General features: G+C 44.3%; 45 protein-coding genes (2 of these 45 cut by a window edge). 27 read left to right on the top strand and 18 right to left on the bottom strand.

Going from position 1 to position 57,671, the window contains the following annotated elements:
* From I6E61_RS08450 to leuS, 5 genes are all read right to left on the bottom strand, one after another.
* On the bottom strand, positions 1-1,436 hold the 5' portion of the coding sequence (locus I6E61_RS08450; protein WP_197133226.1) for a MacB family efflux pump subunit. The gene continues 580 nt to the left of window position 1, outside the view; 1,436 of the gene's 2,016 nt are visible here — the first part of the coding sequence; the start codon lies at positions 1,434-1,436; its stop codon lies off the left edge, out of view.
* 123 nt (positions 1,437-1,559) lie between these two features.
* Positions 1,560-2,903, bottom strand: a complete 1,344-nt coding sequence (locus I6E61_RS08445) for an efflux RND transporter periplasmic adaptor subunit (protein ID WP_197133141.1) — start codon at positions 2,901-2,903, stop codon at positions 1,560-1,562.
* A gap of 173 nt (positions 2,904-3,076) precedes the next feature.
* Complete coding sequence (locus I6E61_RS08440; RefSeq protein ID WP_197133139.1) at positions 3,077-4,183, bottom strand: DNA polymerase III subunit delta; 1,107 nt, start codon at positions 4,181-4,183, stop codon at positions 3,077-3,079.
* Between the two features lie 65 nt (positions 4,184-4,248).
* Positions 4,249-4,950 carry a hypothetical protein gene (locus I6E61_RS08435; protein WP_197133136.1) on the bottom strand — a complete coding sequence of 234 codons (702 nt, stop codon included), beginning with the start codon at positions 4,948-4,950 and terminating at the stop codon, positions 4,249-4,251.
* Positions 4,951-5,008: 58 nt separating this feature from the next.
* The gene (gene leuS / locus I6E61_RS08430; RefSeq protein ID WP_197133133.1) at positions 5,009-7,696 is read right to left on the bottom strand and encodes a leucine--tRNA ligase; all 2,688 of its coding nucleotides are present in this window, start codon (positions 7,694-7,696) and stop codon (positions 5,009-5,011) included.
* Positions 7,697-8,019: 323 nt separating this feature from the next.
* Between leuS and I6E61_RS08425 the strand changes: the two genes are divergently transcribed.
* A complete protein-coding gene (locus I6E61_RS08425) occupies positions 8,020-8,397 on the top strand; it encodes a Spx/MgsR family RNA polymerase-binding regulatory protein (protein WP_197133117.1) in 378 nt (125 codons plus the stop codon).
* An 85-nt stretch (positions 8,398-8,482) separates the two neighbouring features.
* Complete coding sequence (locus I6E61_RS08420; protein ID WP_197133099.1) at positions 8,483-8,842, top strand: hypothetical protein; 360 nt, start codon at positions 8,483-8,485, stop codon at positions 8,840-8,842.
* A 114-nt stretch (positions 8,843-8,956) separates the two neighbouring features.
* Here the strand turns inward: I6E61_RS08420 and argB are convergent, their stop codons facing one another.
* The 5 genes from argB to I6E61_RS08395 form a co-directional block, all read right to left on the bottom strand.
* Positions 8,957-9,859, bottom strand: a complete 903-nt coding sequence (argB, locus tag I6E61_RS08415) for an acetylglutamate kinase (RefSeq protein WP_197133096.1) — start codon at positions 9,857-9,859, stop codon at positions 8,957-8,959.
* Positions 9,860-9,963: 104 nt separating this feature from the next.
* Positions 9,964-11,787, bottom strand: coding sequence for a phosphomannomutase (locus I6E61_RS08410; RefSeq protein ID WP_197133093.1), 1,824 nt, complete (start codon positions 11,785-11,787; stop codon positions 9,964-9,966).
* Between the two features lie 137 nt (positions 11,788-11,924).
* Positions 11,925-12,389: a dUTP diphosphatase gene (dut, locus tag I6E61_RS08405; protein WP_197133089.1), complete on the bottom strand. Its 465-nt coding sequence runs from the start codon at positions 12,387-12,389 to the stop codon at positions 11,925-11,927.
* Between the two features lie 127 nt (positions 12,390-12,516).
* A complete protein-coding gene (gene mgtE, locus I6E61_RS08400; protein ID WP_197133086.1) occupies positions 12,517-13,920 on the bottom strand; it encodes a magnesium transporter in 1,404 nt (467 codons plus the stop codon).
* A gap of 115 nt (positions 13,921-14,035) precedes the next feature.
* Complete coding sequence (locus I6E61_RS08395; RefSeq protein ID WP_197133083.1) at positions 14,036-16,069, bottom strand: UvrD-helicase domain-containing protein; 2,034 nt, start codon at positions 16,067-16,069, stop codon at positions 14,036-14,038.
* Between the two features lie 781 nt (positions 16,070-16,850).
* On the opposite strand from I6E61_RS08395, the gene ndhC reads away from it, so the two are divergent.
* The 14 genes from ndhC to I6E61_RS08325 all read left to right on the top strand — a co-directional run bounded on the left by ndhC (position 16,851) and on the right by I6E61_RS08325 (position 34,160).
* Positions 16,851-17,474 carry an NADH-quinone oxidoreductase subunit A gene (gene ndhC / locus I6E61_RS08390; protein WP_194196867.1) on the top strand — a complete coding sequence of 208 codons (624 nt, stop codon included), beginning with the start codon at positions 16,851-16,853 and terminating at the stop codon, positions 17,472-17,474.
* A 168-nt stretch (positions 17,475-17,642) separates the two neighbouring features.
* Positions 17,643-18,311 (top strand): NADH-quinone oxidoreductase subunit B family protein, encoded by a 669-nt coding sequence (locus tag I6E61_RS08385; RefSeq protein ID WP_021813431.1) that lies wholly within the window; start codon positions 17,643-17,645, stop codon positions 18,309-18,311.
* A gap of 134 nt (positions 18,312-18,445) precedes the next feature.
* On the top strand, positions 18,446-20,221 hold the full coding sequence (nuoC, locus tag I6E61_RS08380) for an NADH-quinone oxidoreductase subunit C/D (RefSeq protein ID WP_102092975.1): 1,776 nt from the start codon (positions 18,446-18,448) through the stop codon (positions 20,219-20,221).
* Positions 20,222-20,395: 174 nt separating this feature from the next.
* On the top strand, positions 20,396-20,905 hold the full coding sequence (nuoE, locus tag I6E61_RS08375; protein WP_045444735.1) for an NADH-quinone oxidoreductase subunit NuoE: 510 nt from the start codon (positions 20,396-20,398) through the stop codon (positions 20,903-20,905).
* Complete coding sequence (nuoF, locus tag I6E61_RS08370) at positions 20,902-22,326, top strand: NADH-quinone oxidoreductase subunit NuoF (protein WP_227685736.1); 1,425 nt, start codon at positions 20,902-20,904, stop codon at positions 22,324-22,326. Before nuoE ends, nuoF begins: the two co-directional genes overlap by 4 nt.
* Before the next feature lie 10 nt (positions 22,327-22,336).
* Positions 22,337-25,408 (top strand): NADH-quinone oxidoreductase subunit NuoG, encoded by a 3,072-nt coding sequence (gene nuoG / locus I6E61_RS08365; RefSeq protein ID WP_197133080.1) that lies wholly within the window; start codon positions 22,337-22,339, stop codon positions 25,406-25,408.
* 1 nt (position 25,409) lies between these two features.
* A complete protein-coding gene (gene nuoH / locus I6E61_RS08360) occupies positions 25,410-26,453 on the top strand; it encodes an NADH-quinone oxidoreductase subunit NuoH (protein ID WP_197133077.1) in 1,044 nt (347 codons plus the stop codon).
* Between the two features lie 55 nt (positions 26,454-26,508).
* Positions 26,509-27,057: an NADH-quinone oxidoreductase subunit NuoI gene (gene nuoI / locus I6E61_RS08355; RefSeq protein WP_110922265.1), complete on the top strand. Its 549-nt coding sequence runs from the start codon at positions 26,509-26,511 to the stop codon at positions 27,055-27,057.
* A complete protein-coding gene (gene nuoJ / locus I6E61_RS08350; RefSeq protein WP_197133074.1) occupies positions 27,054-27,773 on the top strand; it encodes an NADH-quinone oxidoreductase subunit J in 720 nt (239 codons plus the stop codon). Before nuoI ends, nuoJ begins: the two co-directional genes overlap by 4 nt.
* A gap of 98 nt (positions 27,774-27,871) precedes the next feature.
* Positions 27,872-28,180, top strand: coding sequence for an NADH-quinone oxidoreductase subunit NuoK (gene nuoK / locus I6E61_RS08345; protein WP_197133222.1), 309 nt, complete (start codon positions 27,872-27,874; stop codon positions 28,178-28,180).
* 4 nt (positions 28,181-28,184) lie between these two features.
* The gene (gene nuoL, locus I6E61_RS08340) at positions 28,185-30,059 is read left to right on the top strand and encodes an NADH-quinone oxidoreductase subunit L (RefSeq protein ID WP_197133071.1); all 1,875 of its coding nucleotides are present in this window, start codon (positions 28,185-28,187) and stop codon (positions 30,057-30,059) included.
* A 1-nt stretch (position 30,060) separates the two neighbouring features.
* On the top strand, positions 30,061-31,686 hold the full coding sequence (nuoM, locus tag I6E61_RS08335; RefSeq protein WP_197133068.1) for an NADH-quinone oxidoreductase subunit M: 1,626 nt from the start codon (positions 30,061-30,063) through the stop codon (positions 31,684-31,686).
* Between the two features lie 3 nt (positions 31,687-31,689).
* Positions 31,690-33,168 carry an NADH-quinone oxidoreductase subunit NuoN gene (gene nuoN, locus I6E61_RS08330; protein ID WP_197133065.1) on the top strand — a complete coding sequence of 493 codons (1,479 nt, stop codon included), beginning with the start codon at positions 31,690-31,692 and terminating at the stop codon, positions 33,166-33,168.
* 164 nt (positions 33,169-33,332) lie between these two features.
* A complete protein-coding gene (locus I6E61_RS08325; RefSeq protein ID WP_197133062.1) occupies positions 33,333-34,160 on the top strand; it encodes a ferredoxin--NADP reductase in 828 nt (275 codons plus the stop codon).
* 106 nt (positions 34,161-34,266) lie between these two features.
* Here I6E61_RS08325 and I6E61_RS08320 read toward each other — a convergent pair whose 3' ends face one another.
* Positions 34,267-35,064: a hypothetical protein gene (locus tag I6E61_RS08320; RefSeq protein ID WP_197133059.1), complete on the bottom strand. Its 798-nt coding sequence runs from the start codon at positions 35,062-35,064 to the stop codon at positions 34,267-34,269.
* A gap of 531 nt (positions 35,065-35,595) precedes the next feature.
* Here I6E61_RS08320 and I6E61_RS14360 point away from each other — a divergent pair.
* Positions 35,596-36,483, top strand: a complete 888-nt coding sequence (locus tag I6E61_RS14360; RefSeq protein WP_197133056.1) for an energy transducer TonB — start codon at positions 35,596-35,598, stop codon at positions 36,481-36,483.
* A gap of 306 nt (positions 36,484-36,789) precedes the next feature.
* On the top strand, positions 36,790-37,674 hold the full coding sequence (locus I6E61_RS08310) for a mechanosensitive ion channel family protein (protein ID WP_197133053.1): 885 nt from the start codon (positions 36,790-36,792) through the stop codon (positions 37,672-37,674).
* Positions 37,675-37,684: 10 nt separating this feature from the next.
* On the opposite strand, the gene ybeY is transcribed toward I6E61_RS08310, so the two are convergent.
* Both ybeY and I6E61_RS08300 read right to left on the bottom strand, forming a co-directional pair.
* Entirely contained in the window at positions 37,685-38,299 is a 615-nt protein-coding gene (gene ybeY / locus I6E61_RS08305) for an rRNA maturation RNase YbeY (protein WP_197133050.1), read from the bottom strand.
* Positions 38,300-38,489: 190 nt separating this feature from the next.
* Positions 38,490-39,581: a PhoH family protein gene (locus tag I6E61_RS08300; protein ID WP_197133220.1), complete on the bottom strand. Its 1,092-nt coding sequence runs from the start codon at positions 39,579-39,581 to the stop codon at positions 38,490-38,492.
* A gap of 568 nt (positions 39,582-40,149) precedes the next feature.
* Here I6E61_RS08300 and I6E61_RS08295 point away from each other — a divergent pair.
* The 3 genes from I6E61_RS08295 to I6E61_RS08285 all read left to right on the top strand — a co-directional run bounded on the left by I6E61_RS08295 (position 40,150) and on the right by I6E61_RS08285 (position 44,113).
* Entirely contained in the window at positions 40,150-41,499 is a 1,350-nt protein-coding gene (locus I6E61_RS08295) for an FAD-dependent monooxygenase (protein WP_197133030.1), read from the top strand.
* Positions 41,500-41,570: 71 nt separating this feature from the next.
* Positions 41,571-42,839, top strand: coding sequence for an FAD-dependent monooxygenase (locus I6E61_RS08290; RefSeq protein WP_197133027.1), 1,269 nt, complete (start codon positions 41,571-41,573; stop codon positions 42,837-42,839).
* A 56-nt stretch (positions 42,840-42,895) separates the two neighbouring features.
* Positions 42,896-44,113: a hypothetical protein gene (locus I6E61_RS08285; RefSeq protein ID WP_197133024.1), complete on the top strand. Its 1,218-nt coding sequence runs from the start codon at positions 42,896-42,898 to the stop codon at positions 44,111-44,113.
* 27 nt (positions 44,114-44,140) lie between these two features.
* Here I6E61_RS08285 and I6E61_RS08280 read toward each other — a convergent pair whose 3' ends face one another.
* Both I6E61_RS08280 and I6E61_RS08275 read right to left on the bottom strand, forming a co-directional pair.
* The gene (locus tag I6E61_RS08280) at positions 44,141-44,839 is read right to left on the bottom strand and encodes a hypothetical protein (protein ID WP_197133022.1); all 699 of its coding nucleotides are present in this window, start codon (positions 44,837-44,839) and stop codon (positions 44,141-44,143) included.
* 54 nt (positions 44,840-44,893) lie between these two features.
* On the bottom strand, positions 44,894-45,805 hold the full coding sequence (locus tag I6E61_RS08275; RefSeq protein ID WP_197133020.1) for a lysine exporter LysO family protein: 912 nt from the start codon (positions 45,803-45,805) through the stop codon (positions 44,894-44,896).
* Between the two features lie 205 nt (positions 45,806-46,010).
* Between I6E61_RS08275 and I6E61_RS08270 the strand changes: the two genes are divergently transcribed.
* From I6E61_RS08270 to I6E61_RS08260, 3 genes are read left to right on the top strand one after another with little or no spacing between them, the layout of a single operon-like run.
* Complete coding sequence (locus I6E61_RS08270) at positions 46,011-48,671, top strand: alpha/beta fold hydrolase (RefSeq protein ID WP_197133018.1); 2,661 nt, start codon at positions 46,011-46,013, stop codon at positions 48,669-48,671.
* 3 nt (positions 48,672-48,674) lie between these two features.
* The gene (locus I6E61_RS08265) at positions 48,675-49,871 is read left to right on the top strand and encodes a patatin-like phospholipase family protein (RefSeq protein WP_197133016.1); all 1,197 of its coding nucleotides are present in this window, start codon (positions 48,675-48,677) and stop codon (positions 49,869-49,871) included.
* Positions 49,868-50,683, top strand: coding sequence for an SDR family oxidoreductase (locus tag I6E61_RS08260; protein ID WP_197133014.1), 816 nt, complete (start codon positions 49,868-49,870; stop codon positions 50,681-50,683). Before I6E61_RS08265 ends, I6E61_RS08260 begins: the two co-directional genes overlap by 4 nt.
* Positions 50,684-50,730: 47 nt before the next feature.
* On the opposite strand, the gene I6E61_RS08255 is transcribed toward I6E61_RS08260, so the two are convergent.
* The 3 genes from I6E61_RS08255 to nadA form a co-directional block, all read right to left on the bottom strand.
* Complete coding sequence (locus I6E61_RS08255) at positions 50,731-51,606, bottom strand: phosphatidate cytidylyltransferase (protein WP_197133012.1); 876 nt, start codon at positions 51,604-51,606, stop codon at positions 50,731-50,733.
* A 79-nt stretch (positions 51,607-51,685) separates the two neighbouring features.
* Positions 51,686-53,611, bottom strand: a complete 1,926-nt coding sequence (gene nadB / locus I6E61_RS08250; protein WP_197133009.1) for an L-aspartate oxidase — start codon at positions 53,609-53,611, stop codon at positions 51,686-51,688.
* A gap of 1 nt (position 53,612) precedes the next feature.
* Positions 53,613-54,752: a quinolinate synthase NadA gene (nadA, locus tag I6E61_RS08245; protein WP_197133006.1), complete on the bottom strand. Its 1,140-nt coding sequence runs from the start codon at positions 54,750-54,752 to the stop codon at positions 53,613-53,615.
* 418 nt (positions 54,753-55,170) lie between these two features.
* Here nadA and I6E61_RS08240 point away from each other — a divergent pair, with 418 nt between their 5' ends.
* The 3 genes from I6E61_RS08240 to I6E61_RS08230 form a co-directional block, all read left to right on the top strand.
* Complete coding sequence (locus I6E61_RS08240; protein WP_197133003.1) at positions 55,171-56,187, top strand: hypothetical protein; 1,017 nt, start codon at positions 55,171-55,173, stop codon at positions 56,185-56,187.
* A gap of 180 nt (positions 56,188-56,367) precedes the next feature.
* Positions 56,368-57,228, top strand: a complete 861-nt coding sequence (gene nadC, locus I6E61_RS08235; protein ID WP_197133000.1) for a carboxylating nicotinate-nucleotide diphosphorylase — start codon at positions 56,368-56,370, stop codon at positions 57,226-57,228.
* 369 nt (positions 57,229-57,597) lie between these two features.
* Positions 57,598-57,671 carry the beginning of a MarC family protein gene (locus tag I6E61_RS08230; protein WP_194196894.1) on the top strand. Its footprint extends 568 nt past the window's final position, so 74 of the gene's 642 nt are visible here — the first part of the coding sequence; the start codon lies at positions 57,598-57,600; its stop codon lies off the right edge, out of view.

The raw sequence follows: 57,671 nt of genomic DNA, 5'->3' as shown, positions 1-57,671 counted from the left end.
GTATAGGGCATATATATGGTAGGTGTGGTAACGTCAGGGCCAAAACCACTGTCGCTTTCCTCTAAGACGCCAATAACTCGCCCAGGTACACTACCGATGAGCAGTACTTCACCAACTGGGTTTGCAACGTCTGAAAAGAAGGCTTCTTGAGCATTGCTATCAATAATAATGTCCTGACTGCGCAGGCTGATACTTTGCGCATCAAACCCTTGACCCAGTGCTAACGTCTCACCAGTAACCCCTAGGTAGTATTCACCAACACCATTGACAGTTGAGCTCTCTTCTACACCGCGATAACGCACACTAGAGGTAGCATTCACTTGAGGGCTGACATTAACGACATAAGGTTGATTGCCGACCGCTTCTGAGTCTTCTGGGGTCAGGTTGTCATCATTGTAACGGCGTCTTGGGTCGCCTCTAGGGTAGCCGTCGTTCACTGTTATAGTATTGGTACCGAGTGAGCTGATATTCGCGAGAATTTGCTGTTGCGAGCCTTGACCTAAACCCACAATAGAAACAACTGCTGCAATGCCGATAATAATACCGAGCATGGTCAATAGAGTGCGCATTTTGTGAGCCCGCATGGCAAGCAGCGACATCTTAAATGCTTCAAAAAAGCGATCGATAAAACTGGCAAACGCGCTTTTTCGGTGTTGACTAAGAATAGGCTCAGGCTGTTTTTCAGTTCGTTTGTAATGCTCAGTTTTATAATCAGCAATAACATAGCCATCTTTTAGCTCAATCACGCGTTCGGCTTGGGCGGCAAGCTTGGGATCATGGGTTACCATAATAATGGTATGACCTTGATCATTTAGGTCATGTAAGATGGCCATCACATCTTCGCCAGATTTACTATCTAGCGCACCCGTTGGCTCATCGGCTAAGATAACATCGCCACCATTCATCAGAGCACGAGCAACCGAGACGCGCTGCTGCTGACCACCTGAGAGCTGGCTAGGTCGATTGTTTACCTTTTCTCCCAGTCCTAAGTCTGTCAGGAGCTTTTCGGCACGATTGATGCGTGCCTCAGTATTCATGCCAGCATATACGGCAGGGACGGCGACATTGTCTTTGGCATTGATATCACCGAGCAGATGATAACGCTGAAAAATAAACCCAAAGTGCTCACGGCGCAATTTAGCCAGTTCATCAGCATCTAGCCTGTTTGCTGATTGGCCATAAATTTTATAATCACCAGCTGATGCTTGGTCTAAGCAGCCCAAGATGTTCATTAAAGTGGACTTGCCTGAACCTGATTGCCCGATAATAGCGACCATCTCACCTTGATTGATGGTTAGGTTGATATCATGCAAGACTCGAATGGTTTGCTCACCAGCAGGAAACTCTCGAATAATCCCTGACAGCTGCATAATAGGATTATCAGCGATGGAGGATCCATTATTCTTTGGGGATTCTGCTGAGACGTCAGCGCTCATGGGCGACGGTTTAGAAGATTGAGATATAGTCATAGCAATGTCTTTAATCAAGTGTCGTGAGCGTCGGTGTAGCAGAGCTGATTTGTACCAGCTCTATTACAATCAACATATACAAAGAATAGGTTACATTCCTGGAATGCCACCACCACCGCCAGGTCCGCGAGATTTACCACTACCTGATTTTTTCGTGCTCTCTCCACTGATGATAACTTCTTCGCCTTCTTTTAAACCACTCAAGATTTGCGCATTTACTCGGTTGTCGATACCTACTGTTACTGCCCGTTCTTCGACGCTACCGTCAGCGTTTAGTACTCGTACATATTTGCTAGTTTGGGCTTGACCTTCTACTTTCTTTTTAGCAGACCTTTCTTGTACAACCGTTGATGGTACCAGCAGTGCATCTTTGGCTTCATCAATAATGACATAGATCTGAGCGGTCATATCGATACGAAACAAACGATCAGGGTTGGGCACCTCAACGTAGCCCACATAATAGATAGCAGAATCGGTTGAGCTGGTTTCACTGATCTCTTCTGGAGCTGGTTCAATAGCGGTTAAGATGCCATCATATTGCTTATCTGGGTTGCCGATGATATTGAAGTAAGTCGACATACCAGCATTGACATTAATAACGTCAGCTTCAGATATCTGTGCGTTGATACGTACTGTCGATAAGTCAGCTAAAGTCACTAGCGTTGGCGCTGTTTGACTGGCGTTAACAGTCGTACCTTGTTCCGTGGTAATCGATACCACCGTTCCTGATATAGGAGCACGAATGGTCGTGTAATTTAGATCTTCTTGGGCCGTGTTTACATCGGTCTGAGACTTGCGTAGCGCAGCTTTTTGGCTGTTAATGGTGGCGTTTGCTGTTACAACAGCGGCTTTGGCATTATCAATATCTGCTCGCGCACTATCAACGGCAGCTTGGGCTGTTTGTACTGTAGTGGCTTGGGTGTCGTATTCTTGTTGTGAGATTGCATTGATTTCAACCAGTGATTTTAGGCGGGCAAAATCAGCTTGCGCTTGTTTGAGCTCTGCTTGCTGACTGGCAAGCGCAGCATAAGCACTTTTTAGGCTGGCTTGCTTACTCAATGCATCTGCTTCGGCGCTTTCTATGGCAGCCTCACTTTGCTCAAGCGTTGCTTGTTGGTTGCTCAGCGTGTTCTTTTGCGTGACTTGGTCAATTTGAGCGATTAGGTCGCCTTGCTTAACTTCATCACCTACTTCAACATAGAGTCGTTTTACTTCGCCAGAAACCTGAGAACCAACATCAACGGTATTGAGCGCTTTAACTTTACCTGATGCCATGACATTATTTTCGATATCACCAACCTCAACCGTGGCGGTTAAGTAGTTTGGCCCTACTTCTTCAGGTTTCAGAAAGTGATAGGCCAAAGCCGCTACTGCTACGACAATTAAGGCAATAACACCCCACTTAATAGCAGATTTTTTACTCATTTTACGCATGACTATTATCCAACCACAAAAGAATCAATTGTAGGTATAGTAACGGCTTGATGAAAAAAAGAAAATGGTTATTAGTTTGCGAAAGGTTAAGCGTGCTGTGAGCATGGTGGGAATAGAGAAAGAATCATCAATGATGAATCAGAAAGGTAATTGGGAAGTGTTAGCGCTGAGAGTTATTGTGCCGTAAACAAACGCTTTCCTGATAACTCAAGTGCTGCTTGCAATAGTAGCTCCCATGCGGGTTGACGAATCAGTCCTTTGATTGCTTGGTCGCAGCGATAAAGTAGGGCAGGCCATTCAGCCGTGTGCGTTTTGGATTGGCGGCGACAGGCTTGTTGATACAGTCCTTGCTTACTGCGCCAAATGCCAAGCGCTTGCGGGTCTTGTCCATCCAACAGTTGTATAATTTGACGCATGTCTTTACTAATCGCCCATAATACTAAGGTCGTCGGCTCATCAGTCGCTTTGAGCTGAAAGATGATTTTTGCCACTTGTGCGCTATTACCTACCAGCATCGCATCTGATAAATCAAAGACGCTAAATTGAGCGTCACTGACCAATGCTGCTTGTAGATCTTTGATATCCAAAGCGACGTTTGTAGTAGGGTTTTTAGCAGCACTGCCTGCTTGGTCAGCGTCATGCCCATTGTCCAGATGACTGTTGTCTACATGAGTGTTTGCCGATAACTGCGGTGCAAACAAATAAGACAGCCGCCATAAGGTTTGGTAAGCGCTCAGTAAATGGTGCTCAGTATGTGACATGAGCAGTTGCCAAGCATCTTGAGACAGCGTTAGACCAAACTGTTGGGCTTGTGTCTGCAATAGCTGCTGGCGTTGCTTTTCATTGTATAAATTACAATCAATGATGTGACCGTATTGAGCAAATGCGGCAAACCATTTACTACTTTGGGCTCGCTTGTCTTGTTTGGGTGTCAGCCATAGGAGACTGTGACTGTGTGCACCTGTTTGTGCATCGACGGCGAAGCGTTCTAATTCGGCGATAACAGCTTTATCGGGTTTATGATTGCCGGTCACGATTAAGGCACTGGCATCATCAAACAACGATTGGCTACCCAGCTCTGACAGCACCTCTTGCCAGCTTTTAACCGATATCAGCTCTATGCGCTTGATGGCATAATTCTGTGCGCGCCAATGTGGACGCATCGCATCGATAAGCCATTGACTGAGCAACGGCTCATCACCGTGCGCCAGCCACAAGCCCGCTACTGCAACGGAGGGTTGTAGTAGTTTTGGATAGGCTTGTATAAAGGTATCTTGCATAGATAGATGGGTAGTACACAGGTTGATGAAAATATAAGTATTAAACGTACCGTATTGAGGCGTTTTTAAGGCGTTGGTACGACCACTGCTGTCGATGCTGAGCCATTAGCGACTTTCACCGGTATGTTAGTGCCAGTGGACGGTACTCTAGGCAGAGAGATAGCAACATACTGATCAGTGATACGACGTGCCAAACTATCATAGAGCCATTCACGGGTTTGATCGCCTTGCTGATCATCCGTACTCACCGAGGCATCATTATACTGATAGCTGCGCTCGATCTGGATAGGGTTGCTCAGTGTGACCGGCTTACCGTTTTCAGTGGTTTGATAGCTAACATTTGCTGATATGACCAATCGAATCTCTGTTAAAACGCCGACCAATTCATACTGCTTAAAGCGAATATTACTGACATTGATAGTAGAGACGGGTTCAGCGCTGGCTTGTCTATTATTAAGAGCAACGTCCGAGGCAGTCATATTACTAATAACTTCGACACCTAGTTTTTCTAGGCGTCGTGTTAATGGTAGCTTAAGTGGGAAAGAAGTGCGATTGTCTTCGATGATGACCGCTGTTTTGGCCACATCGAGTAGCATTGGCGCATCATAGCCTCGCAGCTCAAAGCCGCAACCACTAAGCGCAGCCGTTGCACCGAGTACCGTAAACATCGGTAGCGCAGTAAATAATGCAGTCACTAGTTTTTGTCCACCGGACTTTTTTGCAGTAGGGCTTTGTTCACTGAGACTGCCTTGATGCTTATACGACATATCGCTATCCTCAAATTATAATAAGGCTTAGATAGAGTATCCACTAAGCCTAAAATATCTAACCTACAACCACAATATTTACAAGCTTATTTGGGACGACGATTTCTTTTTTGATTTCGCCAGTGATGAATTTTGCCACACTTTCCATGGTTCGAGCTTGGGCTTTTAACTGCTCTGGATCGCTATTTGGCGCCACATCCATCTTACCGCGCATTTTACCATTGACCTGTACAACCATCGTGATCATGTCCTGCACCAGTGCAGCTTCATCAACGGCTGGATAGTTAAGCGTAACGGTGTCTAGGCCTAACTGCTCAAGTAAATGCTCACCAACGTGCGGTGCATACACTGATAACATGATAAGCAAATCAGTCACTGCCTCGTGCTGTACTTTTAGGTCTTGCTCATTAGCTGCTTTAAAGCTCGTAAGCTCATTGGCAAGCTCCATAAGGCTTGATACTGGTGTGTTCAATGCCAAACGATCACCTAAATCATTATCAATTTTGGCAATGGTTTCATGAGTCTTACGACGTAGGTTTTTGGCTGCTTTGCTCAAATCATCAGTATTCAATGCTTCGCTATTGAGCGTCGCAAGATCTAAGTTCGCTGCGGTAAGCGCTTGCGTATGCTCTGTCGCCAAACGCCATACTTTTTTAACGAAATTATAAGGACCTTTTAACGCATCGTCTGACCATTCTAGCGTTTGATCAGCAGGCGCAGTAAATAGCGTGTATAGACGAACGGTATCAGCACCATATTTGTCGATGGTGATTTGTGGATCGACACCATTATTTTTTGACTTAGACATTTTTTCGATTTTGCCAATGGTTACTGGCTGTCCATCAGTCTTTAAGATGGCTTTGATCGGCTGACCACGCTCGTCATAATCGATGTCGACATCTTCGGTAAAGTAGTAAGTGGTACTACCATCAGCATTGACACGATAGAAAGTACCTGCAAGTACCATACCTTGGGTCATCAAGTTGGCAAACGGTTCGTTTCCTGAGACTAAGTTTTCGTCACGCATGAGTTTATGGAAGAAACGTGCGTAAAGTAGATGCATAACCGCGTGCTCAACACCACCGATGTACTGGTCGACAGGCAGCCATTTGTTGGCGGCAGATTTGTTGACCATGCTTTGCGCATCATTTGGGCTAGCAAAGCGAGCGTAATACCAGCTTGACTCAACAAAGGTGTCAAAGGTATCGGTTTCACGCTCAGCAGGGTTACCACATTTAGGGCAAGTGGTATTTACAAATTCTGGGATGTTTTTGAGTGGGTTACCGCGTCCATCAGGAACGACATCAGTCGGTAAGATAACTGGCAAATCTTGCTCTTCGACAGGTATCGTGCCGCAATGTTCACAATTGATCATTGGGATAGGGCAGCCCCAATAGCGTTGACGCGATACACCCCAATCACGTAAGCGATATTGGATTTTTTTCTTGGCCAGCTCTTGTGGCTCAAGTTTGGCAAGCATGGCTTCGAACGCTTGCTCAAAATCTAGACCATCAAATTCGCCTGAATTGACTAAGGTATTGCGTTCAGTATAGGCAAGATTGATTTTAGTATCATTCGCTTTGGCATCTGTTTCTGCTTCATCAAAATATCCTGCAGGAATGTCGATGACTTGCTTAATAGGCAGACTGTATTTGGTAGCAAACTCATAGTCACGCTCATCGTGTGCCGGTACAGCCATAACCGCACCTGAACCGTAGCTCATAAGCACATAGTTGGCCACCCAAACAGGCACTTCTTCACCTGTCAGTGGATGAGTCACGGTCAGACCTGTATCCATACCGATTTTTTCAGCTTTGGCTAAATCTGCTTCAGCGACTGAGCCTTTTTTGCACAGAGCACAAAAATCTGAAATGGCTTTATTATTCTCAGATGCGTACTGTGCGAGCGGATGCTCTGCGGCAACAGCGACATAAGTAACACCCATCAAGGTGTCAGGGCGGGTAGTGAACACGTCTAAAGTGTTGGTTTCACCAGCCAACTCATATGGGAAATGCACTTCCATACCCGCACTACGACCAATCCAGTTGCGCTGCATCGTCAATACTTCAGATGGCCAATGACCTTCCAAATCATCCAAATCATCCAATAGCTCATCGGCATAATCAGTGATATTGAAGTAGTACATTGGGATGTCGCGCTTTTCAACTGCAGCGCCACTGCGCCAGCCTTTACCATCGATGACTTGTTCATTGGCCAAGACAGTATTGTCAATCGGATCCCAGTTGACCGTCGCTAGCTTCTTATAGACTAAGCCTTTTTTGTATAGCTGCAAGAACAACCACTGTTCCCACTGATAATACTCAGGGCTACAAGTGGCAAATTCACGTGACCAGTCAATAGATAGGCCCAGCAATTTAAGCTGTGCACGCATGTTATCAATGTTGGCAAATGTCCATTTGGCAGGTGGTGTTTGGTTCGCGATCGCAGCGTTTTCTGCTGGCAGGCCAAAACCATCCCAACCCATTGGTTGCATGACTTCGTAGCCTTTGAGGCGGTAGTAACGGCTCAGCACATCCGAGATGGTATAGTTACGCACATGGCCCATATGCAGCTTGCCACTTGGGTAAGGGAACATAGACAGCATATAACGACTTGGCTTGTCGCTAGGCTCATTGCCCACTTCATAGCGCTTGTCAGTTGCCCATTTGGCTTGTTGCGCAGCTTCGATAGCTTGTGGGTTATAATAATTGTTTTCTGATTGGTCAGATGTCACAGTATTACTCATAGTGGGCTCTAGATTGAATATTTTGATAAGAAAATTAGATACGCTAGAATAGCGCAAATCGGCAAAAAATGCGATGGGGCAACGCAATAATAGAGCAGTATTAAGAAGTATATGACGACTTATGAATTGATATTTAGTGCAACCCGCCTTTGAAGTCCGATTCGCTATACACTACGAACCGATAGAAATGGAAAGAATGAAACTGCTCACGCCAAGGGCAAAGTGGCTACTAATAGCATTAATTCTGTTCTGTCTCGCTGTTTAGCTATTTCTAATTTTTAAGTAAAACGCACATAATCTATATTATATTTAAAGGAATAAAAATGACCATCACTATTTACGGTATCAAATCATGTAGCACCATGAAAAAAGCGTTTACCAAGTTGGATGAATTGAATATAAGCTACGATTTCAATGATTATAAGAAACAAGGTGTTGATAATGAAACAGTACAGCGTTGGGTAGATGAGCTAGGCATTGATAAAGTATTGAATAAGCGTGGCACCACATGGCGCAAGCTGACCGACGAGCAAAAGCAATCAGCTGATGCCAATGTAGATAACGCGATTGACCTGCTAGTAGAGAATACCAGTATGATTAAGCGTCCGATTGTAGAAGGTCAGATCGACGATAAAAACCAAGGTCAGTCGATATTACTGTGCGGTTTTGATGAGGCTGTATTCGATACAACTTTTTCATAAAACAGCTATCACTTTGACACGTTATAAACTATGATTTCATCAATGGAATTAAGTTTGCTCGTTTATAATGTTCAAGGATAAAATCATGAAAAAACTATTACTAATAGCCGCCCTTGCAGCAGCACCTCTCATGGTCACAAGCGTGCAAGCGGCGGACACTTCTACTAAGATTACCTTCGCAAAAGACAGCTATTGCGGTAGCTTTACAGGTAACATTAAAAACGGAAAAGTGTTTCGTCTATGGCTTGCATCAGATCAGAACTTAGTGATTCGTAATGTTGGTGATGACCGCATCAATATGGCTTATGTCTCAGGGCCAAGTGGTCGTTTGGATGGTGATCGCTATGACAATGAAACGTCTTACATTACTGAGAGTAAAGGCAATCATTATATGAAGGTTTATGGCAATAGTAGCCATAGTTCTGTCGAGTTCTGTGCTTATTAAATTTCTCTCGTTTAAATGAGCATCGATAGACCATAAAAAAGCCCGATCTTGGTATCCAAGCTCGGGCTTTTCAGTGTTAGTATCAGTGTTAGTAATTATAGGCTGCTAGCGCAATTATGAATCCAATTCACGACTGATTAATGTACCGACACCTTCATTGGTGAAAATCTCAAGCAAAGTAGCATGAGGCACACGGCCATCGACAATAACAGCGCTTTTTACGCCACTACGTACGGCATCAAGCGCACACTGAATTTTAGGAATCATGCCACCTGAGATGGTGCCATCTTCGATTAAGCTGTCGACTTTCTTTGGTGTTAGTCCAGTCACGACTTCGCCATCACGACCCAATACGCCTTTGATGTTGGTCAGCAGCATTAACTTTTCGGCTTGCAAAAACTCTGCGACTTTACCTGCGACTAGATCAGCATTGATGTTATAGGTATTGCCTTCGGCATCGACGCCGAGTGGGGCGATGACAGGGATAAAGTCAGACGCAATGAGCATGTTAATCACGTCTTTATTGACACTGACCACATCACCGACGAACCCTAGGTCTATCGGAACAGCGATACCATCTTCGCCGATTTTTTCCATCTTTAACTTTTTGGCTAGGATTAAGTTGGCATCTTTACCAGTTAGGCCAATCGCGCGTCCACCATGCTTATTGATTAAGCTAACAATCGATTTATTGACGCCGCCGCCTAACACCATCTCGACGATATCCATGGTGCTTTTATCAGTGACTCGCATACCATCGATACGTTTAGACTGACGACCAAGCTCTTTTAACAAGTTATCCACTTGCGGGCCACCGCCATGTACGACGACAGGATGCATGCCAACGGTTTTTAACAAAACGATATCGCGGGCAAATGAGCTTTCAAGCGCAGGATCAGTCATCGCATTGCCGCCGTATTTGACGACGATGATCTTATCGACAAAGCGCTGGATATAAGGCAGTGCCGTGGTCAATACTTCAGCGGTGTTTTTGGCATCATCTAAGTTAAGCGTCATTACAAACTCCTAAAGTACGGTTTTGAGCGGGTTGGTTATTTATGCGATATAAATCTATCGCCATTATTAATATTATTAATAAGGTCATAATGTGTTTAATACAATTATTCGGCAGGAATAGCGACAATTTTGGCTGCCAATTCTTTATCAAATGGGCGACATAATGCGGCAAATTTTGCCTGAATATCTGTTAGATCATCGATGCTATCACCAGCAAAGCGTGCCGTCAGATGGTGACTGGTGTTTGATTGGCGCAGCACCCCAAAGCCATGTGGAAAATCCAAACGAACGCCATCGATACAGCTCAGCGTTGTCCCTATGGGCATTAAGTCTCTGGCTTGCTTGAGTGTTAAGTGAGGCTCTACCACTGAGCAGTGACAATCTAATAGCAGGTCAGTATTTATCAAATGATGGTCAGAATCTGCTGCTGTCGCTTCCAAAATTTGGCGTAAGTAACGACAGAATCTGGCCAGCTGCTCTACGAGTAAATACTCTGTTCCAAAAGTTGTTGGCATCGGCAAATAATGATCTGCTGTACTCACCACTGCAGGGAAACCTTCCGTAATGTCTGTCAGTGCTTGTTTGCTATCGACCAGATTGTCAGTAGCCAACCAGTGTAGCAGTCGTAATGCTGCGTACATGGCATCATCATAAACAATAAAGCGGCTGTCATTAAATATAAAGTGCCCTGATAACTCTCCAGCAAAGACAATTTGATAATTAGAGCGCTGTATCTGTTGGCGCATAAAACTGCTACCCGTTCTACTCATTACAGGTGTTGCATCAAGATCAGATAACAGCTTTGGTAAATGATGTGAGCATTTAATATCAAAAAGGACTTGAGGTGAGCGTTGCGAGCTTATTGAGTCTGTATCGTATACTGAGTCTGCATCAGATAAACTGTCAGGGCGTTCCGCGATAGCCACTTGCGCTAATAGATATAGCAAATGATCAGGCGAGACGACTTTGCCGTTGGTATCGACGATCATCAGTCGATCACCATCACCGTCAAAGGCAATTCCTATATCTGCTTGATGGTGAAGTACGTTTTGCTGTAATTGTGTGAGACGGTGCGGTTCAGTAGGGTCAGGATTGCCAGAGGGAAAGTTTCCATCTGGTCTGTCATTAATCATGATGACATCTTGGCAGAAATAGCCAAATAAACGCTGTGCAATAGCGCTGGTCGCGCCATGCATACAGTCAATAACGACTCGAAAATCAAGTTTAGATAAGGGCTGTTGAGTAACTGTTGCATGCTGTCTATTTGCATCGAACTTATTAAATTGATAGATTTGCTGAAAGACTTCAGCGATAGCCTCAATGTAAGCCGTTGCTATCTGCTCAGTAGATAAGTCAGCCTGTTGACTATGAACGAAATTATCAGTCGTGCATGAGAGTTCATCTTGACGATGAGGTTTGTGTTTAAGGCAATGCTCTGTTCTATCACTCATTATCAGCTTTTGCAAATACAGCTGTTGGTAGAGTGATTGAATCTCTGCACTGCTAGGAGATTGGTGGTTGACTAACCACTTAACGCCTAAAATTTCTTTAGCAGAATGACTGGCCGTCACAATGATGCCATGTCCCTGATATTGCTCTGCCCAAAAGACCATCATTGGCGTAGTGACGAGACCTAGTTGCACCACTTGCAAACCACGTCGAGCCAATATATCAGCGAGTTTCTGTGCAATAGTATTACTACCATTACGCACATCATAACCAATCACGATAATGGTTTCTGAAGAAGTTGACGATTGTGTTAGTAGACTGTTTTTTGAATCGTTATCTTCTGATGGACAAAGTAGACCATGATAGAGGTAAGCAAAAGCATTGCCGAGCGCTTGTATAAAGTCAGTGGTGAAATGCTGGCGTGAACCACGAATATCATAAGCACGAAATAAGGATTGCTGCGCAGCAAAAGGTGGCATCGCTTACTCTCCTTATAATCGTGGTTATGATGGTTGTGACTATTATTGTTAATATCGTGATTGTTATCATCGTCATTGTTATTATCTTGATGATTAACAATAGTTAAAACGATAAATCAGTCATGGTTGCTGATTGATTACTGGCGACCTGAATGTCCAAATCCACCAGCACCGCGCTCGCTTTCATCACTGAACTCTGTTACCACTGAAAACTCAGGGCGAGCGACAGGTACAACGATATATTGTGCCATACGCTCTGCTGGATTAAGCACAAAGTCATCGTTACTGCGATTCCAAATACTAACCATCAGCTCACCTTGATAATCAGCATCGATCAGCCCAACCAGATTACCTAAGACGATACCGTGCTTATGACCAAGACCTGAACGCGGTAAAATCATACCTGCATAATTCGGATCTTGGATATAAACGGCGAGGCCTGTGCCGATTAAGTGTGTTTCACCTGCTTTAATAGTTAATGGCTCATCGATGCAAGCGCGCAAGTCGATACCCGCACTGCCATCGGTGGCACGAGTCGGAAGAGAAAATGCTGCGTCTTCGATAATTTTAGGGTTGATAACTTTAACTTGTACAGCTTGCATAACGAACTCACTTAACGATTTGATGGTTTTTAAATGATGTTTTTGAACTAGGGCTTTGAACAAAATGTATTCAGTGTTTTTATATAAATAACAATTCTATATTTTGATTGGGCAATTCAGCAATTGATTATAGTATTAATACGCTGGCTAAGCCTAAAAATGACATAAAACCGACAATATCCGTAACAGTTGTTAGGATAACGGAAGCAGATAGCGCAGGGTCGATATTCATACGTTTGAGCATCAGCGGTATACTGATGCCTGAGACGTTGGCGGCCGTCATATTAATCGCAATGGCGAAGCCAATGACCGCACTAATCTTAATATCATGAAACCATAGCTGGGCAATAAACGCCATGATTATAGCCCATATGATGCCGTTTATAGCGCCGACCCACAGCTCTTTGTTTAACAGCCACACGCGGTTAGAACCACCGATTTGACCCATAGCCATACCGCGAATGACAACGGTAAGGGTCTGTGATCCAGCAATACCGCCCATACTGGCGACCACTGGCATGAGTATCGCTAGCGCCACGACTTGTGCTAGTACTTCCTCAAACTGTCCAATTACCGCTGCGGCCAATAGGGCGGTACACAAGTTAATACCTAGCCAAACACTACGGCTTTTGGCGCTGGTTAAGATAGGGGCAAATAGCTCTTCATCTTGACTAACACCCGCCAGGTTTTTCATAGTGCTGTCGACATCATCTTGGATAATCTCCATGATGTCCTCACCATTTAACTGACCGACCAGCTCGCCATGGCTGTTAGTAACAGGGGCAAAGCGAATATCTTCTGAACGAAAAATCGCAGCGGCATCTTGAATATCTAGACGATCATTGATCGTGATGGCGGTGTCAATCAATTCGGATACTAAAGTGGTTTGATGGTGTTTAATCAAATCAACCAAACTTAATAGACCTAATAGTTGCTGGCTTTGATCAACCACCAATAGCTCTTGGCTTTCATCATCGAGGAGGTCATCGTTCTCTCGTAGCCAATGCTGTACTTCTGTTAGCGTGATGTCTTCTCGCACCTGAATAATATCAGGATCCATGTAGCTGCCAACTTCCCAATCCTCATAAGTATCGAGTTTATTGACCTGAACGCGGGTTTCTTCGTCTAGCGTTGCCATGACAGAGGTACGTACGCTCTCGGTCACGGTATCCAAAATCTCAGAGATGTCTTGTGCATCGAGGTCTTGGGTAAATAGAGAAATCTCTTTTGAAGAGATGTTCTCCATCAATGGCTGGCGCGTATCGACATCTAGCTCAGCGAGGACTTCACCTTTAATACTCTCTGGAACCTGCGCCCAAATTAATAGCCGGTTTTGAGTCGGGAAAGACTCTAATAAGTTGGCAATCTCATATTCTGACTGCTTTTCTAAAAACTCGGTAATGGCTTCATATGCCTTGTCAGCTACCAATCCCTGTAGATACAGCAGCTTATATTCAGCATTATATTCAGCTGGATTATAATCTCCCTGTAGCGTAGATGGTCGTTCTTGATTCGGCATAGGGGTAGGCATAAAATTTCCAAGGTATTCAAAAAATATAAATAACAATAACGACTAAAATAGTCATTTTTCGCCCAGTCTCAGGCGTGTGTTTTCAAGTATTCTTATTTAGGCATTTTCATTAAGACTAGCGATTGCCTAATAACGCTCTAATATTTGCCAAATACTCATCAGCAACTGCTTCTGGGTCTTTGGTGGCTTTTTTCTTTTTCGCTTTGGCTGGCCAGTCTATATGATCTTCTGGTAACTCATCTAAAAATCGCGACTCTGACGTAACGCGCATCTGACCACCTGCACGGCGCTGTGTGGCTAGCGTCAATGTTAACTCACGACGAGCGCGAGTGATACCTACGTACATCAATCGTCGTTCTTCTTCTACGGTTTCGCTCAGGATAGAGTTGCGGTGCGGTAGCATCTCTTCCTCAAGTCCCATGATATAAACGAAATCAAACTCCAAGCCTTTTGCCGCATGCAAAGTCATTAAGTTGACCTTGTTAGTATTCTCTTCTTCTTGCTGTTGCTCGAGCATATCAAGCAATACCAGCTTACGAATGATGGTATCAATCGTCCGATCTTCATCCTCTTCGGCGCGATTAATCAGCGATTGAATACTGGTGTAGAGCATATCGATATTATCAATACGGTTCTTTTCTTGTTGTGGCGTTTTGGCATCACTGCGCACAAAGTCAATATAACCTGTTTCATCGATCATTTGACGTACGATTGGCACGGGGTCCGGGTGTTGGTCTAACTCACGAGTATAGTGCTCGATAAACTCACCAAACTCTTTTATGGTGCCATAAGACTTAGACGGTAGCACATGGGTCAACCCAGCATGAGTACAAGAGGCCAACAACGATATGCTGTGCTCTTGCGCAAACAGACCAAGCTTTTCAAGCGTTGCTGGTCCCATACCGCGCTTAGGCGTATTGATAATACGCAAAAATGCGCTGTCATCTTCAGGGTTCAAAATCAGACGCAGATATCCCATGATGTCTTTGATTTCACTACGCGCAAAGAATGACTGGCCGCCAGACAGTTTATAAGGGACTTGTAGCTGACGCAGTTGCGCTTCTAACATCCGCGCCTGAAAGTTACTGCGGTAGAGAACGGCATATTGTTCCCACTCATTACCAAAGCGCAGTTTATGAGTGACGATTTCTTTTGCCACGCGTTCGGACTCATCGTCATCATTACGGCAGTTGATAATACGAATTTTTTCGCCTTGACCTTTATCTGACCATAGTTTCTTTTCAAATAAATGCTCATTATTCATAATGACTGCGTTGGCTGAGGTCAAAATACGAGTGGTAGAGCGGTAGTTTTGTTCCAGCATGACGATCTTTAATTTTGGAAAATCTTCCTTTAGCAGTGCCATGTTTTCCGGTTTTGCTCCGCGCCACGCATAGATAGATTGGTCATCATCACCCACCACGGTAAAGCGACCTTGCGGGCCAACCAAGTATTTGATCATTTCATACTGGGCCGTATTGGTATCTTGATACTCATCGACCAAGAGGTAACGAATGCGGTTTTGCCACTTATCACGTAGCTCTCTATTTTCACGCAGTATCTTGGTTGGTAGAACAATCAAGTCATCAAAATCGACGGCATTATATGCACGCAGATTGCGCTCGTATAATGCATACAACGTGGCAAAAATCATATCTTCTGGGTCGTCTAACGTTTCCATCGCCTTGTCAGGCTCAATCAGATCGTTTTTCCAATCGGAAATCATTTTGATTGCTTTACCAACTAGCTCACGACTTTCAGCACCACTTAGGTTGTCGCGCATCATCAGTTCCATCAGCAGTCGCTTGCTGTCGTCGCTGTCCATGATAGAGAAGTTACCCTTTAGCGGGGTATGAATCAGCTCGTAGCGCAAAAACTGCAGACCGAACTGGTGAAAGGTTGACACGGTCAGACCACGCATTTTTTCACTTGGTAGCAGTTTACTGACACGGGCTTTCATCTCGCGTGCGGCTTTGTTAGTGAAAGTCACCGCTGTGATGCGGTCAGCTGGCATGTCACACTCTTCGATCAGGTAGGCAATCTTTCGGGTAATTACGGACGTCTTACCGGAGCCTGCACCTGCGAGTACAAGTAACGGACCAGATACGTAGAGCATGGCTTCTTGTTGTTTGGGATTGAGTTGACTCATAACGTAACCTGTAAGACAAAAGCAAAAAAAGAGAGTGGCACTGATGGCGGCATCATTAGATACACGCTGATTGCATTATTAGCATTATTAGCATGAGTGTCATGATGATGTTTTAATCAAAAAACACCCAATAAAGGCAATAAAATTAAGTGGGTTATTATAAAGCAAAAACATGAACTTTGGGGAATGAGTTGGGTGAAGGGCAGAGGTTTAAAGGCTGAATTTTTGACCATATTTACAATTATCGCCTATGATAATTTATAAGATGGATTTGATGTTAATATAAGGTACAACCCCTATCATAATTTTTGATAAAAAAAACATGTTTTATTACATATAAAATGACCGCTCAATACAGTTAAAAACTAGCTTTTGGACACTGATATGCGTATAGTACGTACATAATTTATGCCAGTTGTCTCGTCATTATTGACTACGTGTAATGAGCTATTAAATCAATTAAGTAAACTATCGAATATGATATTGATTTAATAAGTTGATCTTACGTTTTTAGAAGATGCGTTAGACGACCAGCCATGTTTCCGTGCGATATCGGAATCCCTGCAGTTGGTTACGTCTGACATCGTCGTCAATACACTTGATAATTGGTTGTTACTAGCAAAATACCTAAAATGTGACTTAATAACAGTTGCTTAAATAAAGCGACTGAATGACAGTTGCTTTGTGTTTTCGTTTGTGTGATGCCTGTGGCTAGACGACCTTGATAGGTCGGTACTTGCGCTGTGCTAAACACTCGATTGGGTGAGGAGCACGTATTATCATGTCTGCTTTTAATTGGTCAGCAATCGCTTTTATCTTAGCCGCCATTGGGCTAGTTGTCTTCATGCTGGTCGTGCCGCGTTTGCTTGGCGGTCGCTCTCAGGGCTCACAAAAAGAAGAAGTATTTGAAGCGGGTGTTGTCGGATCTGGCAACGCCCGTATTCGTTTGTCTGCCAAATTCTATTTGGTGGCAATTTTCTTCGTCATCTTCGATTTAGAAGCGCTGTATTTGTACGCTTATGCTGTCTCAGTACGTGAGGCTGGCTGGTTAGGTTTTGCCGCTGCTGCTATATTTATTACCATCTTAATCATCGGTTTGATCTACGAGCTAAGTCTGGGCGCGATGAACTGGGCACCTGCTGATAAGCTGCGCAAAAAAGTACGTCTATACGCCGCACCTGCTGGTTTTAATTTAGCAGATATCACCAAATTCGATGGTGCTCACGAGCTGATGGTCGATCCGACAGGCAAAGTACCTGCACAGTCCTCAGGACAAATCAACGTCTCGAACAATATTGAAGTCAATCGTCATCATTTAGAAAATATCGATCATATTAATACTACAGGTAACGTTACTTCTGTAGATTTTGCGACGTCTGCTCGACAAGATAACGGTAAGCGTTAATTGTCTTGGCTGGTCTTAGTTTTCGATAGTCTATAAAGAAAGGCTAGTAGTAAGATTACGACGACGCAAGTATGTTTGGATGAATGATCACTTGTTAATAATAGAAGTTAAGACGCTAGCGAGGGCAAGACGATTGCCACGCGACGTCTAATATAAAGGTTGTATGTTATGAAATACACATTAACAAAAGCCAACCCTGATGCAGACACCTATCCTGCACAGACCAGTCAAACGGTCAATGACCCTATCGAAGACGAAGTCAATAAAAACGTCTTTATGGGTCGTCTCGAAGACCTCGTTCATTCGACAGCAAACTGGGGGCGCAAGCACTCACTATGGCCATTTAACTTTGGTACTTCTTGCTGCTATGTAGAATACGCCACCACCCTGACAGCCGTTCATGATTTGTCACGTTTTGGTGCTGAGGTTATTCGTGCCTCGCCTCGTCAGGCGGATGTCATGATCGTCGCTGGTACTTGTTTTGTCAAAATGGCGCCTGTTATCCAACGTCTTTATGAGCAAATGCTTGAGCCAAAATGGGTCATCTCTATGGGTGCCTGTGCCAACTCTGGCGGTATGTACGATATTTACTCTGTCGTACAAGGCGTAGATAAAATCATTCCAGTCGATGTCTATGTGCCGGGTTGTCCACCGCGTCCAGAAGCTTTGATTCAAGGCTTGATGTTATTGCAAGAATCTATCACCAAAGAGCGTCGTCCGCTGGGCATCCATGTCAATGAGCAAGGTATCTATCAGCCACAAATGACGCCTGAGCGTGACCGTAAGCAAGCAGATCGTATCGCTGTTAAAAACTTGCGTAGCCCAGACAGTATTTAGATTCGTGCGTTTAGATTTATAGCGATAGCAACAACCTCAATATTTTATGCGCTCATCATAGTTCGGTTATGATTGACATAGCTTGGTTATGACTAACATAGTTCAGTTATGATTAATGAAGGAATACATCATTCATGGTCACGGTAGTCGAAAACATAGATCCTAAGATTAAGCCTGTCCCAGCCGTTATCAAAGAGCTGGAGCAGAAGTATGCCGGTAAGTTTGTCGTGCAGCACACTGTTGATGAGATTCCAACGGTTTGGGTTGCGCGTGCGGATTTACTCGATGTTCTCTTATTCCTGCGTAAATTGCCACAGCCATACGTCATGCTATTTGACTTGTCAGCGATAGATGAGCGTTTGCGCCAGCATCGTCAAGGCTTACCTGACAGTGACTTTACGGTGTTTTATCACCTAATGTCGCTTGAGCGCAATAGTGACGTACGTATCAAGGTCGCGCTGAGCGAAGACGACGTCAATGTACCGAGCGCCACCAATATTTGGCCAAATGCCAACTGGTATGAGCGTGAAGTATGGGACATGTTCGGTATTGTCTTTACGGGCCATCCGCATTTGACCCGTATCCTATTGCCTAAATACTGGGAAGGTCATCCACTGCGTAAAGAGTATCATGCGCGTGCGACGGAATTTACCCCGTACTTCTTGAATACCGCTAAGCAGCAATACGAGCAAGAGAACCTGCGTTTTGTCCCAGAAGAGTGGGGCATGAAGCGTTCAGGTCGCGATGAAGACTTTATGTTCTTGAACATCGGTCCTAACCATCCCTCTGCTCACGGTGCATTCCGTTTGGTGCTACAGCTTGATGGTGAAGAAGTCGTCGATTGTATCCCTGATATTGGCTATCACCATCGCGGCGCAGAAAAAATGGCTGAGCGTCAAACATGGCACTCATTTATTCCTTATACCGACCGTATCGATTATCTTGGCGGTGTGATGAATGAGCTGCCGTACATCATGTCAGTCGAAAAGCTGGCAGGAATCACCATTCCACCACGCGCTGAAACCATCCGCGTGATGATGAGTGAATTTTTCCGTATTACCAATAACTTGCTGTTCGTCGGTACGTTCATTCAGGATGCGGGCGGTATGACCCCTGTATTCTATATGTTTACCGATCGCCAAAAAGCTTATGATGTCATCGAAGCCGTGACTGGCTATCGTATGCATCCCGCTTGGTTCCGTATCGGCGGTACTGCTGCTGACCTGCCACGTGGCTGGCAGCGTCTGGTGCGTGAGTTCCTAGATTGGATGCCAAAACGCTTGGACGAATATGTCAAAGCGGCATTGCAAAACAGTGTGCTCAAAGGCCGTACTCAAGGTGTTGCTCAATATAATGCCAAGCAAGCATTGGCTTGGGGCGTCACTGGTGCAGGTCTGCGCGCGACAGGTGTTGACTTTGACCTGCGTAAAGCACGTCCATACATGGGCTATGAGAATTACGACTTTGAAGTGCCAGTCGGTTATAACGGCGATGCTTATGACCGTTGTATGGTCAAAGTCGAAGAGATGCGTCAGTCGTTACGCATCATTCGCCAGTGCATGGACAATATGCCACAAGGCCCTTACAAAGCGGACCATCCACTAGCGGTACCACCGCCGAAAGACCGTACACTAAATGATATCGAAACGCTGATTAACCACTTTATCTCAGTATCTTGGGGTCCTGTGATGCCAGCGGGCGAGTGTACGACGATTGTAGAAGCGACCAAAGGTTTGAACAGCTATTACATCACTTCAGATAAGGCGACGATGAGCTATCGTACTCGTATCCGTACGCCGACGTTTGCGCATTTGCAGCAGATGCCATCGGTGATTAATGGTTCGCTCGTCTCTGATGCCATTATGTATTTGGCATCGATTGATATTGTTATGGCCGATTGTGATCGCTAATACTTTGATCGTTCATGCTTTGATCAGAAAATTATCGTTATTAAAGAACTACGTTTATCAATATATCATTGCCAAATGGCACACCAAAATGCTGATATCTTGCCATGTAGCGACACTCATAAAACTGTCGCTATTAGCTGATAAAGCGTGATGAGTGAGGACAGATAGAAGACTATGAAAATTGTTTCCGACAAAATGCCAAAAGTAGATGTGGCAAGCATCCTCACTAGCGAGGAAATTGCGGCTATTCATGAGTTTATGCACCATTATCCACAGGCGCGTGCTGCCTCGTTAGATGCGCTAAAAATCGTGCAAAAGCGCAATGGCTGGGTCGATGATGCACAAGTGAATGCCATTGCCAATATTTTAGATATTCCGATGTCAGATATGGATGGGGTCGCCACTTTCTTTAACCGTATTTATCGTCAGCCTGTCGGTCGCCATGTCATCCTTATTTGTGATTCAGTGGCTTGTTTTTTGACAGGTTATGAGGCGTTATCAGCTGAAATCAGATCGCAGCTGGGTATTGAGTATGGTCAGACGACGGCTGATGGTCGCTTTACGCTATTGCCAATTTGCTGCTTGGGTAACTGTGACAAGGGTCCTGCTGTGTTGATTGACGAAGACACGTATGGTCCTGTCCAGCCTGAAGAGGTAACGCAATTATTGGAGCTATACGCATGAGATTAACACTTTCAGAGCAAATTGCTCAACGTAGCCAAGGCAAAGCGCCAAGCCAGCTTAATGAGCAGCGCATTCCAATTTATGGTGATAAAGCCACAGCGACTAGCGAAACCAAACCGTTAACATGGCGTCTAGCACATCATGACGCAGTGCTTGATTTGGCCACCTACGAATCTCTAAAAGGTTTCACTGGTTTAAAGCAAGCTTTGAGTCAATCGCCTAAAGAAGTCGGCAATATGATCAAAGCTGCCAACGTCAGAGGTCGCGGCGGTGCAGGTTTTAATGCTGGTTTGAAATGGACATTTATGTCACCGCCAGATGGTTTGCCGCGTTATCTCATTTGTAATGCTGATGAGATGGAGCCAGGTACCTTTAAAGATCGTTTACTGATGGAGCGTCTACCGTTTCAGTTAATTGAAGGTATGTTGATTACCGCGCATGCGATTGGCGCAACTGACGGTTATATCTTTATCCGCGGTGAGTACATCTTGGCCGCTGAACGTTTGGTCGCTGCTATCGAAGAATGCTTGGCTAACAATCTAATGGGCAAGAATATTTTAGGCTCAGATTTTAGCTTTAATCTGCATGTGCATACTGGCGCTGGACGTTATATCTGCGGTGAAGAAACGGCACTGATTAATTGTCTAGAAGGTCGCCGTGCTAACCCACGTACCAAACCGCCTTTCCCGCAAATTTCTGGTGCATGGGGTCGTCCAACGGTTGTCAATAATGTTGAGACTTTATGCAATATGCCAGCCATCTTAAACCATGGCGTCGAATGGTATCAGTCGTTATCTAATATCAAAGGCAAGAGCCAGACACCAGGTACCAAACTGTTTGGTTGTTCAGGTTTGGTCAATGACCCAGGTCTGTGGGAGTTACCGTTTGGTTATACGGCGCGCGAAATCATTGAAGATTTAGCGGGTGGTATGATCGATGGCAAAACCCTCAAAGCTTGGCTACCGGGCGGTGCTTCTACTGACTTTCTAACCACTGAGCATTTAGATGTGGTGGTGGATTTTGATACCATTCAAAAAGCAGGTAGCCGTATGGGTACTGGGCTGATTATGGTGGTGGATGAAGCGCAAGATATGGTGCCACTCGTTCGCAATCTCGAAATTTTCTTTCAACGTGAATCATGCGGTTGGTGTACACCATGCCGTGATGGTCTACCTTGGGGTGTCAAACTGCTTACCGCTATCAATGATGGTGAAGGGCAAGTAGGCGATGTGGAAAAATTAGAGGGCCTCACGCGTGACTTATGGATTGGTAAAACATTCTGTGCGCATGCCCCAGGTGCGATGGAACCACTAATGAGTGCGATTAAATATTTCCGTCCAGAGTTTGATCAAAAAATCACTCAGGCGGTTGGTGTAGATATCATTGATGCTGCAGCCAATCAACAGCCAGTAGTGAAATAAGGAGAGCGGCATGGCAGTCATACATATTGATGGAACCACTGTCGAAGTAGATAGCGCGGATAACTTGCTACAAGCTTGTTTATCCCTCGGCATTGATGTGCCGTATTTTTGTTATCATCCAGCCCTTGGCTCAGTAGGCTCGTGCCGTCAGTGCGCGGTCAAGCAATTTCAAAACAAAGAAGATATGGAAGCAGGTCGCGGTCGTCTCGTGATGTCATGTATGGTCGCTCCTGGCGATGACATGTATATCTCGGTCACTGACGATGAAGCCAAAGCATTCCGCAAGTCGATGGTTGAGTTACTTATGACCAATCATCCACATGATTGTCCAACCTGTGAAGAGGGTGGGCATTGCCATTTGCAAGATATGACCTATATGTCGGGTCATAGCCGTCGTCGCTATCGCTTTACCAAACGCACCCATCACAACCAAGAGCTTGGTCCATTCATCGCGCATGAGATGAACCGTTGTATCGCTTGCTATCGTTGTGTACGTTTTTATAAAGACTACGCAGGCGGCGAAGATTTGGGCGTTTATGGCTCAAACAACCGTGTGTATTTTGGCCGTGATAAAGATGGTCAGTTCGAAAGCGAATTCTCAGGCAATTTAACGGAAGTCTGCCCAACCGGTGTGTTTACTGATAAAACGCATTCTGAACGTTATAACCGTAAATGGGACATGCAGTATGCGCCAAGCATCTGTCATGGCTGCTCAGCAGGTTGTAACATCTCACCAGGAGAGCGTTATGGTGAATTACGCCGTATCGAAAACCGCTATAACGGCGAAGTAAACCGCTATTTCTTATGTGACCGTGGTCGCTTCGGTTATGGCTATGTCAATCGTGAAGATCGTCCAACGCAAGCGCTTGAACGTATCAATGATAAGCATGTCAAAATCAATATTGACTACGCACTCGATGAAACCATCAAACGTATCAAAGATAAAAAAGTCATCGGTATTGGCTCACCGCGCGCCAGTCTAGAAACCAACTTTGCGCTAAAAAACCTAGTTGGCTTTGATAAATTCTCAACGGGTCTCAATCATCAGCAGCAAGCGCTGGTTAATAAATGCATCGAAGTATTAAGTACCGATGGCATTTATAACCCAAGTATGACGGACATTGAAAGCCATGATGCGGTACTCGTATTAGGTGAAGACATCACGCAAACTTCATCACGTGTTGCGCTGTCAGTACGTCAAGCTGCAAAAAATGAAGGCCTGAAAATGGCAGCGGCATTGCAAACGCAGCCGTGGCTTGCTGAACCAGTTAAGCGTATTGCTCAAGATGCACTAAGCCCAGTCTATGTCATTGATGTGACTCAGACTAAGCTAGAAGATATCAGTAAAGTGAGTGTGGTGGCGACACCTGAAGACATCACTAAACTTGGCTTTAAAGTCGCTGACGAAATTGCTAACTTCGCTGATGATTTAGCAGAGATAGCAGATCCACAAGCGGCTGAGCAAGATGCCAGTACTGAGACTGATGGTATGCAAGCATTAGCGAAGCAAATCGCTTATGACTTGATTCAAGCGGATAAGCCACTGGTTATCTCGGGTAGTAGCTTATCGTCTACCGCATTGATAGAAGCAGCGGCGCAGATTACTCAAGCATTAACGCAAAAACGCTCGGCTATCAAAGCCACTGAGCAGCAGCAAGTTGAAGCGCATAACGCCAAAGTGGAAGCTCAAGCGCAGTCTGCTAATGATCAGCCTGAAGAAGATCAAGACTTATCTGCTAAGCCAAACAAACCTGAAACGGGCGTGAATACAGAAGCGCAAGATGATGTAGAACGCGCACCTGCCGAACCGCTCGAATTAAAAGAAGTAAACAACCGTTATCATGCACAAGCAGGTATCTACTTAACGGTTACCGATGCTAATAGCATGGGTGTTTGCATGCTTGGCGGTCAATCAGTAGAAGAGTTGTTAGCGACTGATTTCGATGTGGTTATCGTCGCTGAAAATCAGCTGACTGATGCCATCGATGCTAATAAATTGACGCAGTTATTATCTGATAAAACTGTCATTGCACTGGATCATCAGCTGCTTGATTGGCATAAAGATGTCGATATTGTATTGCCAGCGGCTAGTTTTGCAGAAGCAGACGGCACGTTGATATCTGCTGAAGGCCGTGCACAGCGTTTCTTCCAAGTCTATGATAACGAATACTATCATCCGATGAGTAGTATCAAAGAAGGCTGGCGCTGGTTACATGCAGTGCATAGCAGCATTGAAGGTCGTGATGTCGATTGGACGCAGCTAGATGATGTTATCAATGCATTGATCGCAACCCATCCTAAGCTTGCTGGGATTAAAGGCGCTGCACCTGATGCTGCTTACCGTATGACGGGTCTTAAAATTGCTCGTCAACCGCGTCGTTATTCAGGTCGTACCGCTATGCGTGCCCCGATATCAGTACATGAGCCGATGCAACCAAAAGATTTAGACACTGGTTTAACCTTCTCAATGGAAGGTTATAGCGGTAAAGAAACACCAAGCTCGATGATTCCTTTTGCCAATGCGGCAGGTTGGAACTCACCGCAAGCATGGAATAAATACCAAGACAAGGTCGGTGGCCATCTCAAAAATGGTGATCCGGGTGTGCGTTTGTTCGATCAGCTATCACGTTTAGAAAAACGCCAATATGTGGCGCCAGAAGCGATGTCTGCGACGACGACTGATATGCAGCAAGGCCAAGCGAAGCTAGTGCCTATCTACAATATCTACGCCAGTTCAATGATGGCTTCTCGTAGTCCGATCGTCGCTGAGCAACTGCCTGTTGCCGCATGGCGTATCGGTATGGATGATGCTAAGGACTGGAATATTACTGCTGGTGATTACTTGGCGATTGAGATTGATAAGCAACAAATCACCTTGCCAGTACAGATTGTCGGTTACTTAGCGGAAGGTTGTATCGGTTACCCAGTTGGACAGGTGAGTATCATTCACCCGTCGATGCCAGCGTCGGTACGTAAAGTTGATGCACCAGTCACTATGATGGGCAGTATGGCTAACGATATGATGAACAATAACGATGCTGCGCACGTAAATGCAGCGCCGATCACCACACAGGAGGTGTAATATGCAAGTTACTCGTATTATCCCTGATGTGCCAAGCTTTCTGACTGGTAGCCTAAGCTTTGATGCTTGGTCTATCTTATTTCTGGTTGGGCAGTCACTGGTTATCTTCTTAGTCGTGGTATTGGTTGCGGCGATGATGATTATCTATGAGCGCCGTATGTTGGCCTTATGGCAAGATCGTTATGGTCCAAACCGTGTGGGTCCATTTGGTTCACTGCAGCTGGTTGCTGATATGCTAAAAATCTTCTTTAAAGAAGATTGGACGCCGAACTTTACCGATAAATTTATGTTTACCTTGGCACCTGCGGTCGCGATGTTTACCGCATTGGCCTCATTTGCCATTATTCCTATCTCGCCAACGCTTGGCGTTGCTGATTGGGATATCGGTATTCTGTTCTTCTTTGCCATGGCGGGTATTGCTGTCTATGCAGTGATGTTCGGTGGTTGGGCGTCTGCAAACAAGTTCTCGCTATTGGGCGGCCTACGTTCAGCGGCACAAACCATCAGTTATGAAGTGTTTTTGGGTTTGTCGTTGATGGGTGTGGTCGCACTGACAGGCTCATTTAACTTACGTGCCATTGTTGAAGCACAAGCAGACGGCTGGTATATCATCCCGCAGTTTTTTGGCTTTTTGACTTTTGTAGTGGCTGGTGTTGCTGTTACGCATAGACATCCATTTGACCAACCAGAAGCAGAGCAAGAGCTGGCCGAAGGGTATCATGTTGAATATTCTGGCATGAAGTTTGGTATGTTCTTTATCGGAGAATATGTCAACGTTGTCTTGATTTCTGCATTGATGACTTGCTTGTTCTTTGGCGGTTGGCTTGCGCCTTTCAATTTAGATATTCCATTTATTCCACCAGCTTTTTGGTTCATGATTAAAACACTGTTTTTTATGACGATGTTTGTTTTGGCTCGTGGCTCACTTATGCGTCCGCGCTATGATCAAGTGATGAATTTTGGTTGGAAAGTCTGTCTGCCAGTAACACTGATTAATCTGTTGGTTACTGCTGCAGTCATTTTGATCTTTTCCCCAACGTTGTAATCATCACTAGCCATCATTGATGAACTAGGGTAAAGCTGATAAGGATAATAATCCCATGTTTACTACCATAAAAAAGACCGTCATTGGTATATTTACCATTGTTCGCAGTATGTGGATGGTCAATAGTCATGCGCTCAGGCCACGCGACACCATTCTTTATCCTGAAGAGCCCGTACCAGTACCGCCGCGTTTTCGTGGGCGCATTGTACTGACGCGTGACCCTGATGGTGATGAGCGCTGTGTTGCTTGTAACTTATGTGCTGTGGCCTGTCCCGTTGGCTGTATCTCATTACAGAAAGCTGAGCGCGAAGACGGCCGCTGGTATCCAGAGTTTTTTAGAATTAACTTTTCGCGCTGTATTTTTTGCGGATTGTGTGAAGAGGCATGTCCAACGACAGCCATTCAAATGACACCTGACTTTGAGTTGGGTGAATATAAGCGCCAAGATTTGGTCTATGAAAAAGAGCATTTGCTTATTTCAGGACCAGGTAAATATCCCGATTATAACTATTATCGTGTGACGGGTATGGCGGTAGCGGACAAACCAAAAGGGGCGGCGCAAAATGAAGCTGCACCTATTGATCTAAGGAGTTTGCTGCCATGATGAACATTTTGAACCATCCTGAGTTGGCAGGGTTTTATTCGCTCGCAGCAGTGGCAGTATTTGCCAGTTTGCGCGTGGTGACCCAAGCCAATCCAGTGCATGCTATTTTGTCGATGATTGTGTCATTGTTAGCGATTGCTGGCATATTCTTTGTGCTCGGTGCACCATTTGCAGGGGCACTAGAAATCGTTGTTTACGCTGGTGCCATTATGGTGCTGTTTGTCTTTGTCATTATGATGCTGAACTTGGGCATGAGCAATGATGAGCGTGAAGAGCGTTGGCTTGATGCTGGCACTTGGGCGATACCGACAGGGTTGACGATAATCATTGCCGTTGTGCTATATGCGATGATTGGTCTCAATCATGACGAAGCAGCGATGATTGGCGGTACGACAATATCTGCCAAAGCAGTCGGCACGGTGTTATTTACCAAATATGTCATGCTGATAGAAGTGGCGGCATTATTATTGCTAGCTGCTCTGGTCGCTGCTTATCATCTAGGTAAAGAATCTATAGATGACGAAGTTGAGAGTAATGCCAGTCAAGCATTCAAACCAAGTGTGGGTAGTGTTAAACAGCATGACAATAATGGCACTCATACACAGCATGATGCCGTAGAAATGGCTCAGCCTTACGAGTATAAAGATGTTGACCCGCTTGATTATGTCAGTATGAACATAGGTGCAAACAAAGTCACGCGCAAGGAGTCAGACTAATGGTACTAGCAGCAAGCGTGGCACAAGACGTGTCAAACGTGCCGTTTGCCCACGAGGTAGCAGGCTTAATGCAGCCAGCTGTTGAGGCGCAGAATGTACTGGGTATGATACCCATGAGCCACGGAATGATTTTGGCAGGTGTTTTATTTGCTATCGGACTGTGCGGCGTCATGGTACGTCGTAACTTCCTATTTATGCTAATGAGCCTTGAGATCATGATGAACGCGGCAGCATTAGCATTTGTGGTGGCAGGTAGTCGCTGGGTCGATCCAGATGGACAGATTATGTTTATCTTTATTTTGACGTTAGCAGCAGCAGAGGCCGCCATTGGTTTGGCAATATTATTGCGGTTTTATCATCAGCGTGGGCATCTAGATGTCGATAGCGCCAATGAGATGAAAGGATGATGTCATGAGTTTATTACCATTAACCTTTATATTCCCGCTCGTTGGCTTTTTGATTTTAGCCTTTATGCGCGACAAGCTAACAGAGCAGGTGGCAGCGATTGTGGGCGTTGGTAGCATGCTGCTATCAGCACTATGTACGCTATTCGTGAGCTATACCTTTTTGACCACCAATCCAGCAGGAACGATCGTAGAAGTTCCGCTGTGGACATGGTTCCAAGTGGGCGATTTTGCCCCGCATTTTGGCTTGAGCTTTGATGGTCTTGCATTGACTATGACTGGTGTTATCACTGGGATTGGCTTTTTGATTCATCTGTTTGCCTCTTGGTATATGAAAGGTGACACTGGCTTTGCCCGTTTCTTTAGCTATATGAATTTGTTCGTTGCTAGCATGCTATTGCTGGTATTGGCAGATAACTTGTTTCTACTCTATCTCGGTTGGGAAGGCGTCGGTATCTGCTCATACCTGTTGATTGGTTTTTATTACCATGACCGAGCCAATGGTATTGCTGCGATGAAAGCTTTTACGGTTACTCGCGTGGGTGATGTGTTCTTAGCCTTTGGTTTGTTTTTATTATTCCGTGAATTCGGTACGCTTAATATTCAAGAGATTATTACGCGCGCCCCAGAAGTGTTTGATATCAATAATCCAACGATGATGCTGACGACGATGATGCTCGTTGGCGGCGCGATGGGTAAATCAGCGCAGTTGCCACTACATACGTGGCTGGCTGATGCGATGGCAGGTCCAACACCAGTATCGGCATTGATTCACGCCGCAACGATGGTAACAGCAGGCGTCTATTTGATAGCCCGCCTACATCCATTGTTTGAGCTGACACCAGGTATATTATTGTATTGGGTCGGCGGCGTGGGTGCATTGACGCTTATCGTTGCAGGTTTCTGTGCACTGGCACAGACGGATATCAAACGTATCCTTGCTTATTCAACGATGAGTCAGATCGGCTATATGTTCCTAGCACTTGGTGTGGGCGCATGGCAAGGCGCTATCTTCCATCTGATGACGCATGCTTTCTTTAAAGCGCTGCTGTTCTTATCATCAGGTGCGGTCATCCTTGCCGTACACCATGAGCAAGATATCTTCAAAATGGGCGGTCTACGCAAAAAGATACCATTGGTATTTTGGTGCTATGTCGTCGGTGGTGGTGCACTTGCAGCCATACCTTGGGTCACCGTTGGCTTTTATTCTAAAGAAGCGATTCTTTGGGAGACTTATGCCACAGGTCATCTAGTATTGTTCTATATGGGTGTGTTCGGCGCTTTCCTAACCGCGATTTATACATTCCGTATGATTTGGATTATCTTCTTTGGTGAAGAAAAAACGCCTGCACACAAATTATCAGGCATGTCGTATTGGTTGCCGTTGACGGTATTGCTAGTACTATCTACAGCCGTTGGTGCATGGATTACACCGCCATTAGATGGTGTATTACCAGAGAGTGTTGGTCACTTATTAGAAGTCGCGGGTCAAGCACATGCTAAGCATACTGCAGAATATATCGCGATGGGTGCAATGGGCGCGGGCTTGATATTGGCAGCATTATTATACGTCTTAGATAAAGGTAGAATGCTTACCAGCTTTAAGCGCTCACGTATTGGTGGGGCGCTATATCACTGGTGCTATCATGGCCTAGGCTTCGATGCGCTATACGATGTAATTTTCGTAAAACCCTTTTTGTTCATCGGCCGCTTACTTAAAGCCGACCCTATTGATAAAACGTGGCTCATCCTACCTAAGCTGGCTTCAGTAGGTAATAAGGTGTTGTCTGCGACGCAAACAGGGTCACTTCGAGGTTATGCTGCAAGCTTTGGCTTGGGTATGGCTATATTGCTGGTGCTGGTAATGATGACGGTGGTATAAGATGATTGAGTTACAACAAACGTGGATGCTACCAGCATTAATCGCAATTCCTTTTATTGCAGGATTGCTATGTTGGTTGGTCGAACGGTTTAATAAACGTCTACCGCGCTGGATTGCTTTAATCGGCATGACGCTGACCTTTGTATTGTCATTAGTATTGTGGCATTACGGTGACTTTAGCGGAATGAGTAAGCAAGTGATTGCCCCAAGCGCAAATGTGCCTTGGGTTGCTGAATTCAGCGTGCCATGGATACCGAGCTTTGGTATTAGCTTTCATTTGGCATTAGATGGTTTGTCACTGATGATGGTGGCTTTGACAGGACTGCTCGGTATTGCAGCGGTTGCCTGTTCGTGGAATGAGATCCAACGCCGAGTTGGTTTCTTTCACCTGAACTTGTTATGGAGCTTAGGTGGCGTCATTGGTGTTTTCTTAGCCATTGATCTGTTCTTGTTCTTCTTCTTTTGGGAGATGATGCTGGTTCCTATCTACTTCTTGATCGCGATTTGGGGTCATGATGTGGTTGGCAAAACCAAAGAATATGCAGCAACCAAGTTCTTTATTTATACCCAAGCTTCTGGGCTGATTATGCTCATTGGTATCTTGATGTTGGTCATTATTAGCTACGCGCAAAAAGGCGTGGTAAGCTTCAACTATAATGACTTGCTCGGTACGTCGCTGGGTGGTTGGGAATATCCAATCATGCTGTGTTTCTTTATCGGTTTTGCGGTGAAATTGCCAATTATCCCTTTCCATGGTTGGTTGCCAGATGCGCATGCACAGGCACCAACGGCAGGCTCAGTGGATTTGGCTGGTGTACTGATTAAAACTGCAGCATACGGTCTGATTCGTTTTGTCTTACCACTATTCCCAGCAGCGTCACAAGAGTTTGCGCCGATAGCGATCACCTTAGGTACGATTGGTATCTTCTATGGGGCATGGCTAGCCTTTATGCAGACCGATATGAAGCGTTTGCTGGCTTATACTAGTATCTCGCACATGGGTTTTGTGGTCTTAGCAATCTATGCTGGTACGTTACTCAGCTTGCAAGGTTTGATGATTCAGATGCTGGCACATGGTCTTAGCTCAGCGGCATTGTTCATTATGGCTGGTCAGTTATATGAGCGCCTGCACACACGTGATTTGACCTTAATGGGTGGCATGTGGGGGCAGTTCCGCTATTATGCGCCGATATTGATGTTCTTCTGCGCAGCGTTACTTGGTATCCCAGGTACAGGTAACTTCATTGGCGAGTTCATGATTTTATTTGGCTCATTTGCTCAATACCCTGTGTTTGTAGTCTTTGCGACATTCAGTTTGGTACTAGCAGGGCTATACTCACTTATTCTGATTCATCGCGCGTTATTTGGTAAAAACAACATCCAAGAGGTCGCAATACAAGAAACTAAGTCACATGGTTTGCCACCGCGCAAACTCAAAGATTTGGGCAAGCGTGAGTTGTCATTGTTACTAATGCTAGCTGCCGGACTGGTTTGGCTTGGGTTATATCCACAGCCTTTCCTTGATACGTCAAGTCACGCGATGCAGTGGATTAACAATGCATATACCTATAGTCAAGTAACACAAGTAGATGCGTCGCACCTGCTTGATGCAATGGAGGCACGTTAAGTCATGAATGATATTACGATGAATGATTTGATGGGATTGTTGCCTTATGCGCCAATCATTACCGTAGTGATTACGGTACTAGTGGTCATGATTGCCATCGCAGTTAAACGCTCACATATGGTGACGGGTACAGTTACCGTCGTTGGTTTAAACATTGGTTTATTTACTTTGCTTGGTCAAATGACTGGCATCGTGAACAGTGGAACCATGATACCAAGTGCTGAACAGTTATTTGTGATTGATAACTTTGCTCAGTTTAATATGGTAATCATTTTTATCTGTGCATTGGCTTGCTGTACGCTGTCTTATGCGTACTTAGCAAACCTCAAGGACAATAAAGAAGAGCTGTATTTGCTCATGTTGTTATCGACGATTGGTGCTTTGCTGATGGTCAGTGCTCAGCATCTAGCGTCATTCTTTATGAGCTTAGAGATGCTGTCTATACCACTGTACGGTATGCTGTCATACACTTATATGCGCAAAAACTCACTTGAGTCTGGTCTAAAGTACCTAGTGCTATCTGCGACGGCCTCGGCCACTTTATTGATGGGTATGGCATTTATTTATGCAGAAGTAGGGTCACTGGCATTTAAGCCTATTAGTGTGGAATTGAGTAATCTTTTTGAATCGCCACTGTTGATATTAGGCGCGGCGATGATGATGTTTGGTATTGCGTTTAAACTGTCTGCTGCCCCTTTTCATATGTGGACGCCAGATGTGTACGAGGGCGCACCAGCACCTATCGCGACCTTCTTGGCATCTGTATCAAAAGTTGCGATGATGGCCCTTGCGGTGCGATTCTTAATTGATACCGCTTTGCTAGCACTACCATCAGTGCAAATGTTATTGATGGTAATGGCGACCTTATCTATCTTGGTGGGTAACTTACTAGCCGTACGTCAGACCAGTCTGAAACGCCTACTAGGTTATTCTTCTATTTCTCATATGGGCTATGTGTTGATCGTGATTGTCAGCATTGGGAGGGCAGCGGATAGCATCTCTAGTATGTATATGGCTGTTTACGCATTGACCTCTATCGGTGCCTTTGGGGTAGTGACTCTCATGTCGAGTCCGTATCGTCTATCTGGTGAAGCTGATGAGTTGACTCATTATCAAGGGCTGTTCTGGCGTCGTCCAGTGCTGACTGCAGTTATGACTATCATGATGTTGTCATTGGCTGGTATTCCGTTGACGGCAGGCTTTATCACTAAGCTATTTGCCATATTGGCTGCGGTACAAGGAACCAACTGGTTCTTGGCAGCAATGATTATTTTAGGCAGCTCGATCGGTCTATTCTATTATCTGCGTGTGATGCTTACGCTGTTTAAACGTCCTAAGCAGTTTATTGAATTCGATGTTTCTAGCCAATGGGCGATGCGTACTGGCGGTATCATGATTATTGCGGTCACAGCGATGATTATCTTCTTCGGTATCTTGCCAAGCAATATGATTGAATGGTCAAATTTAGCACGTATTTGGTAATTTTAAGATAGAGGTGAGATAAGTCGCTGCATGTGTCTTATCTACTGTTACGGTTAGAAAACCAAGATGCGCCAGCTTTATGATAAGCTTGGCGCATCTTTTATTTTGTATCGTTTAAAGTTTTATAAAAATAACTAACAATAAAAAGCGAGTGGCCAATTCTTATGAGTGACAATATTCAAACGGTAACCGTGCTTAGCAAAACCACGTGGACGCCAAACCTATTTAGTTTTACGGTCAGCCGTCCTGACAGCTTTAAATTTACTGCTGGTCAGTTCGTGCGCTTGGGTGTCAACCCCAGTCAATTAAAGTATTATCAGCAAATCGAAGCCAATGATGACACCTCTGATACGGCATTAAATGAAGACATCTTTCGTGCGTATTCGATTATCTCTTCGCCATTCGACGAAGTATTAGAGTTTTTCTCTATCGTAATCCCTGACGGTGCATTTACCTCACAGTTGCAACATTTACAAGTAGGGGATGAGTTGCTTCTCAACACCTTGCCATTTGGGTTTTTAACATTGGCGCGTTATCAAAAACCACTGCCCAAGGATCTATGGTTGCTCGCGACAGGTACTGGTCTGGCACCATTTTTATCCATGCTACAGGATTTGAAGACGTGGGAAGATTATGAGCATATTGTACTGGCCTACAGCGCGCGTTCGCTAGAAGAGCTCGCTTACGTTGAAAAGATTGAAAGTCTGCAAGAAGACTTTGGCCCGTTAGTTGAGAATCCAGCGAAATTAATATTTATCCCTATCGTGACTCGTGAGCCTGTCGAAGGCGCATTAGCAGAACGTCTGCCAAAGCTGCTACTAGACGGCACGTTACAAGCGCGTGCAGGCATTGATTTGGATGTCGATACTACGCATGTCATGTTATGTGGCAACCCAGATATGGTCGAAGATACCAAAGAGGCGTTGAAGACATTAGGTTTGGTGATGAATCGCCGAGGCGAGGGTAATATCGCTGTAGAAAACTATTGGTAGCCATATAACTGATTTGAGTATTCTACAGATCTGCTTTGACAAAATAAAAACGCTGAGCTTCAAAGACTGTTGCTTTGAAGGTCAGCGTTTTTTTACGGTGAAACAGTTAAACTTGGCTTGGTTCAGTCGCATCATCTACGGGATTAACAGGACCTTGCATCAACTCAGGTTCATCATCGTCACTAATAATATCTTCGTTGCTACTTGCAGCTAGTAAGTCACGATAATTAATCTGAGTCTTTAAAATCATTTGCTCTTCTTCAAGCTCGCCATAATTCACTTGTACTTTGTGTAGAGTGCTTATGATTTTCTTGTTATTTTTGAGCCAGCGATTAATATCAATGTAGATGACTTCATCTTTTGCGCGGGCAATATTGATATAAGATAGTAGAAATCCTAACGGATCTTTTTTGAGAATACTGTGATAGAACCAAACGAACAGTTTGACACCTTGGCGTTTTAGAAAAGACTCGCAGCGTAAGTTGAGTATGTCAGTATATGTCTGCTGACCAAACACAAAACGCTGAACATTACGATCGAGCTGGACATGAATCAAGCCAAAGTTACTTGCGATTTTCACATAGATGCCTGACACGTTAATCGTACAGTACAAGCGGAACCAGTCATCATGCATCTCAACACGCAACTCTAAAATGGCCTTTACGTTATCTGTGACGAATTTCTGTAGTGCGTCATTGACGTACTCTTGTGTCACTGGCAGCGCAAGTTCATCTTCAAATTTATCCGTTGTTCTATCATATATCTGTCTGATAGATTGGGTAAGGCGCTCCCAACCACCGCTAAATGACTCGTCGAATCGGTAGCCTAAATTCTCAAAGAATTCGTCAAAATTGTCTGAAGTATCCATGTTATCAAAATCACTCAAACTTCTTATCCTTATCATTATAGGGGTGCATCATTGTATAGCGCGCCCAGAATAGCTGATCAAAAAATGGTCGATGGGCTTTTATTGATAATACGATGCTTATTGAAATACAGTATATATTAAATATGATGGCTTCAAAATGCACACATGTACTTTGTAGTCATTCATTCTATCGATATAGAACATCAGAATATATCACTGACATCGATTATTTTGGGGAAATATAAATTGTAGGTAATAAGAAATCTATTTTTTATAATAGTGTTCACCCTATAGACGTTGGTATATAAGATGCCTACAGCGCAATCACTAACGCTTTATCATCTGGCGTATGCGATTTGTATTAGATTTGACGGTATTTTTTAATCATTCGACTAAAGAATTGTAAACCTTGTATGAGTGCGTTAGATTGCTAACGTACAGGTTCTCGTGGTGACATGATTCTATGTCATGGTATGATAGCGCCAGAATAAATCATACATACCATTATGATGCTTATTTTTTGCTGTTTTATACTTATAAGCTCGTACCCATAAGCTGAGATCGACTGTGGCCTATATTAAAGACTCACAAAGCTATCACTTTTCCGCACAAGTACCTAAGCGAGATATTAGTTTACCTATCGCTATTGTTATCGCAGTTGGTATACATGTGCTTATTATTTTTGGTGTTAGCTTTTCTATGGGGAAAGACCCCGCTGCGATGATGCAAGATGTCGCAAAAGCACTGACTGACAATATGAAGCCAAATGAGGATGCTCATTTTATTGCTGATGCCTCTCAAGAAGGTGGTGGTACAGTACAAGAGCAACTGAGACAAGAGACGGATCAGATTAGCCCATTGTCTGCTGAGCAAATGAGTGAAACACAAGATGTGATTAGCTTGCAACGGCAAGTTCGACAGCAGCAGTATCAAGAGAGTTATCTACGTACGACGTTAAGTTGGCGCCAAGCCAATGTAGAGTCAGATAATGATAGCAAAAAAGAACAAGACGATATGATTGCACAAGAGGAGCGTCTACGAAAACAAGTCGCCACCTTAGAGGCGCAGTTATCTCAGCGTCAACAAGTTTATGCTACCAAATCTAAAGTGGTGACTGTCGATAGTAATTCAACGACACGTGGTGCAGCAGCGGACTATATCAACACGTTTCGTGAACATGTCGAGCGCATTGGTAATCTACATTATCCCGTACAAGCACGCGCGCAAGGCATCACTGGTGAAGTACGTCTGATGGTCATTATTAGCAGCGATGGCAACATTAAAGCCATTCGTCTGTTAGAAAGCTCAAACTCAACGATACTAGATGAAGCTGCAAAGCAGTCTGTACGACAAGCGGCACCTTTTGGGGCATTCACTAAAGATATGAGTGATATTGTAGAGTTGCGTCTGATTCGTACCTATCAATACAGCGATAAAGTGAACGTGACTTATTAAGATGCTTCTTAAGATGGTTCGAATGTAATCAATGATAAAAACTAGAATAAAGCATAATAGTTTATGCTTTATCCTAGGGCGTGTCATCAATTAGCACATTAATACATTTAGTGACCTTAAAGTGGCTAAATTTTGCTAAACATCGTTAGAAATTTTGTCAATATGTTCATATTAACGGCAGTTTCTTCCTCGTTCATCTACAATTTTTCTCATTTTAAGAATCACAATCTAATCGATGACACGCCCTAGTTTTTATATGATAGATACCCAAATTCATAAAATACAGATATAAAATAAAGAGTCATTATGGAATTTTTAGGTTTTACCATAGATATTGCTGCGCTAACTAGCAGTGCGTTAAGTCTAGTAATAAAAGTAGCACTAGCAATAGTAATATTTGTCGTGGGTCGTTGGCTTGCTAAAAAAGCAGTCGCTATCGCACAAAAAATCATGCTGCGTAGCCACTTAGATGACACTGTCGCTAGTTTTTTGGGTCGTTTAATCTACGGTGTACTATTGGTCGTAGTTGTACTAGCAGCGCTCAGCAAAGTTGGTGTGCAAACGACATCGGTCGTAGCCATACTAGGTGGTGCCGCCGTTGCGATCGGTCTATCACTAAAGGATCAGCTGTCTAACTTTGCCGCTGGTATTATGATTGTGACGTTTCGTCCATTTGTCCGTGGTGACTACGTGCAAATACTGGGTCATACAGGTACGGTGTCTGAGATCAATCTGATCAATACGCATCTGACCACGACCACTAATCACGATATTATTATCCCTAATGGTGACATCACCACATCCGCGACTATCAACTATTCGTCGTTACCCAATCGCCGCGTCGATATCACTATCGGTATTGGTTACGACGCCGATATCAAGACCGCAAAAGATATCATGATAAAGTTAGCCACCGACAACCCGCTAGCCTTTACCGACCCTGCACCTATCGTACGTGTGACCAACTTAGGGGACAATTCAGTTGATTTGACCTTAAATGTTTGGACCACCAATGCGGATTGGTGGAGTATGCAATGTGATTTGCTTGAGCAGTTTAAATATGCGCTTGATGATAATAAGATCGACATTCCATTCCCGCAACGCAGTGTACATGTTAAAGGTTTAGAGATGTTGATGGGCAACAAAAACGAATCGCCATTGCCATCTTTAGAGAAAGATCAAAACCTTTAAATCGTATTCATTATAAATAGGGGTTTGGTAGGTTTAGGCCTGCCAAAACCTCAATTTCAAACTGCTCCATCTCATCTTGTTCAGCTTGTCCAAGCTCATGATCAAATCCAAGCAAGTGCAGCACACCATGTGTTAGTAGATGGCTAATGTGCTGTGCGACAGTTTTCTCTTGTTCTGCGGCTTCACGCACTATCACATCATGGCAGATAATCAGCTCACCAAGCGCTAGGGTCGGCATCAGCTCGATGATAGCGGCTGGCAAGTCACTAGGATAAGACAGAATGTTGGTCGCATAATCCTTGCCTCGAGCTTCCAGATTCAACTCACGACCTTCCGTCTCATCAGTGATATATATATCAAGTGATTTGGCTTTTTCTAGCCATAACTCAACATCAATATCTGCAAAATAAGGCAGTACTAAACCACTATTAATGCGACCATCTATATAATCTAAAGTTGCCATCATCACAGGTAGTAGCGTGTCACGATGATAAAAAGTATCGAGTAGTGTGTCATCAATACTACTCGTTGCACTGATGTCTAATATCTCAAAGCTTTCATCATTATTAGTGATATCAGTTGCCTTATTTTGGCTAAAACTGTCATCGTCGTTATACTGGCTCATATTGTTCTCTCCTTAATTTATTGTCATGTCGTTTGTTTAATTTGCTAGAACTACTCAAGGCTAACTTACTAACTCTAATCTACTATGCTAATTATCAGTCTAGCAGCAAAAAACCGGACTACTAATCAGTAGTCCGGTTTTGCATTTCTATATTTGCCTTTCTAAGGTGGCAAATATCAAACCTACTATCTTATAGCTTTGCAGCAGCATTAGCGATGGCTTGTCTGCGCTCTTGTTCTTTGATGCGCTCAAACTTACGTTTTTCTTCTAATATGATTTGCTCTTCATCAAACACATCATAGGCTTCGACGATTTTTTGTACCAGTTGATGGCGCACCACGTCTTTTGAGTCAAATTTAGTGATATGAATCTCTTCGATGCCACTTAAGATCTCCATCGCTTGTGCCAAGCCTGACTTGTGACCACGGGGCAAATCAACTTGGGTCACGTCACCAGTAATCACGGCTCGCGAGCCAAAACCCAAACGGGTCAAAAACATTTTCATCTGCTCAGGTGTAGTGTTTTGCGCTTCATCCAAGATGACAAACGAATTGTTTAATGTACGACCGCGCATATAGGCAAGGGGAGCGATTTCGATGACTTGTTTTTCAATCAGCTTGCCTACTTTTTCGACGCCGATCATCTCATATAGCGCATCGTACAATGGACGCAAGTAGGGATCGATTTTTTGCGTCAAATCACCTGGTAAAAATCCCAATTTTTCACCAGCTTCTACTGCTGGACGCACCAATAAAATCCGCTCAATCTCGTTACGCTCAAGCATATCCACGGCGCAAGCAACCGCTAGATACGTTTTACCCGTACCAGCAGGGCCAATACCAAATGAGACGTCAGAGTTCAGCACACTTTGGACATAGGTCTGCTGGTTGCCACCGCGAGGAATGATACGACCCTTACGCGTGCGCAAGCTAACGGGCGTAAATTCACTAGCGACATCGAAGTCTTCTTCTTCGGCAGCTTCCTCTGCCTGTTGCGCATCGGCTGCCATGTCTTCGTCACGAGAGATGCTCGATTGGATAATGAGATGCAGCTCTTCTGCGCTGATGTCTTTTTTGTTTTGTGCTTCATCTACCATCTTGTAGATAATACGCTCACCACGCTCAACACCAGTCACATCACCGCTCAGGCAAAAATCACCTTGACGTTGCATGATTTTGATATCGAGGCGTTTTTGGATGTATTTCATGTGATTGTTGTATTCACCTAGCACGATTTTGAGCTGTGCTGGCGTCAATGATTCAAATTTTATACGGCGGCTCATGGAATCAGTCAAGCGATTATCCTTTTATTGTGTGCCCAAAGTGATGTTGTTTTATTAAGCTTTGGACTTAAGAGATAAAGTAGTCGGTCGTTATTGTCTTGGCTTTAAATGGTAGAGATAGAAATGACGGTAGCAGTGCTGTTGGTTTTGTTGTTTGTTTTAGGAATGGTTATAAGTCACGGTCTTGCCTTTATTATGGTAGATAGTTTTTAAATTTCAAGCCATACATCATATACGTGACGCTGTTTTTGTATGGTGATTGCAACGGTCATGCTTTATTGAATGCTTTTATGAGGCTAATAGCTTTTACGTGTCAATCTGATATTAAATTAGTCTTCAGTAGTACAAGATATCACGAATTTTTAGTACACGCTTTGTCTACTGTTAAGGGCACGGAGCGATAGATAATTTGTGGTAATCTATGAGTGATATCATAGCGCTTTGTAATTAAATTTAAAACATGAATAAAATGAGCAGGGTCATAATATTAAAGTGACTAATAATAGCAATCAATGGCCCATTAACCGCTCATAGAAAGCACGCCCCATACAATAAAGTAGGAATAATAATGATACAAAATGCTGATTTAAATTTATCAAATGCTAAAAGCAAAGTTGAGAATGCAGTTGAAAACAATGTAATTGAAAACATAGCTGATAATAGTAAGGCAATCACGGCGCAGCAAGTACTTATCGCGGGTGGTGGTCATGTCGGTTTATCCTTTGCATTGCTGCTAGCGAATCAGGGTATTGCCAGCACGTTATTAGAAAAAAACAGCTATCCAACTATCAGTCCAAAAGATGATGACAATCGCAGTCACTATTTGGACAGTCGCAATACGGCGCTATCACGCCGCACGGTACAGATTTACCAAGAGATTGGCCTGTGGGATGAGTTACAAAGCCATGCCTGCCGTATCGACTCAGTACAGGTTAGCGAACAAGGCAGCTTTGGCCGTGCGCAACTCAATAAAGCTGAAGAAAAAGTAGAGTCATTTGGTCAAGTAATAGAAAATGCATGGCTCGGACGCAAGCTTCTATTAGCCGCGCAGCAAGCACCATTGGTCACGTTGATTGATAATGCCAATGTCAGCGCAGTGACACAAAAAGCGGACGGTGTCACGCTGAGCTTTAGCCATTATGGTGAAGAGGAACAAGAGCAGCAATTACAGGGTAGTGTTTTGGTCGCTTGTGATGGCCGCGACTCTACCGTGCGTCAGCTATTGGATATTGGCACGACCACTTATGACTATCAGCAAACAGCTATCGTGGGTGTGGTAGAAACCTCTATGCCGCATGAGCATGTGGCGATTGAGCGTTTTAGCCCAGCGGGTCCACTTGCTGTACTACCATTGACCGATCCAAATGGCGACGGCAATGATGAGTACCAGAGTGGCTATAGACGCTCGGTCGTTTGGGTATGTCCAAAGGGTGAAGAAAAACGTTATCTAGAAGATGATGCGCATTTTTTACAGACACTGCAGCAAGCCTTTGGTCAACGAGCTGGCAAGTTTGTCGCTGCTGGTCGCCGCGGCGCTTATCCACTGACACGTGTGTTAGCAGACAAGCAAGTAGACGGTCGTTGCGTGGTCATGGGTAATGCCGCTCACACACTGCATCCCGTAGCAGGGCAAGGCTTTAATCTGTGTATGCGTGACGCGCATGTATTGGCGCAGATGATGAATGCGCAAGTACTGAAGGGCGCAGATATTGGTGATCCAACGCTACTCAAGCGCTATGAAAAAGCACGTCTAAGCGATCAAAAACGAGTCATTCGTTTCTGTGATGCTGTGGTACATGGCTTTACCCATCCTAATCCAGTTATAAAGCTGGCAAGAAATGTGGCTCTAGTCGCCTTTGATAAACTGCCAAATATTAAACCACTGGTTGCGACCTACGCGATGGGCTTAAAGTCATAATTCTATAAATAGATTTATAACTAAGATTAATAACAAGTATTCTAATCTTGACCAGTATTGAGAGACACTTTATGAAAAACAACCATACGCTGATTATCGGTAGCGGTATCGTTGGTGCAACGCTTGCGCTAAAACTAGCACAAGCAAAAATGCCTGTGACGTTGATTGATGCTCGTCCCGCACGCGATGAATCAGCTTGGCAAGGCGTGCTGAGCAAACGTGATGCTCGAGTCTATGCACTGAGCTTGGCCAGTATTAATCTGCTTAAAGACGTGGGTGCTTGGCAAAAGATTGCGAGCTCCGAACGTAAGGCGGATTACTCACAAATGCAGGTATGGCAACTGAACGGTAGGGGCGAGCTGTTATTTGGTGAGAGTAGCGCTAATTTGTCTAATTTTGTTATACCGCAAATGCTTGGTAGTATGGTCGAGCCAGCCGTCATTGAACATGCGTTATGGCAGCGCTTGTATGAGGATGAAGTCAGTGGTTATCTGACCATTATCGCGGGGCAAAAAGTCACAAACATGGATTGGCTGGGTGCGCAGCAAGGCTACCGTGTGACTTTAGAAAATCATACAACTATTAACGCTCAACTATTAGTGGGAGCGGATGGTCGAGGCTCATTTGTACGTAAGCAAGCAGCGATTGGTCTAGATACGCTCGATTATAATCAAACAGCGATTTGCTGTGCGATTCATACCGAAAAGCCGCATCAAGCGACGGCGCGTCAGGCTATGTTACCTACAGGCACGCTGGCGTTATTGCCATTAGCAGATATTACTGATGAAGACAAAGCTGATCCGCAACACTGGCAGTCGATTGTATGGACGTTGCCACGCAACCAAGCATTGGCATTGATAGAGGAAGATGACCGTGTTATCGCTGATAAACTGGCTGCTGCCTGTCATTATGAGTTAGGTGCTATCAGTCAGATTGAATCAATCGCTAGCTTTCCGCTAACTGCGCAACAAGCGAATAGCTACGTCGCTGATAACTTGGTATTAATCGGTGATGCGGCACATGGTGTGCATCCGCTGGCAGGTCAAGGGCTGAATCTGGGTATGCTTGATGTGCAAGTATTGAGCGAGCAACTAGCACACGACTTTACTCGTAGTGGCGGTACGATTTGGGGCAGTAATCAAACGTTGCGTAGTTACGAGCGTCTGCGTCGTCCGCATAATAGCCTGATGATGCATAGCTTTTCTGCCCTTAACTGGCTATTCGCAGGGTCGCTGGCGCAATTACGCCCAGTACAGCAGATACGTAGCGAAGGCATGTACTGTGTTGGCAAAATGAAGCCGTTGATGCGTTTGTTTGCCAAGCAGGCGAGTGGCGTCTAAGCGCTTAAAGCTCAACCACCGTCTATCTTAAATCAAATACCTTAAGGTAATCCCTTATGCTCATCCCTAAATACTGGGCGCAATATAAACAGCGCTTTGAGTTATCAAAAACGGCTGATAGTGCGTCAGATACGTTTAATTCTAAGCAAGCAACTATTAAGCGTTATGGTTGGTCGGATGTTAGTCAAGTAGAGGCTTTGGCTCATGCTAAGGAACGAGTGAAAGAAGCTCATCAACGCTGGCTAGAGGGTGAGGATATTGTCAGACGTGAGCGTAGGGAGGAGTATAACGAAAGTAATGGCATTCCCATTCGTGAGCAGATTATTTCTAAGCAGAATTTTTCAGAGAATGGCTTAACTAAAACTGGCTTAGAGAGTAAGGCATCGGATACGCAGCTTGTTGTCACGCGTAACAGTTACGGTGCACAGGTTGCCAATGTCAATAATGTTGCGATTGTAGATGTTGATAACGATCAATTATTGCATTATAAATATCCTGATGATTATGACAGCAATGGTTATATAACTTTGCTAACCGACAACCAAAATCAGCCTTCAGCTAAAATAAAAGTTTGGGTTTTTGTTCTTACTTTTATACTTATCGCTAGTGTTATTTCTTGGTTGGGATTGTCATGGTTATGGCTGTTGGTGGTTATGATAGGTGCGACGGCCTACTTATGGCAGCAAGCCAGTCAAAGAGAAAAAGTGCGTATACAAAAATATGCCGATGACTCTGCTTCGCTACCATTTTTTATAACTGATCTGATTCAAAAGCGTATCGCCAGTTATCCCAACGAATCCTTTCGTTTATATAAGACACCTGCAGGCTTTCGTATTATTGCCACTCACGATACTATCGCGCCAAATGATGCGTTAGTCGCGGACTGGTTTGAGCATTTTCATGCCGATACTAATTACGTGCGTCTCTGTCAGGCGCAGCAGTGTTTTCGAGCGCGGCTCACTGCTAAACCGTGGCGTATAGCTGAGGTTGCGGATAAAAAACTGACTAAAGATATCCCTGCTAAAAACTTTTGGTTTGATGCCGAGAGCACAGCCGTAGATAGTAGTATTGAGCAACGTCAAAACGAGTTAAAGGCGCGGAAAGAGTGGATTATCAATTACGATAAGTATGCTAAAAACTATAGAGCCTGTCGCTATGTTGAGCGCTTTACTGGTAAAGAAGCTAGCCATCAGTTAGAGCACAGATCCATACAGGCATTTATTGACTGGCATGATATGGCTTGTCAGGTAGATAAGGACTTGTTATTAGGTTGATAGAGGCTTGAATTAAGACAGAAGTATTTATGTTGTAGTCACATATAGCAAACATTTAAGCTGCTGCTCTGACAACCAGTCCTTATGAAAGTCACTATACAAATCTAGACGATCATCGATAGGCTCGTAATCAGTAAAGTCGAATGATGCGAATATGCTTCTTATTTCCGTAAAGTATGCCTGTTTTAGCTCAGATACTGTCTTATTACTTGGCAACATTGTCAGTAAATAAAAGAGAACGAAACCAGTCCAATCATAGACCATGCCTTTGTTCTGTTGTTTACTAGCTTCTTTAATGGTAAGTAACGCAAAGTCTAGCGGCTCATAGAGTGCCACAGTTTCGTCAGTATTGAGGCTATAGTAGGGACTGCCAAAGTCTACATATAAGCGCTGTGACTCACTATCCCATAATGCGACCTCAGAATTGTCAGCTAACCGAGTACCTTCAGGGTTGTCATAAACCCAGGAATCACTTGCCTCTATTAAGCTATTGAAATACTTTGGATAACTGCTATAGATTGGAAAGTCTTCGAGAGCGTAGGCTTGTATATACTGAGTACTGAGCAAAATGTCTTTTACTCTAAGGTGAGTATGGCTTGTATCGAAAGCGGCTTGTAGGTGATAAGCATTATATATTAAATTGCGTTTTTCGCTGTTTGTGATTTGAGCGGTATCAATGAGTTTAATCGTTTGTTCAATAATGTATTCTACTTCCCACATAGACATGCCGCTCTCCTATTTGTTATAAAAGTATGCCACTTTACACTTATAAAGACGTTATCACCCCAACGCCGAAAACAACACCATCAATACGGGTGAGACAATATTAATAATAAAGCCAAAACTAATTGCTAATGGCACGACCTTTAGACCGCCTGATTGTTGAATGATTGGTAAGGTAAAATCTAAGCTCGTCGCGCCGCCAAGTCCTACTGCAGCTGATGGATATTTTCGCATAAATACTGGGATAAATATTAAGGCAAAGAATTCACGTATTAAATCGTTAAATAATGCGACACTGCCCCAGACAGCGCCATAAGCATCGGTCATCACGATGGCGGACAGGGAATACCAACCAAATCCTGATGAAAGTGCCAAGCCTTTTGTCCACGATACATCACTGAACATTAGCGCGAAAATTAAGCCACCTGCCAATACTGCTATCGTAAAGACAACACTCATCTCAACGCCACGTTTATTGAGTAGGACTTCTTTGAGCGTAATGCCTGAACCCTTTAAACCAATACCGACCAGCAATATTAGTATCATTAGCAGAGCAGTCATGGTGTTTTCTGGCGGCATGTAGTTCGCTGGTAGGAAATAGCCAATTACCATGCCGATTACTACGCAAATGACTTGGGCTAGGCTGCCACGAATACTGACACGGTGTTCTTTAGATTTTACGCTGGGTTTTTTGGCCTGCCATGGGCGCATGTTATCGAAAATCATCAAAGCCAATAGACCAGAGCCGATAGTGAGGATTGAAAGCACAGCAACATAAAGCGCAATCTCACCTACTTGACCGCCTAAGCCCTCGACTTGCGATAGCTCAATGCCAATTAGCGCTAAAATGACAAACACTAAATAAGATAAGCCCTTATCCGCAAGCCTTGTCATAGTGGGATTAGAAGGAATGGCAAAGCCAATAAACATTGGCATTAAGACCAAAATAAGGGTAACTATGCTTTGCATAACGGCAGACTCGTGGATTTTAATAAGGCATTTTTAAGAAGCTGAAGATTGTATCATATCAAGTTACAAATGCTGGTATCGGCAAACCATATTCTTTATAAAGCCTGATTTTATAGACTATAATTAGATTTATAGCTATGGTTAAGTGTTTACTTAACAAACTTTTGTTGCTAAATTAAGACACCGAAAATACGTGGTTGGCATTATGTCGCTATATCAGCTCAAACCTAAATTTCAAGATCAGCTGCGACCGCTGAGCAATGCGTTGGTCGCTCAAAACATCACTGCCAATCAAATCACTGTATCCGCAGTATTATTGAGTGTGGGCACCGCTTATGTGATTGCTAAGCCTGCGACTGAGCGGCAAGCGTTATGGCTTCTATTGCCTTCATCGTTATTTGTACGGATGGCACTGAATGCTATCGACGGCATGATGGCGCGCGAGCATGGTCAAGCTACTAAACTGGGTGCAGTACTAAATGAGGCGGGTGATATTGTTGCTGATACGGCGCTCATTGCCAGTTTGGTTCCGTATATAGCTAAACATGACTTACGAATTCATTCTGAACGACAAACTGACACGAGTAAGTCGCCAACCACTCAGCGGCATATCAGCAGTATTGTAGCGTTGAGTATTAGTAGTGAGCTACTTGGTATCGCTAGCAATACGATGCTAGGGGTGAGAGCAAACCAAGGGCCTTTAGGGAAAAGTGACCGTGCTCTAGTGCTAGGTGTACTTGGTACCATTATGGGTAGCAAGTTACCGTTATCGCTTTCTCTTAAAAGAATCGTGCAGTTATCCCTGTTGGTAGAGACGCTATTATTAAAAACGTGCCTGAACCGTTTATGCTATATGGGAAATCTATATCTGATGCATCAGCCACCAGCACTTCGAGCAGTAACGTGTGAGTCAATAAACAACTCGCTATCTCTCAATACTGTTTTACCAAATAATCTTACTGATAACGCGCGCCCATTGGAGTTCAAAGAAATGCTAACTACCACCGTTGATAGTCAGAAATTAAAAGAACAGGCTCGTGTTAGTTTTGAGCAGTCATCACCAAAAATCATTAATGGTGAAAGTTGCTACAATGCTTATGATGGCACGGCTATTTATTATCGCTATTGGTTAACGATGCCTTTAGAGGACGTGAAAAAAGCTAATCAGCCGTTACGCCAAGTGATCTTATTGCATCGTGGACATGAGCATTCAGGGCGATTAGCAGAGCTAGGACAGCAGTTTGCAAAAGCTGGCTATCAAGTGTTTGCTTGGGATGCACGCGGCAATGGGCGCTCAGGCGGTATCAAAGACCATGCTGAGAGTGTTACCGAGCTAGAGAGAGACTTAGACGGTTTTGTGCAGTTGGTGATTGGGCAGACAGGTATTGCTATTGAAGATACATTGATCGTTGCCAGTAGTATTGGCGCGGTATTGGCAGCAGCATGGGTGCATGATTATGCGCCTAATATTCGCGGGATGATATTGGGCACACCTGCGCTAAGCATTCGCTTGTATATGCCTTTTGCGATACCGTCATTAAAGGCAGCACGCACACTGGGTCTAATGTCACGTGTTAGTAGCTATGTTAAAGCGCAAGTACTGACCCATGATAAGGATGCGCAGCAAGCTTATAATGCTGATCCATTGATATCGAATAGTATTTCAACTGATTTACTCATCGATACCCATGCAACGGGTCAGCGCTTGCTCGACGATGCAGGGGCTATTACTGTACCGACGTTTGTCTTATGTGCAGGTAAGGACTACGTGGTGGATAAGCAGGCTGAACGCGCGTTTTATGAAGCGATCAATACACCTACGAAACGCTGGCAACTATACCCAGATAGCTATCATGCAATCTTTCATGAGACCAATAAAGCCGATGTTTTTGCAGACTGTATTGATTTCGCTGAGAAAGTATTTAGCACACAAGTCCAAGCGCCTGATTTGAGTACCGCGCATCTTAATAGCGCGAGTAAAGATAAGGTCGATCGTTTAGCGATTAAGCCATTTAATCCAAGTTTCGCGATTACCCGTTTTGCGATGCAAAAGTTCGGGCATGTTAGCGATGCGATTGCGACAGGGCTCGAGCATGGGTTTGACTCGGGACACTCGCTTGACCATGTTTATTATAATCAGCCGAGCGGTCAAAATAAATTTGGTCAAGCAATCGATAAATTTTATTTAAGTAATATCGGTTGGCAAGGTATTCGTATACGCCGCACACATATCTTAGAGCTGGCACGCTTAGCACTTGCAGATATTGAAGATAAAAACCAGAGTAGTACTAAACTATACCAACCAAAACTATTAGATATCGCTAGTGGTCATGGTTTTTATGCCTTTGATCTTTTAACTGAGTTTACAGACTTGCATGCAGAGCTACGAGATTATGAGATGCATAATATTCAAGCGCTGCAAACAAAGGCGGAGCAGTTAGAAATTTCTGATCGAGTCATTGCCTGTCAAAAAGATGCGTTTGACGCAGCCAGCTATCAGCAGATAGAGAAGACGAGTGGCAGTACAGTCGATAGAGGTCTTGATATTGCCATCAGCTCAGGCGTGTTTGAATTGTTTTCTGATAATGCGCTACCAGCGACAGCCTTAGCTGGCATTTATGACAGTTTAAAATCGGGTGGCTATTTAATCTATACCAACCAACCGTGGCACCCTGAGCAAGAATTCATCAGTAAAACCTTAAATAATCACCGTGGCAGCAGTTGGGTGATGCGTTGTCGATCACAAGCCGAGATGGATCAATTGGTTGAGCGTGCAGGCTTTAAAAAGGTTGCCATGCGTATCGACCGCTTTGGTATCTTTACCGTGTCATTGGCGATTAAAACGGCACCAATCGATGATAAGTAATAAATGAATAATAAACCCACCAAGCCTTATGAGCGTGTCCAGATTTTTTCAGGAGGAGGCTCGCGTTTTGGCTATTATTTAGGTAGCTATGCGGCATTAGTGGCGCATGATTTAGCGCCAGATATGATCGTTGGTACTTGCGGCGGCAGCTTATCCGCTTATCTGGTCAACCTAGCTCCTGACCCTAAGGACTTGCAATCGCTGATGTGCAGCCGTGAGTTGTCTCGTACGATTGCTGCAATCAGACATGTCTCGCCAGATGAAGCCAATAGGCGTTTAAAAATGCGTTATATGACTCATGCACTCAAACGTTGGCATCTGTCACGGCGTACGTCTAATGGACAAAAGCAACGACAAGCAGACAGCTATGCGCGACTCTTAGATGAGCTACAGCAGTTGGCGATGTTTCGTATTGATGATGAGGCGCGATGGCTCGATGAGCTATCTAGCTTTGTATCTATCGAAAATGGCAGTAGTCAGCCTAATGCTAGCACCCCTGAAATAGCCATTATTGCCAGCCGATTGTATCAAGCGCCTGCTGATGATTCATCTGATGAAAAGCTAATGCTGCAAGAGTTGTTATTTGCGCCACCGCGCTTAGCAAATTTGCCAAGTTCTGTATCAGATCTGGCTGACGAGCAACTGATATCACCTTCGCATACATTGGCAAATGGTCGTATACATGAGGCGGTAGAGATACGGACGCAATGGGATTTTGCGTCAGTGGTTCGTGCTTCTATGGCCGACATGTACTATCTACCGCCCACACATATCGCAGCGCTTGGCTGGTGCTTAGGTGGGGTCATCAATCTCACACCGATTGAGCTAGCATGTCAGTTGGGTGATAGCGTATTTGCAGAGACTAAGGCAGGTTACGACTCGTGGCTTGCTGCACCAGCTATTCAGCGTGTTTTTGGTTTTGACCCTAATGAGCGATTGGCAGCAGTACACGGTTATCAACCGATGGAAGTAACGTCGCACACTAATACCGCTAGCAACAACCATCAGCTACATTGGTTACCGTTTGCCGATAATGAACAGCAGTTAGTAGGTCAGAATGTGCAGAAGCGTTTTAATATAAAGCAAATGGCTGTTGAGCTGATACACGCTGACTATGACGGTTTTGTGCAGCAAATGCAGGCGCAATGGCAATATGGCTACCAGCGTACAGCTGACTATATACAGCAGCATAATTTATGAAAACTTTTGCGAAAGATACCGCCAAAAATCATACGCCGCATATTATTATCGTCGGTGGCACGAGTGGTCTTGGTTTGGCACTAGCTGTGCACCATCACCAGCTTGGCTGGCAGGTGAGCGTTGTTGGTAGTAACGTTGCAAAGATAGAACATATCAACGGTCAGTATCCGACTATCAAGACTTATACTTGCGATTTAACCGATAGTGTCCAAACACAGAGTCTATTAGATAAATTGTCAGCTACAAGCTTTCACAGACTTACCTATAGTGCAGGTAGTTACACCAATGAGCGTGTTCATCATCTAAATCAAGCAGACAGCGACCAAATGCTAGCAATTAACTTGCAGGCATTTGAGCAGGTTTTTAGGTGGGCAAGTGCGCAGTTGAAGCAGCAACATCAGTCATTGGACTTTGCCAAAATCGATAGACCAAGCCTAATTTGTATCGCCTCTACCGCAGGTACGATGGATTATCCTTACGCCAGTCTTTATGCAAAAAGCAAGCGAGCAATGATAGCGACTGCTAGCGCTTATCGAGCGGCACTTGCGCCTTATGATATCCAAGTGAATTGTATTGCACCAGGCTACATCGATACCCAAGCATTGCGCGATTTAAATGACGGTGATGCCAGTCATAAGCCCTTTATCATGAGCACGCAAACAGCGGTTGATGAGGTTATGCAAGTGATTGATAATGACGTAGAACTAGCGATATTTCCAAGATCTATGCGCTATATTACTCGGGCGTTAAACCACTTACCCAAGCCATTACTCAATTGGATATTACGTAGCAAGCTAGACAAGCCTTCTTAACTAAGCACTGTTTTAATCAAACACTGCCTTAATCAAAAATGGGCAGCTCAGCCAAATAGCCAATAGAGCAGAGTGAATACTGGCACTCCAATCAGCAAGCTATCTATCCGATCTAATACGCCGCCATGTCCAGCCAGCATCGTCCCGGTATCTTTTACCCCATGTTGGCGTTTAAATGCAGATTCTAATAAATCCCCTGCGATACCACTTACTGCCAAACCATAGGCGGCTAATAAACAAAGCCACCCGCTAAAAGGCGTGAGCCATAATCCTAAAAACGTAGCCAAGATAGCTGCAAGTAAACTACCAAAGACCGCACCTTCAATGCTTTTATTTGGGCTAATGGTAGGAGCGAGACCTCGCTTAAACAGTTTGCGTCCCAGTAATCGCCCACATAAATACTGGGCAATATCGTTGAACTGACTTGCGAAGAAGACAAAAAGTAAGATGCCATATTGCTCACGCTGCCACGTCAATTGCTGCAAAAAAATAAGGCTAATAATCAGTGAAATAAAGGCACTACTAAATATGATGTCCAATAGATTGAGACGCGTATAGGAGTGTATCAGTACTGATTTTGGTTTATCAGATATGATTTTTGGTTGTAATCCGCGTGCTTGGAGTTTGCTAATCAGCCCTGCTTTGTCGTATATGCACCAGACGCGCTTAATCTCATAGCCGCCGCGTAGCCCCATTAACATAAAAAACGCAATGAGCACCCATTGATAAGGGTGAACATGCTGACTATTATTTATTTTGGCGATAACATAACATACGCACAGCGCAAATAGCATGAGCCACCAAGAGCGTGCAATCAGATAAATCTTAGGCAAGCGAGCACGTAGACGAGATGTAGCAAGTATGCCCCAAACCAAACTTACTACCGTCATAAGTCCGATAACAAACAGCGTATCAGTAGACATGTTTTTAACACTTTGAGAAATATAAAAAGCAGTCATCAACCACTTTAGTAATGACTAGAATGCCAGTTGACTACTGCTTTTAGGTGGTAGTAGTCGCTTTTATTGTTCTAGCTCCTGAGTGAACAATTATAGGCTGAATAAGCCAGTCAATACTAGCTTCTCTCGGGTCTAATAATGGATTAATCACACTTGTTCGAGGTGTGACGGCTAGATTTGGATAGTCTTTTCTATAATGCCCACCGCGACTTTCAAGACGTTGAGAAGCCGATTGAATAATCAATGTCGCTAATTGTAATTGTCTTGCTAACTGTAAATTTGTAAGCTCATCAATGCTGACAGTGCTATTTTTGCGATTGGCATTGCTATTACTATCACTGCTACTAAGCGAACTTAATTCAGGTTGTTTCAACCATTGCTGCCACTGTTGTATCTGTTCAAGCGCTTCCTCTAACTCTCTAGCACTACGTGTGATACCCATATTGGTAGTCATTAGCGCTTTTAGTTTTACGATGACTTCTGTCATATCAGCATCAGTATGGCAGTGCTTAGTAGCCTTATTATGCTCATATAACGTTGGTATCGACAATGCAAAATAGGGCAGAGTAATAGATTGGGTGTTCTTCAGTACGGGTGCTGTCCAAATATCATCAGCGCTTGCATTTAAATTAAAATGATATGCCGTTGTATGTAGATTGATATCTAGCTTTGCATCTAGTGCTTCCATTTCTGCCAAATAACGAGGCAAGTCGGTAGCGATATTACGTCCTACGACCACGCACTCTAATAGCGAGTTGCTCGCCAAACGGTTGGCACCATGCAAGCCTGTATGAGCCACTTCGCCTGCTGCATAGAGACCTGCCACATCGGTCATACCGTTCACCGATGTGACAACGCCACCACAACTATAATGGGCGGTAGGGGCGACTGGTATTGGATCCGTCGTGATATCAATACCAAGCGCTAGCAACGTCTGGTAAATTTGCGGAAAATGCTCTTGTAAAAATGGCGCTGGCAGGTGACTGACATCAAGATGTACGTAGCCAAGTCCATTTACACTAATCTGCTCAGCGATTGCTCGTGCGACGATGTCTCTTGGAGCCAATTCAGCACGCTCATCAACGTCTAGCATAAATCGTCGACCTGTCTGCGGACAGTATAGGCGTCCACCTTCTCCGCGTAGCGCTTCAGAGATTAAAAAACTGCTGTCGCCTAATGCGAGACCAGTCGGATGGAATTGCACAAACTCCAAGTTTGCCAGACGGCAGCCCGCTTGCCACGCCATCATCACGCCATCACCGACACAGACATTCGGTGCGCTGGCACGTTGAAACAGCTGCCCCAAACCGCCACTGGCCAGTACGACTGCTCGACTATAAATAGTGAGCTGACGATGGTTATTGTGGTCAAAAACGCGTGCACCTTTGCAGTGGCTGTTAGTAATAGGATCCTTCAAAAGGCTTAATGCTTCATGATACGGTAGTATCGTGATATTACTTGCAGCATGGGCCCTTATGGTTAGGGCTTCCATAACGTGCCGACCTGTTGCATCATCCGCATGGGCCACTCGTCTGCAGCCATGCCCACCTTCTTTGGTTAGGTGTAAGCTGCTAATTTCTAAGTCAGTACTATTCAAATCAGCACTATTCAAATCAGTTAAGGTTTTTTGCGTGACATCTTGTTGTGGATTCTGAGTAAAAGGGACACCTTGTTCACACAGCCACTGTATGGCTTGTTGTCCTTCACTTAGTATCTCAGTCGTATTATTAGCGTCGCATAACCCTGCGCCTGCAATCAATGTATCAGCGACATGGTCGGTCACGGAGTCATTTTGGTCCAAACTTGCAGCGATACCACCTTGCGCGTAATGGCTTGAGCAAACTTCCAAAGCAGCTTTACTCAGTACCATGATACTCAGCGATTCTGGTAGTGATAGCGCAGTACTTAAACCGGCCAATCCTGCACCGATAATAAGTACGTCTGTTTGCCTGACATTATCCGCGCTCATACTAGGCAGCTCCAACGTTAGCGAACAGTGTACGGTCTTTGACAATATCACCACTAGCGGCCACACGTTGTTTTTGTGATTCGGCAAAATCAAGCATGCGCTGTAAAGGTTTTTTGGCTGCTACTGCTAGCTCATGTGTCATTAGAACCTCACCGCTTTGATTGGTTAAGCATTGCTCGATACCTTTTAAACCGTTCATTGCCATCCATGGACAAAACGCACAGCTCTTACAGCTTGCACTCTCACCAGCAGTTGGTGCGGCCAAAAACCGCTTGGTGGGCGAGCGCTTTTGCATTTCGTGTAATATGCCCAAATCGGTAGCGACGATAAAGGTATCTGCATCCATCTCATAGGTTGATTGTAATAGTTTGCTGGTTGAGCCGACCACATCTGCCAACTCAACGACGCTATCAGGTGACTCAGGATGTACCAAGACTTTGGCGTTTGGATACTCCTCTTTTAGTTGCATAAGTTCAGTTGCCTTAAACTCATTATGTACGAGGCAAGAGCCCTGCCAAAGCAACATATCTGCACCAGTCTCACGCGCGATATATTTACCCAAATGACGGTCAGGCCCCCAAATAATAGGTTCGCCTTGGGCATGTAAGTGACGGACGATATCGATACCAACGGATGAGGTCACTACCCAGTCTGCGCGTGCTTTCACGGCAGCGCTCGTATTGGCATACACCACGACGGTACGCTCAGGATGAGCGTCACAAAATGCGGAAAACTCATCAGCAGGGCAGCCCAAATCAAGCGAACACTCGGCTTCTAAGTCTGGCATCAGTATGGTCTTTTCCATACTTAATATTTTTGCCGACTCACCCATAAAGCGCACGCCTGCGACCACCAATGTCTGTGCACTATGCGCTTGACCAAAGCGTGCCATCTCAAGCGAATCGCCGACACAGCCACCAGTCGCCAATGCCAAATCCTGAATAAAAGGATCGACATAATAATGTGCGACCAGTACGGCATTATTGTCTTTTAATAATTGCTTAATATTTTCTTCAACCACGATACGTTCTGAACGAGGCAGATCTGCTGGTATCTTAGCTTTGGCATACTCGATATTCATTTTAGTCGCAATGCGGTTGTCATTGCTCATGATGGGTGCGTCATAGGGATAAGTTTTCATAAGTGCAAACCTTGTGTGCGATAACGACACGTTATATGCCGCTAAAAATGATACCAACCTCAAAAATATGATTAGCCGTATTAAACTTGCTCAGCCTACTAGGCGTAGTACTGACGATCGTTTTGCTTGCTACTCTAATTTTTAAGAGGAATAAAAGCTGCCTAAATACAGCTTTAACGTAAACTAGTTTTTATTATGCTCATTTTGAGCATAAATACAAGTGGTTTTTTATATCCTACTTTCTGTACAGTAGGTATTTATGCAAAATACGCCCTGTCACTTTTGTCTTTAACCGCTTATATTTACATCGGTAGACTATGATATTTTTAGATTCAAGCTATACTGATTCGTACTACAAATAACAAGTGTGATGGCTTTCTTATTGCACGCTCAAAGTTAAAAGGTAATTACTAACATCATGACGTTGTCTTATTCACATGCGCATCAGCAGGGTAGCGGTACTACTGAGGTTGTTGCGGTTTTGGTTGCGATTACGGATCATACCGCCCGAGTTTTAACAGTTGATCAAGGCAAGCTATTGCCCAATGGACCACTCATGCCATTGCATCGCTCATTGCAAGCCGGTGTGCGCCAATGGGTTGAGGAACAGACGCAGCAACCGCTTGGCTATTTGGAACAGTTATATACTTTTGTCGATACCAATAGGCGTAATATTGATGGCCATGCATTGGTTTACGTAAGCTACTTGGGCTTGGTGCAAGAGACGCAACTGCAGGCGCTCCAAAGCAAAGCATTATGGCGAGATTGGTATGATTACTTTCCATGGGAAAATCACCTAGATGGTATGCCAAATATCATTATGGATTTTATTGTGCCGGCATTATTGGACTGGGCAAATAGTGCGCCAGACTCAATTGCTCAGCAGCGCCGTCGTCAGCGTATTCGTTTATGTTGGGGTGTGGATACTGAGCTTTTAGACTCAGCTCAAGATAAAAATACCTATCACCAATCAAGTACCACCAACGGTTATGACTGGGTCTCAGAGCATGTATTACTGCGCTATGAGATGCTTTATGAAGCGGGACTGATTCCAGAATCATCTAACTATCAGCCGCAAAAATTGCCAAAAAACTGGGCACAAATTATAGGTACACCGATGTACTATGATCATCGACGCGTTATTGCGACAGCTATCTCAAGGCTGCGCGCCAAAATTGAATACCGACCACTTATTTTTGGTCTCATGCCAGATATCTTTACGTTGTCGCAGCTGCAGCAGAGTGTAGAAGCGCTCTCAGGAGTGCGCTTGCACAAACAAAATTTCCGCCGTCTGCTAGATTCACAAAACTTAGTGACAGAAACCGGTCAGAGTAGCAGTGCCCAACGTGGTCGTCCTGCCAAGCTTTATCGATTTTGCCATGATATCGAATTGCAAAGTTTATTGATGGACAGCAAATTGCCTAAACGTAAATAGGCGCAAATAGGTTTAAATAAGCGGTAAGTGCTCTCGTGTTTTTATGACTATCAGTTTTTAGCAGCTGCATGAAATACTTCATTTCCTTGCGGTACTGTCAACTTTACGCTATATTTATGCTCATTTTGAGTTTAATTAAATTGAATCGACAACAATGTAATGCGTATATAGGGGTCAAAGATGACAATTAAAAAAGAACCAGCATTGGATGAAGTATTACTTAAACCACTGATTGAAGCTGCCTTGATTGAAGACTTGGGCAGACGAGGTGATGTAACGTCTCAAGCGACTATCCCTGCTGACCTGCAAGCAAAACTAGAGATTAAGGCGCGGCAAGCAGGTGTGATATGCGGTATGGATTTGGCGCGTTTATCATTCGCTTTGGTTGATTCTCAGATTGAATTTATCGCTCAAGTAGATGATGGCGAATTGGTGAATGCTGGTACAGTATTAGCTATTGTCAGTGGTAATGCCCGTCATCTGCTGACAGCTGAGCGTACCGCGCTCAATTTCTTGACTCATCTCAGTGGTATTGCTACAGATACCAGAAAGATCGTAGACAGTGTGGCGCAATACCCTGCGCAAATCACTTGTACACGTAAAACCATACCAGGCTTGCGCGTTGTGCAAAAATACGCAGTACGCTGCGGCGGCGGTCGCAATCATCGTCTAGGGTTGGATGATGCTATCTTAATCAAAGACAATCATATTGCCATCGCTGGTGATATAAAAACGGCCATTCAACAAGCGCAAGATTTTGCTGGTCATCTAATTCCTGTGGAAGTGGAAGTAGATACTTTAGAGCAACTTGAGCAAGCGTTAGATGCTGGTGTGAGTTTGGTGCTTTTGGACAACATGTCACCTGAGGTATTATCAAAGGCAGTAGCAATGTGTAAAGGTCGAGCCAAAACGGAAGCATCAGGTGGTATTACCCCTGCTACCGTGGAAGCAGCAGCACAGACAGGCGTTGATTTTATTGCGATGGGTTATCTAACGCATAGTACCACTGCATTGGATATTGGCCTAGACTTTAGCGCATAGGTCAGCGACTAAGCTTACATGCCAGAAACTCTGCTTTTCTTTTGTATAATGATAGCCAAACAAGGAAAGTATTACAGCAAGGAAGTAGTACAGGAAGCAGTACAAATAGTATCGAGATATTAGCAAGTTACTTGATACAGTTTGACAAAGAGGGAGCCATTTCTGGCCCATTTGACAGTTATGGTTCGAATTGAGTATAGGCGCTAAGCAAAGTTAATGATTTTATTAGCTTATCTGCCTATGTTACAATATAAGCTATAATGCTATTTTTAATCAGATATTGTTTTAGTCAGATACTGGGTCATCGTTGCACTCGCACGATGGCCTTACTTTTTTCAGCAGTTGTATCAATAAACAAGCGAGCGCTCAGTGAATACTGAAATCATCAAGATAATCTTAGCCTTTTTGGTACTGATTAATCCCTTTAGCGCTTTGACGTTATT

This window comes from Psychrobacter sp. NZS113 (assembly GCF_015864825.1).
In the GTDB taxonomy this organism is placed as follows: Bacteria; Pseudomonadota; Gammaproteobacteria; order Pseudomonadales; family Moraxellaceae; genus Psychrobacter.
This window is presented reverse-complemented; position numbering and strand designations above follow the sequence as displayed.

Coding starts and splice junctions, on each gene's coding strand:
- I6E61_RS08445 (WP_197133141.1), bottom strand. CDS start 2,903: ATGCGTAAAATGAGTAAAAAATCTGCTATTAAGTGGGGTGTTATTGCC.
- I6E61_RS08440 (WP_197133139.1), bottom strand. CDS start 4,183: ATGCAAGATACCTTTATACAAGCCTATCCAAAACTACTACAACCCTCC.
- I6E61_RS08435 (WP_197133136.1), bottom strand. CDS start 4,950: ATGTCGTATAAGCATCAAGGCAGTCTCAGTGAACAAAGCCCTACTGCA.
- leuS (WP_197133133.1), bottom strand. CDS start 7,696: ATGAGTAATACTGTGACATCTGACCAATCAGAAAACAATTATTATAAC.
- I6E61_RS08425 (WP_197133117.1), top strand. CDS start 8,020: ATGACCATCACTATTTACGGTATCAAATCATGTAGCACCATGAAAAAA.
- I6E61_RS08420 (WP_197133099.1), top strand. CDS start 8,483: ATGAAAAAACTATTACTAATAGCCGCCCTTGCAGCAGCACCTCTCATG.
- argB (WP_197133096.1), bottom strand. CDS start 9,859: ATGACGCTTAACTTAGATGATGCCAAAAACACCGCTGAAGTATTGACC.
- I6E61_RS08410 (WP_197133093.1), bottom strand. CDS start 11,787: ATGCCACCTTTTGCTGCGCAGCAATCCTTATTTCGTGCTTATGATATT.
- dut (WP_197133089.1), bottom strand. CDS start 12,389: ATGCAAGCTGTACAAGTTAAAGTTATCAACCCTAAAATTATCGAAGAC.
- mgtE (WP_197133086.1), bottom strand. CDS start 13,920: ATGCCTACCCCTATGCCGAATCAAGAACGACCATCTACGCTACAGGGA.
- I6E61_RS08395 (WP_197133083.1), bottom strand. CDS start 16,069: ATGAGTCAACTCAATCCCAAACAACAAGAAGCCATGCTCTACGTATCT.
- ndhC (WP_194196867.1), top strand. CDS start 16,851: ATGTCTGCTTTTAATTGGTCAGCAATCGCTTTTATCTTAGCCGCCATT.
- I6E61_RS08385 (WP_021813431.1), top strand. CDS start 17,643: ATGAAATACACATTAACAAAAGCCAACCCTGATGCAGACACCTATCCT.
- nuoC (WP_102092975.1), top strand. CDS start 18,446: ATGGTCACGGTAGTCGAAAACATAGATCCTAAGATTAAGCCTGTCCCA.
- nuoE (WP_045444735.1), top strand. CDS start 20,396: ATGAAAATTGTTTCCGACAAAATGCCAAAAGTAGATGTGGCAAGCATC.
- nuoF (WP_227685736.1), top strand. CDS start 20,902: ATGAGATTAACACTTTCAGAGCAAATTGCTCAACGTAGCCAAGGCAAA.
- nuoG (WP_197133080.1), top strand. CDS start 22,337: ATGGCAGTCATACATATTGATGGAACCACTGTCGAAGTAGATAGCGCG.
- nuoH (WP_197133077.1), top strand. CDS start 25,410: ATGCAAGTTACTCGTATTATCCCTGATGTGCCAAGCTTTCTGACTGGT.
- nuoI (WP_110922265.1), top strand. CDS start 26,509: ATGTTTACTACCATAAAAAAGACCGTCATTGGTATATTTACCATTGTT.
- nuoJ (WP_197133074.1), top strand. CDS start 27,054: ATGATGAACATTTTGAACCATCCTGAGTTGGCAGGGTTTTATTCGCTC.
- nuoL (WP_197133071.1), top strand. CDS start 28,185: ATGAGTTTATTACCATTAACCTTTATATTCCCGCTCGTTGGCTTTTTG.
- nuoM (WP_197133068.1), top strand. CDS start 30,061: ATGATTGAGTTACAACAAACGTGGATGCTACCAGCATTAATCGCAATT.
- nuoN (WP_197133065.1), top strand. CDS start 31,690: ATGAATGATATTACGATGAATGATTTGATGGGATTGTTGCCTTATGCG.
- I6E61_RS08325 (WP_197133062.1), top strand. CDS start 33,333: ATGAGTGACAATATTCAAACGGTAACCGTGCTTAGCAAAACCACGTGG.
- I6E61_RS08320 (WP_197133059.1), bottom strand. CDS start 35,064: ATGATAAGGATAAGAAGTTTGAGTGATTTTGATAACATGGATACTTCA.
- I6E61_RS08310 (WP_197133053.1), top strand. CDS start 36,790: ATGGAATTTTTAGGTTTTACCATAGATATTGCTGCGCTAACTAGCAGT.
- ybeY (WP_197133050.1), bottom strand. CDS start 38,299: ATGAGCCAGTATAACGACGATGACAGTTTTAGCCAAAATAAGGCAACT.
- I6E61_RS08300 (WP_197133220.1), bottom strand. CDS start 39,581: ATGAGCCGCCGTATAAAATTTGAATCATTGACGCCAGCACAGCTCAAA.
- I6E61_RS08295 (WP_197133030.1), top strand. CDS start 40,150: ATGATACAAAATGCTGATTTAAATTTATCAAATGCTAAAAGCAAAGTT.
- I6E61_RS08290 (WP_197133027.1), top strand. CDS start 41,571: ATGAAAAACAACCATACGCTGATTATCGGTAGCGGTATCGTTGGTGCA.
- I6E61_RS08285 (WP_197133024.1), top strand. CDS start 42,896: ATGCTCATCCCTAAATACTGGGCGCAATATAAACAGCGCTTTGAGTTA.
- I6E61_RS08280 (WP_197133022.1), bottom strand. CDS start 44,839: ATGTCTATGTGGGAAGTAGAATACATTATTGAACAAACGATTAAACTC.
- I6E61_RS08275 (WP_197133020.1), bottom strand. CDS start 45,805: ATGCAAAGCATAGTTACCCTTATTTTGGTCTTAATGCCAATGTTTATT.
- I6E61_RS08270 (WP_197133018.1), top strand. CDS start 46,011: ATGTCGCTATATCAGCTCAAACCTAAATTTCAAGATCAGCTGCGACCG.
- I6E61_RS08265 (WP_197133016.1), top strand. CDS start 48,675: ATGAATAATAAACCCACCAAGCCTTATGAGCGTGTCCAGATTTTTTCA.
- I6E61_RS08260 (WP_197133014.1), top strand. CDS start 49,868: ATGAAAACTTTTGCGAAAGATACCGCCAAAAATCATACGCCGCATATT.
- I6E61_RS08255 (WP_197133012.1), bottom strand. CDS start 51,606: ATGTCTACTGATACGCTGTTTGTTATCGGACTTATGACGGTAGTAAGT.
- nadB (WP_197133009.1), bottom strand. CDS start 53,611: ATGAGCGCGGATAATGTCAGGCAAACAGACGTACTTATTATCGGTGCA.
- nadA (WP_197133006.1), bottom strand. CDS start 54,752: ATGAAAACTTATCCCTATGACGCACCCATCATGAGCAATGACAACCGC.
- I6E61_RS08240 (WP_197133003.1), top strand. CDS start 55,171: ATGACGTTGTCTTATTCACATGCGCATCAGCAGGGTAGCGGTACTACT.
- nadC (WP_197133000.1), top strand. CDS start 56,368: ATGACAATTAAAAAAGAACCAGCATTGGATGAAGTATTACTTAAACCA.